Source organism: Shewanella rhizosphaerae (assembly GCF_019457655.1).
GTDB lineage: Bacteria > Pseudomonadota > Gammaproteobacteria > Enterobacterales > Shewanellaceae > Shewanella > Shewanella loihica.
Genome location: NZ_CP080420.1, coordinates 917,978 through 975,648 on the forward strand (window position 1 = coordinate 917,978; position 57,671 = coordinate 975,648).

The window sequence follows — 57,671 nt, forward strand, 5'->3', positions numbered from 1 at the left end:
TGGCGCGCTCGAGGAGCGCATCACAGGGCGATACTGCGGCGTGCGTGTGCTGCCCAAGCAGGGCGGCGAGGCGTTCGACCTGCCCAGGGATACCATGATGCTGTCGCGCGATACCCATCCCAACCTGCTCACCGTCTATGGCGGTAAGCTGACCACCTTCAGGCACACGGCCAAGGAGGCGCTGGCCTGGGTCAAGAATCGCCGCGGCCCCAAGCCGATACGTGCCGATGTCGATAAGTTGCGCCTCACTCCCGTGACAGATGAGGCGCCATCAAGCGAATCGCCCACGGCGAAAGGTGATTTTTCTCCTCAAAAAGGCTAAAGTAGGGCGCCTTTTTTAAGCCAAGCTGCGAGCAACCCATCCGTGAAGTGTGCCTATTTCGATGCTAATCAGTGTCTTTCCTGTCGTCATCTCAAGACGCCCCTGAGTGATCAGGTGGCGGCGAAAACGGCGACCCTAGCGGCATTGCTGAAAGATCTGCCGGTGGAGCAGTGGCTTCCTCCTGTGGTGGGGCCAGAGAGCGGTTTTCGTAACAAGGCCAAGATGGTGGTGTTGGGCGCCGCCCATCAACCTATATTGGGGCTGGTGAGCCCGAGCGGCGAGGCGGTGAGCCTGTGTGATTGCAGCCTCTATCCTCAGGATATGCAGCAGTTGCTGCACCGATTAGAGGCGTTCGTGTGCCAGGCTGGCATCCCGCCCTATAGGGTCGATAAGGCCAAGGGCGAGCTTAAATTTATCCTGCTGACCCGCAGTCAAGTACGCGGCGAGTATATGCTGCGTTTCGTGATGCGCTCGGAGCAGGCAATCCCCCGCATCGAACGTGAACTGCCAAGGCTGTTAGCCGAGCACCCTGAGATCAAGGTGGTGTCGGTGAATTTGCAGCCCGTGCATATGGCTATTTTGGAAGGTGAGGAGGAGATCTTCCTCACCGAGGCGACTCGGCTGGAGGAGGAGTTTAATGGCGTGCCCCTCTACATTCGTCCTAAGAGCTTCTTCCAGACCCATCCCGAAGTGGCGGCCAAGCTCTACCTGAGCGCGCGAGATTGGACCCGTGAGCTGGCGCCTAAATCGATTTGGGATCTTTTCTGCGGCGTCGGCGGTTTTGGCTTGCACTGCGCCTCGAAAGAGGTGGCCCTCACCGGCATAGAGATCGAGGCCGAGGCGATCGCCTGTGCCAAGATGTCGGCCGAGACGCTGGGGCTTGATAAGGTACGCTTCACCGCGCTGGACTCGACCAGCTTCGCCAGCGACAGCCGCGGCGAAGAGAAGCCGGAGCTTATCATAGTCAACCCGCCCAGACGCGGTATCGGCGAGGCTTTGTGCCACTCCCTGAGCGAGTTTGCCCCTAAGGCGATCCTCTACTCCAGCTGTAATCCCAAGACGTTGGCCAAAGATCTACATTGCATCTCAGGCTACCGGGTGACCAAGGTGCAGCTGTTTGACATGTTCCCTCACACAGATCATTTCGAGGTGCTGGTGATGCTGCAGCGCATCGGCGAGTAACCGCTGAGTCTCAATTATCGAGTCTCTATACGTCTGTCATCAGACGGTCACCTGTCTGTCATAATCTAATTAGCCAGTATTTCAAAAGGCTGCGCGCAACTTAGCGGCGCGGCCAAATCTCGGCTCGGGCTTGACGGAGGATGACAACTTGGGTGAGGTATTTAAGCAGTTTCTGCTCCTGGGGCTGATGAGTTTCGGCGGGCCGGCGGCGCATATCGGGTATTTCAAGCGGCGCTTCGTCGATGATCTCGGCTGGCTGGACGCCGAGCGTTTTGGCGCCATAGTCGCCATGAGCCAGGTGATCCCCGGGCCGGGCTCGAGCCAGGTGGGTTTCGCTATCGGCCATCACAGGGCAGGACTTCCCGGTGCGATCGCTGCCTTCCTGGGCTTTACCTTGCCCTCATTTCTACTCCTCTATTTTATGGCGGTGGCTAGCCTGAGCTGGCTGGATACCAGCTGGTTTCAGGGGCTGATCCATGGCCTAAAGCTGATGGCGGTCGTGGTGGTAGCCGATGCCGTCCTGAGCATGTTTAAGCAGTTCTGTCGTCGCGGCGCCACCCGGCTACTTATGCTGCTCTGCGCCTCGCTCACCCTGTTTGTCGGCACCCTGGCCAGCCAGTCAGGCCTGTTGATCTTGGCCGCAGTTATCGGCGCCGTCTGGCTGGCACCATCGGCGCTTCAGGGCATAGAGCAGGATGCAGGGCAGCAAGGTGCGAAGGGAGGAGAGGGCGTCTCTGTGGATACCTTACGGCCGCAGATGCTACCGCTTATGCTGTTTATCCTGCTGTTTGGTCTGTCGCTCTTCTGGCTAGGGACTGGTCATAGCCTGTCTCAGTTGTTTGCCCAGTTTTATCAGGCGGGTGCCCTAGTATTCGGTGGCGGTCATGTGGTGCTGCCGCTGCTTGAGGCCAGTGTCGGTCAGCAGCTGACCAGCGAGCGGTTCCTGACGGGTTATGCCTTGGCTCAGGCGGTGCCTGGCCCTATGTTTGCCCTGGCGGCCTTTCTCGGCGCCGAATCCTGGCTGGAGTCGCCCCTGCAGGGGGCCCTGGTGGCAACGCTCGCCATCTTCCTCCCGGGATTCTTGCTGCAACTCTCTTTGCTGCGCAGCTGGCATGGCCTGATGGGACGGGCGAGATTTCGCGGCGCCATCATGGGACTCAACGCCGCCGTGGTGGGCCTGCTGCTGGCGGCGCTTATCTCGCCTGTGATAGCCAGTGCCATCCTCGTCTGGCCCGATGCTCTCTTTGTACTGATAGGACTGGCCTGGCAGCTGCGTTATCGACCCAGCATTCTCATGCTATTGCTGAGTTTCGCGCTGGTGGGGATGCTGCTCGGCGTGCTGGCTGGGCTTTTTTAGGATGAGACAAGTTTAACGCAGCGGCGAGCCGAGTCTATTTTGCTGGCTGATTGCGCCAGACCAGGGTGAGGCTAGCGCCGCCGAGTTCATCTGACTTTGCCACTTCTAGCCGGCCCTGATGCCAGATGGCGATCTTGCGTGCTATGTAGAGCCCAAGGCCGTAGCCCGAGCCGTCGGATTGTTCCTTGTCCCTTGCAAAAGCGGCCAGCAGCTGTTTGCCCTTGCCTTCGAAGCCTGGGCCATCATCCTCTACGGTTATCTGACACAGATCGCCTTCGCAGCGAAAACGCACCTGGATAGTTTGTTTGGCGAAGCGCAAGGCGTTCATGATCAGGTTTTGGGTGGCTATGCTCATGGAGCTGGTATCGAACACCGCAAGCCTGTCGTCGGCAATAAAAGTGATGCCTATCTTGTCCTGGTAGAGGGCAAACTTCTCCTCTAACTGGTCGAGGAAGGCCTGGGTGCTGACGGCTTCTTTCTTTATCTGCGCCTCTCTGTGTTCCAGCTTGGCGAAGGAGAGGTAGTTGTTGGCCAGCTGCTCTATCTCGTCGATATCGGCGTTGAGTCGCTGCCAGTATTTCTCATCCAGCTCCGCCTTACTCAGTTGTAGCGCGAAGCGCATGCGCGCCAGAGGCGTCCTGACCTCGTGGGAGATGGTGCGCGACAGCTCCTTGTGCATATGCAGGAAGTCGACGATCTGCACAGTCACCTCATGGAACACCTTGGCCAGGGGATAGATGGCCGAGCGCTTGTTGATCGTCTGCTCCATCTTTCTCGGGTTGGCACCGAACTCCACCGCGGATGCCTGCAGCTGGGAGAGATCCCGAAACAGGGGCCAGATCAGCAGCAGCGCCAGACAGCCCAGGCTGGCGTAAAGGGCGAAGATGATAAGTTCTGTGGGCACCGCCTGAGTGGGCTTGCGCAGCACAGGGCCGAAGGCGATCACCTTGGCCGGCTCTTTGTCGTTTGGATCGCTAATCTCGGGGGCCTGGCGATAGTAGTAGGTCTTGCCGCCGCTCAGGGTGAGGGCGATGGTTTCGCCGCCATCCAGCTTATCGGCCAGGTCCTGGGGTAGCGCCAGTTCATCGCGGGAGAGTTGGCGGATCAGCACGCTGCTGTCCTCCTCGCTCAGGCCGCGAAACACGCTGTCGACATCTATCTGGTATGACTCCACCTGGTGCTGCATGGCGCCGTGGATCTCGCTGAAAGACCAGATGATCAGGGCGCTGCTTAAGATCAGCAGGGCATAGAGACGGTAGAATTGAAACTTCATCCCTTGTCCGACAGCTGGGGCTGATAGTTAAACAGATAGCCCTGGCCATGCACCGTCTTGATGGTGAGGCCGTCTATCTGATAGCTGTCTATCTTCTTTCTCAGGCGGCTGATCTTAAGATCGATTGCCCTGTCCAGGCCATCGTAGGGTCGGCCCACATACTGCTCGAACAGGTATTCGCGGCTGAGCACCTTGCCCGGATGCTGGGCGAAGATCCATAGCAGGTCAAACTCCTGGGTGGTCACCTTCTGTTGCCGGTCGCCTATGGTCAGCTGTTGATGGGTATGATCTATGGTGAAGTCGTGCAGGGTGACACTCTGTGGCGGCGCCTCATTGGGGAGCTTTCTCAGGTTGGCCTTGATGCGAGCCACTAAGAGTTCGGGGTTGACCGGCTTGACGATATAGTCGCTGGCGCCCAGCTCTAAACCCTTTATCTGTTCCTGCTGGCCGTCGAGGGCGGTCATGAAGATGATCACACACTGGTAGCGCGCCTGTAGCTCGGCAAACAGGCTAAAACCGTCGCTGTCGGGCAGCATGATGTCGCAGATGATGAGATCGAACCTTAGATCGGCGGGCAAATTAGCCACCGCCTGGGCCGATTCGCTGTGGGTCAGGTCGAAGCCTTGCTGTGTCAGGTAGAGCAGGGTGAGCTCCGCCAAATCCAGATCGTCTTCAATCAGGAGAATCTTAGGTTTGCTCATAACAGGTTCCAGTTGAGTCCTCGTCGTTTGCGGGTGTTTACGGGCTGATAGGTGGCTATCTGTATGGTCACCTCATCGAGCACCTTGTTGTTGAGATCTTTGATCAGCACCTGGGTATCCTTGGTGAGCGTCAGCTCCAGCAAGTGATCCACACTTAGGCGATCGAAACACTGCTCCGGGTCTTCCTTGAGGGCTATCCAGATACAGGTCTGCTCCAGTGCCTCGAGTTTATAGCTGATCTTGAGCGTCATGTGACAGGGCGTGCCGGCCTCGAGAACCGCGCAGGTCTTGGGCTTAATATTGACCTGAGTGCTATTGGCCTGGCAGTAGAAGCTGGTGGCCAGGGCCAGCAGTAACATGCACTGTATCAGCTTTATGGCATTAGAAGGCATAGCTGACTCCGATGAACCCAGACAGGTATCCATCCTTCTCTATCATGCGGTTCTTAGTGATCTCGTCTCCTAACCAAGTGTAGGTGATAATGGCTACAAAATTAATGTCTTGCCACAGGGGCACATTGACCACGCCGCTGGTGTGGTAGTTGATGGCCGCCGACTGAGGTTGCTGCACCCGGCTGCGGCCCAACTCCTCCTCGGTGAAATGGTAGTAATAGCTGATCAGCTGGCTGCTCTTGCGGATCGCGCCCACCTCGAACCCCAGGGCGCCCCAGGAAAATGCCATGCTCTTCTTGGCCTTGAAATGGATCTCGTTGCCCTGATGGACGCCGCTTATGTCGTGAAAATAGCCCAGGGTGAAATCGCTGTAGGGGGTGAGCCAGGTGGTGCTGAGTCCGCCGAGATAGGAGATGTTACGTTCGATCGGCACCTCGGGGATCGCCGGGCCGAATATCGGCTGCTTGTTGGGTTTAAAGCCGAGGATGTCGCTCAGGAAGACCTTGTTCCAGCCGTCGAGTTCGAAGAAGAAGCCATCTTCGTTGAGGCGGGTCTGCAGGTCGACCAGTAGGCTATCAGACTCATACAGGCTGTAGCCCAGGGTGAAGTTTTCCACATAGAAGCGGTCGTCATAGTAGGACCAGCTAGGCAGGGCGTAGGTGGTGATATCGTCCGACTTGGCCCTGGGGTTCTCGATTCCGCCATAGCCTAAGGCGAGGGTGAAGTGAAATTCGCCCGTGGTAATATCATCTATCTGCTCTTCGGCCCTAGCCTCGCACAGGAAAAAAACCGTGAGGAAAATAAGACCGGACAAGAGGTACTTCATGGCCTTCATCCACATCCCGAAACTGAAATTAGCATCTAAAACCATCTCAGGTTAAAAGTCTGTAAAAATATATATAAGTGTACAAAATGCTACATGCCTTGGAGAGATTTTTCGAGTAGAGGCTTTGGGTTAGCTCACATCGAATCTCTAACAGCTGCCGCTTGCCAAATTTAAGCTTGGCAAATTTAAGCTTGGTAATTTTAAGCTTTGAAAATATGCGCTTTCGCTTTGCTGGCATCCTTGCTCGACATCAGTGCTCGACATCAGTGCTCGAAATCAGTGCTCTATATCAGAGTCATCCGGTCGATTTTTTTCACTCATGGTGAGTCCGCTGGGCGACTCGCGTCTATTGAATGAATAATCATGCTTCAACCACTTAATGCCGCCAGAGCATAACATCATTTTGCTATGTCGCAAGCATGGGGCTAAGCAGGTGATGTTCCTCGCCTGCCAATCGTTTATGGTCTGCCCCGCCTTACTTCGTAGCGGTTTTGTTATCACGTGCTGTTTCGGGTGATTTTCGCGAACGATGTTTTATTTTGTTGTTTTTAAGTGGCTTTATTTGCTTTTGAAGCTTGTTTGATAACTCTGGTCTGACCTGGAATAAGCCAAAAATACCGAGTGTTAACCAAATGTTTGTTTTTTAACAAAACTACAAAATGCTACACCAAAGCTATCCACCTTAGTTAAGCCATCATGATTATATGTTAGTCCGCTGGTGAATAAGTATGCAAACAACAAGCTTCATCAGGGCATAACTACAAAAAAGGTGGAAGTTCCATGAAGGTGAAAACATTAGTAACAGCCGTGGCAGCCGCACTCTACAGTGCCGGTATGGCCCATGCGGCGATACAGCAGGCTAAGGTCGAAAGACTCGAGCCGCTGAAGATCACCGCCGAACAGGCGAAAAAACTCAATGCCGCTAGCACGCAAGAGGTTAACCTGTTGCAAAATGATGGCCTGAACGTACAGATCAGCCATCAGAACCAGAAGTTCGTTGCCGAAGAGGGACTGACTGGTGAGCACGTCTACATCGTCAGACTCTATCAGAAGCCTTTGGCTCAGGCGGGCGCTAGCCTGCTGGCTCAAGGCGGCGCCGAGCGTAGTGCTGCCAAGGCTAAGCCCGGTGAGGCTAAGTTGTTTGTGGCCGGTCAGCCGGTTAACCGCGAGATCAAACAGTACCGCGATCAGCTGCTAAGCAAGCAGCAGGCGGTCATCTCTGAACTGTCGGCTACCTTGGGCGATCGTCCTGTGCGTCAGCAGTTTACCAATGCGGTCAACGGTTTCTCTATGACCATGAGTCAGGAGGAGGCGCAGCGTGTTTCTCAGATGGCAAGTGTCGCCTCTGTTCGTCGCTCCAAGACCTATGACCTGCTGTCCGATGTCGGCCCTGAGCTAATCGGTGCGGACAAGATCTGGACTGGTACAGTGACAGATTCGGTTCCCTACAAGGGGGAGAATGTGATCGTCGGTATTATCGATACCGGGGTGAACACAGACCACAGATCTTTTGCCGATGTGGGCGACGATGGCTATGACCATCAAAACCCTTGGGGGGCGGGCCAGTACGTGGGTGACTGTCTCAAAGAGGGCTTCGAGGGCATGTGTAACGACAAGCTTATCGGTGTGCGCTCATACCCAGTGATCACAGATAATTTCACCAGCGGTGTCTATGGCGATACCCGCCCGGCCGTGGGTGAAGACTACCAGGGCCACGGCTCTCACGTGGCCTCGACCGCCGCGGGTAACGTGCTGCTGGATGTGGATTTCGTCAATCCGGCGCCAGGCGCGGTTAACGATGGTAGCGTAGTCAAAGAGGCACTCTTCCCGCGCATGAGTGGTGTGGCGCCTCACGCCAACATCATCTCTTACCAGGTGTGTCACCCATCGAACGAACTCAACCCAGGCTGTCCGGGTGAAGCCCTGATCGCCGGTATAGAAGATGCCATCAGCGACGGCGTCGATGTAATTAACTTCTCTATCGGTGGCCAGGATTCTCACCCATGGAGCGACGACGTCGAGCTGGCCTTCCTGTCGGCTCGCGAAGCCGGTATCTCGGTTGCGGCTGCGGCCGGTAACTCGGGTCAGCCTGCTGGCTACAAGGAATACTTTGGCGCTATTGACCATGCTTCGCCTTGGTTGATGAACGTGGCGGCGAGTACTCACTCTCGTGAGATCTTGGTTGAGACCAAGCTGGTCGATCCTATGGGTGGTGATGAAGCACCACGCTGGAGCGAGATCGTCGGCGGCGCGGTAAACACCAGCTCGGTAACGGGTATGGTGGTTAAGGCCAGTGACTATGGCGACGAGTACTGTGGTGAGCCGTTCCCGGCCGGCACCTTCGATCTGACCGACGCCGATGGCAATCCGACCGATGTGATCGTGGTGTGTAAGCGTAACGATCTGAACGATCCTAACGGTATCGCCCGTAGCGCCAAGGCCAACAACATCCTGGCCGGCGGCGCCGATGGCATGATCATGTACAACTACGCCAATGCCGACAGCATTGTGGCGACGGCAGCCTATTCTGTGCCAAGCATCCATATCACCAAGCAGGAGTGGGATGGTCGCTGGGACAACGGCATGTCAGGTTACGGCCTGAGCGACTGGCTAGCCAAGGGCGCCAACCATGTGCTGACCATCTCTGAAACCACGATCGATCGCGACCTGGATCCAGAGCGCGCTGACTGGTTGGCGGCCTTCTCGTCACGCGGTCCTAGCCCGTCGACTCCAGAAGCCCTGATCCCTGCGGTTGCGGCCCCTGGCGTTAACATCTACGCCGCCTTTGCCGATGAGCATCCATTCGTCTCTGGTGGTTCGTCAGGTGATTTCGCCTTCCTCAGCGGTACCTCTATGGCCTCGCCACACGTTGCCGGTGCCATGGCGCTGCTCAAGCAGGCCAAGCCGAGCTGGAGCGCTACCGAGATCCAATCTGCGCTGGCGATGACGGCGGAGAACAAGGTGCAATATCACAGACTCAACGATGAGAACGGTGATGTGGCGCTGGCGTCTACCTACCGTGCCGGTACCGGTCGTATCAATGTGGCTAACGCCGCCAAGGCCGGTTTCATCATGGATGAAACGGTTGAGAACTTTAAGGCTGCCGATCCGCAAAATGGCGGCGCGGTGCACAAGTTGAATATTCCTCAGCTGGTGAACTTCGAGTGTAAGCCACAGTGTCAGTGGATCCGTACCATCAAGGCGACAACCGCCGGTAGCTGGAGCGTGACCCATGACGACGTGATGAACTGGGCCTTCGATTCTCGTTCACAGATGGCGCAGAACGGTGTGTCTATCAAGGTGACCCCGAGCGAGTTCACTCTGGAAGCGGGCGAAACCATGGATATCGTGGTCGAGGCTTCGATCATGGATACCCAGGACTGGTTCAGCAACGCGGAAGTTGAGCTGCACTCTAACCTGATCTTCACCGAAACCAGCGGCGCGGCGTCTGAGGCGCACTGGCCAGTGGTGTTCAAGTATGACAAGAACGGCATGCCAGGACGTCTGGCGGCAACGGCTCACCGCAATGATGGCAATGCGATCATCAAGGGAATCAGCCTGCCGGAAGGCGACAACATCCAAGGTCGTATCTTCGCGCCTGTTAAGGCTGACGTGAAAACCATCACGCTGCCGAAGGATAACGATGGTAGCTTCCCTTGGAGCAGCAATGCCGATCAGAGCGTGCCGATGGAAGAGCGCTTAGATGAGGCGACTCACGTGGAGATGATTCAGGTGCCGGCTAATGCCCGTCGTCTGATGGTCGAATCGTTCGGCACCACAGAGAGTGGTCTGGAAGGCAGCCTGGATAAGGGCAACCTGCTGGTTTACGTGGGTAAGGACTACAACGGCAATGGCAAGGCGGATCCGTTCGAAGAGCTATTGTGTGTCTCTAACCACATCCAGTACGACAACTTCTGTAACATCAACCAGCCGGAAGAGGGCCAATACTGGGCAATCTTCTACAACCCAAGAAAGGGCTCGGCGCAGAACAACTACCACGACTTCATGGAAGAGACCTTCCAGTTCGCGACAACGGTTGTGACCGACAATGTCGCCTCAGACATGAGCGTGGACGTGCCTGCCAGCAATGGTCAGGAGCCGGTCGATATCCAGGTGAACTGGAATCTGCCTGAGATGGTTGAGGGCGATGTTTACTACTCACTGATCGATTTTGGTACCTCAGAGGTCAACGCCGGCAACATAGGCAAGGTCGCCTTCAAGCTTGAGCGTGGTATCGATGACGTGCATCTGGATGTACCGCAAACCGGTGCCCATCTGGGTGAGCAGGTGCCTTTCACCTTCGAGGTGCAGCCTAATGACAGCGGCGCGGATCGTGCCTTCACCATTAGTGCCGACATCCCGGCAGGCCTGAGCCTGAATGTGGAAGATGTACTGACCTCGTCTAAGGCGATAGTCACAGATATCAGCCTGGAAGAAGGTAAGCTGACCATCAGCGGTGTTCAACCTAATACCGCCGATCAAGCGCCTAGCTACAATGTCACCACTAACCTGGAAGACGCCATGTGCCGCACGCCAGACTTTGGTAACAAGAATCCGGGTGGTTATGTGGATCTCGAAGAGTTCCGTATCTATCCGATCTTCAGCGGCTTCGCGCCGGTGGAATACGATGCCAACGGTCGTGCCGTCAATGGTAAGGACAACAACATCCTGAGCCGCAACGGTATCGTGCTGCCAATCGATGTGATCTTCGGTGGTCGTTATGACAGCTTCCATCTGTATAACAACAACGAAGAGCTCAATGTTGCTAAGCAGAACGCCCTGGATATCCATGCACACGGTATCGTGTCGCTATGGGAAGGTCAGCCTTTCTTCTTCCCATACCATGACATCTTCCCGTATCAGAGCTTCCCATACGAGTCGATCGGCATGATGTGGCGTGGTTTCGAGGCGCTGGATCCAAGTGCGCCTAAGGCTATCCTATCGGCACCACTGGTCAACAACTTCAGCGAGCGTTCGGGCATCTCTATTGCCAGCACGCAAACTGGTTGGGGCATCCTGGAATACGATAACGCGCGTTCATACCTGCCTGCGGGCCGCGATGCAAACCGCGTCTATCAGTGGCAAGAGCTGGATGACAGATTCGACTTCGAGCTGATCTTCAACGTCAACACCCGTCATGGCGACGGTGAGTACGAGATGATGATGGCCTATGACAACCTGGACTTCGGTAGCCAAGACGGCCGTGGTTCTATCGGTATCCAAGGCTTCAAGGGCGGCGTCTATGCCTATGGTCCGCTGAGTGCCTACCTGGGTGAGCAGTTTACCTATGGCGAGCTGGACAAGAAGCTATCTGACGGTCTGGTGATCTGTTACGACTACGTGGGCCCTGAGTCTTCGCAGTTCGAGGTAACCGCCTGGACTCGCGTGAAAGACAATGCCGCTGGTCAAGACCTAACGGTTAACGCCGTGAGTCAGGTCGAAGGCATGGCCGACATCAGCATGAGCCACACCGTCAGCGTTGCCTCTAACATCACCCTGGGCGCTATCGCCGACCAGAGTGTGGCAGAGAACACTAGCCTGGAAGGCATCGCCGTGATGTACGCCGATGAGCAAAACAGCGTTAACCAGATCACCGTTACCGGTGAGCACATTAGCGCTGTGGTCGATGGCCATACCTCAGGTAGCGAAATCACCATCACGCCAGAAGCCAACTTCTACGGCGAAGTGGAAGTCACGGTTACCGTGAGCGACGTGGAAAACCCAAGCGATGCAGCATCGACCAGCTTCATGCTGACCGTTGAGTCTGATGGCGTCGAGCCACAGCCAGAGCCAGAAACCAAGCCTGAAGTCGAAGAGAAAGACGACGGTGGTGCGCTCGGTTTCGCGGCACTGATGTTGCTGATGTTTGCCGGCCTACGCCGCAAGCTAGCACGCTAAGGCGAAATAGAGATTGGGCGGATTAACTTAATAAGCCGCCTAAAATCTCAGGCTTAAATCCAGTGCTTAGCGATCAGGGTGATACCTAAGCACTATCTGTTAGCACAAACCAATTACTGAAGTGATTGCCAGTATTCCAGGGATGGAATGCTGGCTTTTTTTATGTTAGGCGGAAATTTCGGGCGAGTTGGCTAAGATTATTGATCTACTACAATTTATCTAGCATTAAGCACTGACACTGGTTCTTTTTAGCTATATTTTACTTACAAATGTAATAAACCCTGTTGGAGTGGAACATGTGGCAATTAAGAATGAAAAATAAGCTGTTGGTATTTGCTCTCCTGCCCCTGATTTTGAGTTTTCTCTTCTTAGTTTCAATCACCTATAACCTGGAATCTAACTCCCTCGAAGAGAATATGTCGACCTTCAAGGCGAGCCTCTATAGCGAACGTAAGGCGCAGCTCAAGGATCAGGTCGATATCGCCCTGGATATCGTCGAGCATCAGCTCTCCCTGGGGACGGCGGGCGATGTGAACAAGGCGCTGCGTAACGTGCGCTTCGGCACCGCCGGTTACTTCTTCATCTACGACTTTGATGGCTTCAACCGCTTTCATGCGGTCAAGCCCGCGCTGGAGGGCACGGCGCAGATCGGTATGACAGACCCTAACGGCAAGAAGATAGTGGTCGGCCTGATTGATGCCGCCAGAAGCGGCGATGGCTTCTTCAATTATGACTACTCCAAACCCGGGGTCACGGGCTTGGTGCCTAAGATTGGCTACGCCGCAACCGTGCCGGGTAAAGATTGGATCTTGGGCACAGGTGCCTACACCGACGATATCGACGCCCAGGTGGAGAGCTATCGTGAGGTGATGACCAAGCACATGAACGACAAGGCGATGATGATTCTGCTCTTCGCCCTGGTCCTGGTGGCGATTACCGCCGTGGTGATGCTGGTGGCCGCCCAACGCATGGTCAACCCTATTCACAACATGGTGCAGAACCTCGAAGATATCGCCAAGGGTGAGGGGGATCTGACCAAGCGCCTGGACGTGCAGGGCAGCGATGAGATCGCCATGTTGGGCCGCGCCTTCAACCAGTTTGTCGATAAGCTGCAGGGGATCATCAAGGATGTGGCCAGGGCCACGGTCGAGGTGAAGAGCGGCGCGGATAATATCTCCTCCCAGACCGCCGCCATGGCGCAGCAGTTGATCAGTCACAACAACGAGACGGATCAGGTGGTTACGGCGATCACCGAGATGTCGGCGACCGCCTCAGAGGTGGCCATGAGTACCACTCAGGTGGCCGAGGCAACCCAGGCGGCTACCCAGGATGTGGGCAACGCCCAAGAGTGCGTCGACAGCTCGCTGCATGAGGTCTCGACCCTGATGGCGGAGATCGATATGGCGGCCGGACATATCAACTCCCTCAACGAGCAGTCACAGAAGATCAACAGTGTGCTGAGTGTGATAGGTGGCATCGCCGAGCAGACCAACCTGCTCGCCCTCAACGCCGCCATCGAGGCGGCCCGCGCCGGTGAGCAGGGTCGCGGCTTCGCCGTGGTGGCCGATGAGGTGCGCAGCCTGGCCAGCCGGACACAGGCCAGTACCTTAGAGATCAACGAGATGTTGTCTGAGCTGCATAACCTGGTGTCGCTGGCGGTGAGCAGCATGGAGTCGAGCCAGCAGAGCTGTCATCGCTCGGTGACCTCGTCGCGGGCGATCTCCGACAGTCTGGGGGCGGTGACCTCAGCGGTGACATCGATCAACGACATGAGTACCCAGATCGCCACGGCGGCCACCGAGCAGAGTTCGGTGACCGAGGAGATCAACCGCAACGTGTTTGCGATTCAGGAGATCGTCAACGAGCTGCTACAGGCCAGTAATAGCGCCTCGGATACCAGTCAGGGACTGGCCAACGAGGGCCGTAACCTGGATACCCTGGTAGGTCAGTTTAAGGTGTAGTCAGTTTAAGGTGTAACGGGCAGTCTAAGGTGTAGCAGCCTGCTCGAAGCATCATGTCGCTAAGCCACAAAGAAAAAGGCCACAACAGGAGTTGTGGCCTTTTTTACTACGTCAGCTTGCCCTAAGACCAGCAGATCGCCTCGTTGGCCTTCTCGACCCTGACGGCGCAGATCTTAAATTCGGGGATCTTAGCCACAGGGTCCAGCACATTGTTGGTCAGCTTGTTAGCCGCCGCCTCGGCAAAGTGGAAGGGCAGGAAGAGCACTCCCGGCTGGGCGCGGCGCGTGACAAAGGCTGCAATGTTGATGCTGCCGCGTCTCGTGGACAGGGTCAGCACGTCGCCGTTGTTCACCCCCAAGCGGTCGGCATCGATGGCCGACATCATCACCCTGGGTGAACCCAGGGTATTGAGGCCGTCCGTCTTGCGGGTCAGGGTGCCGGTGTGGAACTGCTCCAGCAGGCGCCCGGTGGAAAGGGTGAAGGGATAATCCTCACAGGGCAGCTCGGCCGGCAGGCGGTAGCCGACGGGCGTCATCTTACCAAGCCCGCGGGTAAAGCGCTCTTTATGCATCAGGCGGGTGCCCTCATGGCCAGGCTCGGGGCAGGGCCATTGCTTACCCAGCAGGCCTTGTGGCGTGCTGGGGTCAGTGTCCTGCCATTGGATGCCGCGGTACTGGGGCGTGACGCGGGTCAGCTCCTGCCAGATGGACGCTTCATCCTCATAGCGCCAATCGGCGCCGAGGGCCTTGGCGATATCTGTGATGATCTGCCAGTCGCGGCGGGCCAGGCCTGGGCTCTCGATGGCCGCCTGCAGACGCTGTACCCGACGCTCGGTATTGGTGAAGTGGCCTGGCTTCTCTGCGAAGCTGGCGGCTGGCAACACCACGTCGGCCAGCTGGGCCGTCTCCGTCATGAAGATATCCTGGACGATCAGCAGCTCGGCCGACTCCAGCCCTTGCATCACATGGGCCTGATCGGGATCGCTCAGCACAGGGTTTTCCCCCATCACATAGAGGGCCTTGAGCCTGCCGTGGGCCAGGGCGTGCATCATCTCGGTTGCCGCCAGACCTATCTGATCCGGTAGCCATTCCTGTTGCCAGGCCTGTCTGAAGGCGGCTTGCACCTCGGGGTCGGTCACCTTCTGGTAGCCGGTGAAGTAGTTGGGCAGGGCGCCCATGTCACAGGCGCCCTGGACATTGCTCTGGCCCCGCAGTGGATTGATCCCCGCGCCCTCGATGCCTATGTTGCCGCACAGCAGTTGTAGGTTGGCAATGGCGGTGACATTGTCGTGTCCCGAGGTGTGCTGGGTGATCCCCATGGCATAGTAGATGGCGGTCTTCTCTGCCGTGCCTATCAGGCGGGCCAGCTGGGCTATCTCCTCTGCGTCGACGCCTGTGATCTTGGCGGCGTTACTCAGGCTGTAGTCGTCCTTCATCACCTCGGCGCGCAGTGCGTCGAATCCTTCGACACGGCGACTGATGTAGTCGCTGTCGTGCCAGCCCTGCTTGATGATCTCCTGCATGATGGCGTTGAGCAGCATGACGTCGCTGCCGGGGCGATGACGCAGGTAGAGCTCGGCGCTGTCGGCGATGCTCACCCGTTTGGGGTCGGCCACCACCAGGCGAGAGCCGTGTTGGCTCACCGCCTGTTTGATCTTGGAGGCGATGATGGGGTGGGCGGCCTCGGTATCCGAGCCCAGGATGAAGATGAGATCCGAGGATTTTATTGACGGAATATCATTGGTCATGGCGCCGCTGCCCAGGCTTTCTTGCAGGGCGGTGACCGTCGAGGCATGACATAGGCGGGCGCAATGATCTATGTTGTTGGTGCCGATAACGCTTCTAAACAGCTTTTGGAACAGATAGTTATCTTCGTTGGTCGCCTTGGCCGAGGCCAGGCCAGCGATAGCGTCGCCACCATGTTCGGCCTTGATGCGACCCAGCTGGGTGCCTATGTAGTCGATCGCTTCATTCCAGCTGACCGGGGCCAGCTCGCCATCTTTGCGCAGCAGCGGCTGGGTCAGGCGTTGCTGGCTGTTGATGAAGTCGAAACCGAAGCGGCCCTTGACGCAGAGCATCCCTTCGTTGACCTGGGAGCGGTTGTCGCCCGAGACGCGTTTGAGCTCGCCAGTTACGGGATCGCTATGGATGATGACACGGCAACCCACGCCGCAGTAAGTGCAGACGGTGGAGGTCTGTTTCAGCTCATGTTTAACCCCCTGACGCTTGTCTCTGGCATCGGTCAGTGCCCCTGTGGGGCAGACCTGGACACAGTTACCGCACTGGACGCATTGGCTGTCGGCCATGGTGGCGTTGAATCCGGCGCGAGGCGCCTGACGGCTGTATGTTGCGGCCATCTCCTGGGGCAGGGCTAGATAGCTGTCGGGCTCGAAGCTGATCGCCTGATGGCCAGACTGCTGGCGGCACATGGCGACGCAGGCACCGCAGCTGATGCAGCGGTTGGGGTCGAAGTTGATAAAAGGCGTACTGGCATCCTGGGTAAAGGCGCGGTGGCCCTGTTTATCGAGCGCGGCGCCATCGACACGGTACTCGGTGGCGTAGTCGCGCAGGGCACACTCAGTGTTGGCCTGACAGCCACACTCCAGGCAGCGGGCGGCCTCGAGCATCGCCTCCTCGTCGTTGAAGCCGAGTTCAATCTCGTCGAAATTATCCAGGCGCTTGTTGATGGCCAGTTCCGGCATCTTGGCCTTGGCCTGTAGCTGACGGGCCGGGAAGTGACGGCTGTCTGGCTTCTGCTCATCCTGCTTCTGGGAGTTGAAGGGCGCAGGTGTCAGCTCACAGCTCAGCTCGCCGCTCAGTAGTTTCTCGATGGCATTGGCGGCCTTGCGACCATCGGCCACCGCGGCGACGGCCGTGGCAGGGCCGGTGCGCGAATCCCCGAGTACGAACAGTTTCTCCACCCCTGAGGACATAGTATGTTCACAGCCGGAGAAGGTGTTCCAGCGGGTGAGGGCCACCTCGCCGGTGGAGAGCTGGCTCTCTGGATGCTCGAGGAAGGTCATGTCCGGGGTCTGGGAGACCGCGGGTATCACTGTATCGAACGCCTCGGTGAAGGTCTCGCCCGTGGCCTGAGGTGAGCGTCTGCCGGAGGCATCGGGTTCGCCCAGGCGCATCTTCTCGAAGGTGACGGCATTGATACGGCCATTGGCGTCGCCATGGTTTTCGATGGGGTTAGTGAGGAAATAGAAGCGCACGCCCTCATGTTCGGCCTCCTCTATCTCATAGACCTCAGCCGGCATCTCGTCGCGGGTGCGGCGATAGATCAGAGTCACCTCGGCGCCCTTGCGCAGCGCGGTGCGGGCGCAGTCGATGGCGGTGTTGCCGCCGCCGATCACCGCCACCTTCTGGCCCGTGTGGTAGTTGTTGTCTGTGCTGTGATCCTTAAGGTAATCCACCCCCAAGTAGCAGCCTTCGAGGTCTACACCCGGGTAGTTCATGGGCACCGCCTTCTGGGCGCCGATGGCGAGGCAAACGGCGTCGAATTGGTTGACCAGCTCCTTAAGGTGGATGTCGCGGCCGAGACGAGTATCTGTCTGTATCACAAGGCCATTTTGACACAGTAGGTCTATCTCTCTGTCCAGGATCTGCTTGGGCAGACGGTACTCGGGGATACCGTATCTTAGCCAGCCGCCCGCCTTAGGCATGGACTCGAAAATGGTCACCTCATGGCCTGAATTGGAGAGGTAGTAACCCGCGCTGATCCCCGCCGGGCCACTGCCTATGATGGCGACGCGTTTGCCGGTAGCGGGCGCCTTGGGCGGCACATAGGTGTCTTCACTGTCCAGATCCAGGTCGGCGGCGTGACGCTTGAGCTGACGAATGGCCAAGGGCTCATCCAGCTCGCCGCGGCGACAGGCCGATTCGCAAAAGGCCGGGCAGACACGGCCGATAGAGAGCGGCAGCGGCAGGGTTTGTTTGATCACCTTGACCGCTTCTCTATGGTTGCCCTGGGCGATATGCAGCAGATAGGACTGCACGTCTACGCCGGCCGGACAGGCCTGTTGGCAGGGGGCTTCGCAGTCGGCGAAGTGGTCGCTCAAAAGGTGTTTCAGCGCTGCCTGACGGCGTTTGCTGAGGGCGGCCGAATGGGTGATCACCACGAGCGGCGCCTCGACCTGTGTCTTACAGGCCTTGACTGTGTGGAAGTCGCCCTTTTCGTCTCGCACCTCGACATAGCAGAGGTTGCAGTCTTGTTTGCCCGCGAGTTTGTCGTCCAGTTGCTTGCCCAGATGACATAAATTAGGGATCGCTATGCCTGCGGCCTTGGCACAGGTGAGCAGATCTTCGCCCCGGTTGGCTTTGACGACCTGGCCGTCGAAGGTGAGTTCTATCATGGTAGGGACCTTTTATTAGAATCTAAGCTTGAGCTTGGCTACCTTGGTCTCGTCGATGATTTTTTTATGGACTGCCTATGGGTAAAAAGGCTTATCGTAAATTAGCGAAACAAGGTTTGCTTGAGTATACCCAGAGGCTTTTTCACCACAGGTCTTAGTAGTGATTTTTTGTGCTGCATTTGCAGCGCTGCTCACAAATTGCGCTGGGTTTGTTGGCTTGCGCCGTGGCGGAATTAGTGCGATTTGAGGTGGATCACACTCCACCCTTAGCGGGTCATCTTCTTGACGAACACCACCACGAACAGGGCGATGGTAAAGCTGCCGGTGAAGGCCTCGACGGCCGCGATGGCGCGGGAATAGCCTATGGGGGTGAAGTCGCCATAGCCTAGCGTGGTGAAGGTGACGACCGAGTAGTAGATGCAGTTGAAGAAGAGCGCCAGGTTGGTGGTGAGATCGTTTTGCCAGTTGAACACATGGATATTGCCGTCATAGTTGAGGCCGGTAAACAGGTAGAGCAGGGCGCAGACGAAGATGAGCCCCATGGAGAAGCCGATCACCCGGGTGGGGGCCTCGCCATAGCCGCAGAAGATGTCGATCATTTTTGAGAGGATGCGCGAGTAGCTGTATTTGGGCATCTGATGGCGGCGCATGGTGAGCTCTTTACGCAGGTAGTCGCCGCCCATGGCAAACAGGCCTTCGCGCTCGGCGGCCTTGCGCAGATCCCGGTAGATCTCCTCGGCCTGTTCGAAATAGTCGAGGGCGATCTCGGTTTCGCCCACTCTCTCCGCCTCGTTGGCCAGACGTTCCTGCCTGAGCAGCTTGCCGGTATTGATGTTCTCTATCTTGGCACCGTTCCACTTGATCCCCAAGAGGTTGGTGCCCACCAGATTGGCGCAGTGAACATTGGCCTCGCGCAGATCTGCCTTCATCAGGCTGGCGTGTTGCAGGTTGAGGTTAAACATGTGCGCGCCCTGTAAATTGGCGCGATACAGCTCGGCGTGGCTCATGTCGAAGCCCGTCTTCTGATGGTGTCTCACCAGGTCGATGCCGGGCAGGTTGGCGCGCTTGAGGGAGATGCCCCGCAGCATGCCGCCGTTGCGGGCGAAGGCCTCCAAGCGGGCGACATCTTCCGGCTTATCTTTAATGATTTTAGGATCATGCCAATAACAGAGCCCGGAGGCTTCGGCCGGCTCGGTGCAGGAGAAACCTTCGTCTTCGTGATAGCAGCATTGGTTCGTCTGTTTCATATTGAACAGTATAGCCAGCCTGCCGAAAAGGGGCGGGGATTCTCCCCGCTGCCGGAGCCGAGCAAGAATGGCGTTTTTTGCGATGAAATTCGCTCAATTAGCACTGCTTCGCCCCTATGCGAAAAGGGACGATTGCGTTAAAATACCGCGTTTGCATTCCTGCCAATCGAATTTTAAGTAGAAAGAGTCATGTTTGAAGTAAATCCGGTTAAATTTAAAATCAAGGAGCTGGCCGAGCGCACCCAACTTCTTCGGGGGTATCTTTGACTACGATGCCAAGAGTGAGCGTCTAGAAGAAGTCAGTCGAGAGCTAGAGAGCGCCGACGTTTGGAACAATCCCGATAATGCCCAGGCCCTGGGTAAAGAGCGCGCCTCCCTTGAGGCCGTGGTCAAGACCATAGACGATATGGACAGCGGCCTAGAGGATGTGGAAGGCCTGCTGGAGCTGGCCGTCGAAGAGGAAGATGAAGACACCTTCAACGACGCCAACAGCGAGCTGGCTGGTTTAGAGAAGCGCCTGGAAGAGCTGGAGTTCCGCCGCATGTTCTCGGGTCCGAACGACGCCTCTGATTGCTACCTTGATATTCAATCGGGTTCTGGTGGTACCGAGGCTCAGGATTGGGCCAACATGGTGCTACGTATGTATCTGCGCTGGGGCGAAGCCAAGGGCTATAAGCCTGAGCTTATCGAAGTCACCGACGGCGACGTCGCCGGCATCAAGGGCGCCACCATCAAGTTTACCGGCGAGTACGCCTTCGGGTCGCTACGTACCGAAACCGGGGTACACCGTCTGGTGCGTAAGTCGCCGTTCGACTCCTCGGGTAAGCGTCACACCTCGTTCTGCTCTGTGTTTGTCTATCCGGAGATCGACGACTCTATCGAGATCGATATCAATCCGGCGGATCTGCGCATCGACGTTTACCGCGCCTCGGGCGCTGGTGGTCAGCACGTTAACCGTACCGAGTCTGCGGTACGTATTACCCACTTGCCGACCAATACCGTAGTGCAGTGCCAGAACGATCGTTCACAGCACAAGAACAAAGACACGGCGATGAAACAGCTGAAAGCTAAGCTGTTCGAACTGGAAATGCATAAGCAAAACGCCGAGAAGCAAGCCGCCGAAGACGCCAAGTCTGATATCGGCTGGGGCAGCCAGATCCGCTCATACGTGCTGGACGATGCCCGTATCAAAGATCTGCGTACCGGCGTGGAAAACCGTAATACCCAGAGCGTCCTCGACGGCGATCTGGACAAGTTTATTGAAGCTAGCCTGAAATCTGGCCTTTAACGAGAGAAGAAGATGACTGAACAAACTCAAGACGAAAACAAGTTAATTGCAGAGCGCCGTGCCAAGTTAGATCACGTTCGCGCTTCTTGCCCTGCTAACGGTCACCCGAACAACTTCGATCGAAAACATAAGGCTGCCGACATCCAGGCCGAGTATGGTCAATACAGCAAGGAAGAGCTGGAAGAGATGAATGTCCAGCGTTCTATCGCCGGTCGTATCATGGCCAAGCGTGGTCCCTTCCTGGTGATCCAAGACGTGAGCGGTCGCATCCAGGCCTATGCCGGTAAAGACGTTCAGAAAGATCTTAAGGCCAAGTATCAAGGTCTGGATATCGGTGACATTATCGGTGTGACCGGCCAGCTGCACCTGTCTGGCAAGGGTGACCTCTATGTCAACATGGAAGAGTACCAGCTGCTGACCAAGGCGCTGCGTCCGCTGCCTGAGAAATTCCACGGCCTGACCGACCAGGAGACCCGCTACCGTCAGCGTTATGTAGACCTGATCGTGAACGAAGAGTCACGTGCGGCCTTCATCATGCGCTCTAAAGTGGTTACCGCTATCCGTAACTTCATGGTAAGCAAAGAGTTCATGGAAGTGGAAACCCCTATGATGCACAGCATCCCGGGTGGTGCTTCGGCGCGTCCTTTCATTACTCACCACAATGCGCTGGATATCGAGATGTACCTGCGTATCGCGCCTGAGCTATACCTCAAGCGTCTGGTGGTTGGTGGTTTCGAGCGTGTGTTCGAGATCAACCGTAACTTCCGTAACGAAGGCCTGTCGCCACGCCATAACCCAGAATTCACCATGATGGAATTCTATATGGCCTATTCCGACTACAAAGATCTGATGGACCTGACCGAAGAGATGCTCTCGTCAATCGCCAAAGATCTGCTGGGTGATACCAAGCTGCCATACGGCGAGCACACTATCGACTTCGGCGGTCCTTACGAGCGTCTGAGCATGCTGGATGCGATCAAGAAGTACAACCCAGACAACGAGACGATTCAGTCTATGACCTATGAAGAGGTTAAAGACGTCGAGTTTATGCGTAACCTGGCCAAGAGCCTGGGCATGACTATCGAGAAGTTCTGGACCTGTGGTCAGCTGCTGGAAGAGATCTTCGGTGAAACCGCCGAGCCTAAGCTGATGCAGCCTACCTTCATCACTGGCTACCCGGCAGATATCTCGCCGCTGGCCCGCCGTAACGATGAGAACCACTTCATCACCGACCGTTTCGAGTTCTTCATCGGTGGTCGCGAAGTGGCCAACGGCTTCAGCGAGCTGAACGATGCCGAAGATCAAGACAAGCGTTTCAAGGCGCAGGTCGATGCTAAAGATGCGGGCGACGATGAAGCCATGTTCTATGACGCCGACTACATCACGGCGCTGGAGCACGGTCTGCCACCGACTGCCGGTCAGGGTATCGGTATCGACCGTCTGGTGATGTTGTTTACTAACACTCACACCATTCGTGACGTTATCCTCTTCCCGGCGATGCGTCCTCAGGGATAAGCCGGCAACGCTTAAGAAAAAAACCAGCCTCAGGGCTGGTTTTTTTATCTGCGGCATTTGCAGCTAAAGTGACCGCCTGAGATGAAGTTTTAGATTAAACCACTGATAAGTTACTCTATTTCTAGTATAAGATGGGTTGGTCAGCTGCCCGTGCCATTTTTTGTCGGGGCTAACACACTTTTGTTAAATTAAGGTTAATTTATCGCATTTGCAGGTGTCCATTACGACTATTTGGCGATAAGCTAGCGAAAAGGATTCAGGGATAGTGACACTCGGTCGTCGCTCTCGGAGTAGGATAGTGATAGATATCAAGATTCCAGATGAAGCGTTACAAGATTGGCAGGAAGCGTTAGAGACCCTGGCCCAGGCGTTTGACGGCAGTCTTTTCCTGCTGGCCCTCACAGCCAGCGATGGTCTGACGCCACAGCTTAGCCTGTGCGATGACAATCAGGTCCATCGCCAGAGTGTCGCCCAGCTTTGCGCCCAGGGACTCAGCCTGTTTCGCGACTATATCGAACATCCCCATCATCCCCGTGAACCTGTCGATGTCGGCGGCATCATACTGCATCCGCTCTTCTGGCCGTCCCAGGCCCTTTATGGCGCCCTGTGTCTGGTGCCAAACGAACAAGCCAACCACAATAAGCGGCTAAATACTCAGGTCAAGCTGACCTGTCAGGCGATGCAATATGCCCTGATTAACCTCTATCAGACCCATCGCCAGCAGGTAATAGAGATAGCGCCGCAAGCGGCGCCGAATGTGGATCTGCAACTCTTTATCGACAGCCTGCAGGAGCATGTGTGGATGAAGGATGTGGCGGGACGCTACGTGCTGATCAACCACAGCGTCGAGATCGCCTGGGGGCGCAGCAAAGAGCAGCTGCTCAATCGCACCGACGATGAGATCTTCTCCCCCGAGCTGGCCGAAGAGTTTGTTCAGGGGGATTATGAGTCAATCGTGCGCGGCGTGCAGGTGACGGCCGCCGAGTGCGAGGCTAAAGATATAGACCAGTCCAACTCCTGGCTGGAGACCACTAAGGTCCCGGTCGTCTCGCCCGATGGCACTCTGGAGGGGGTGATCGGCATTTCCCGTAACATCACCTCCCATAAGGCGGCCCAGGAACAGCTGGAGCTGGCGGCCAACATCTTCGAGAATTCGGTGGAAGGTGTGGTGATCACAGACGCCAGCGGCAATATCGTCGAGGTTCATGGCGCCTTTACCGAGATCACCGGCTATAGCCGCGACGAGGTGCTGGGGGAAAACCCGCGCATCTTAAATTCCGGCCGTCACGACAAGGCCTTCTTCGAGCGCCTGTGGCGCTCGTTGCTGACCAATGGTAAGTGGCACGGCGAGATCTGGAACCGACGCAAGAGCGGCGCCATCTATCCAGAGCAGCTCACCATCAGCTCCATGTATGGCGACGATCATCAGGTGCGCTATTTCGTCGCTGTGTTTGCCGATATCTCGGCCCAGAAGCAGAGCGAGAAGGAGCTGGCGCGGCTGGTGTACCACGACCCGCTGACCAAGTTGCCTAACCGCATGATGCTGTCGGCCAACCTGGAGCAGGAGCTGAGGCACGCCGCCCGTGAAGAGACCGAGCTGGCGCTTATCTTCATCGACGTGGATCTGTTTAAACATATCAATGACAGCTACGGCCATGTGACCGGCGATGCCATCTTGGTGGAGGTCGCCAGACGTCTGGGACAGAAGCTCGGCGAAGAGGCGACTCTGGCCAGGCTAGGTAGCGATGAGTTTATCGCCGTCCTGCCCCATGTGGAGAGTGACGACAGCGTCTCCCTCATGGTGAGCCGGCTGCGCGAAGCCTTCGATGCGCCCTTCTTGCTGGATGATGAAGGCAGCGTGCGCCTTACCGCCAGCATGGGGGTGGCCATCTATCCGGGTGATGGCGAGAGCGGCGACACCCTGCTGCGTAACGCCGACACCGCCATGCACAGGGCCAAGGCCAATGGCCGCAACAACTACGCCTTCTATACCCAATCTCTGACCCTGGCTTCGGTGGAACATCTCAAGCTACAGAGTGCGCTGCACGATGCTATCAACAAGGATGCCTTCTATCTGGTGTATCAGCCCAAGTTGGCGCTGGGTTCGGGTCAGTGTGTCGGCTTCGAGGCGCTGCTGCGCTGGGAAGATCCACAGCTTGGCACTATCTCGCCGGCCATCTTCATCCCAGTGGCAGAGAATATCGGCCTAATCAATGAGATAGGTCTCTGGGTACTGAAACAGGCGGCTACCCAGGGGGCTCAATGGTTAGCGGAGGGCAAGACTTTCGGTCGCATCTCGGTGAACGTTGCCGGGCCTCAGCTGCAGCAGAAAGCGTTTTGCGCTCAGGTGAAACGCGTGCTCGACGAGGCGGGACTGCCGCCCGAATACCTTGAGCTTGAGGTCACCGAGAGCTGCATGATGTCCGATCCCCTGGCGGTGATCGAGGTGCTTAAACAATTGGGCGAGCTCGGGGTCGAGTTGTCGGTGGATGATTTCGGGACTGGCTATTCGTCGCTGAACTACCTGAAGCGTCTGCCCATACATAAGCTGAAGATAGATCAGTCCTTCATTCGTGATATTCCCAGAGACGGTAACAACACGGCAATCGCCAAGGCGGTGATCGCCCTTGGCCATGCGCTGAATCTCTGCATCATAGCAGAAGGGGTGGAGACGCCGGAGCAGGCGGCCTTCCTCGAGGCAGCGGGGTGCGATCAGGCCCAGGGCTATCTCTATAGCAAGCCCAGAGTGGTCGAGGAGCTAGCCGAGTTCTTAGGTTAGCGCTAGGGCTAGTACTTAGATTCGCTCTTGGGCTAACGTCTGGCCTAGCCTAGAGTCGCGAGCGGTTTAACTTCGCCTGGCTGCAACGCACCCAGGTGGATATCGCCTATGCGTACCCGCACCAGTCTCAGGGTGGCAAAGCCCACGGCGGCGGTCATCTTACGCAGCTGACGATTCTTGCCCTCGGTAATGGTGATCGCCAGCCAGCTGGTCGGCCCGTGGCGGGCGTCTCTTATCTTGCGTCCCCGCGGCGGTAGGTCTGGCGCCTGGTCGAGGCGGCGCGCGCGGCAGGGCAGGGTGCGATACTTCTCGCCCTTGATACCTATCTCAAGCCCCTCGCAGAGGCTCAATATCGCCTTATCTGTGATCTCGCCATCGAGCTGCAGGTAATACTCTTTCTCGATCGACTTGCTGCGCACCGCGTGGCTGGTCTTGCCATCTGTGGTCAATAGCAGTAACCCCTCAGAGTCATGATCCAGCCGGCCGATCGCCATGATACCCGCGGGAAAGTCTGCCAGCTCACCAAGTAAAGGCTTACGTTTACGCCGCTCGCCGACAAACTGGCTCAGATAGCCGTAAGGTTTAAAGATCATGAAGTGTTGGGCAGGCGTGCTTGTTTGCCCAGTCGATTGCATCTGTTCTTGGGCTTCGCCTTGAGTCGCTTCAAGTGAATCTGAGGTCACTTTTAAAGGGCTATCTTCTGCGGTCGTGACTTCTGCTGGTATCGGGGCTGACTTAGAGGCTGCTATACGGGTTGGATTAGGGGCTGGCTTAGGAGCTGACATGGGCTTCTCTGTGGTAATGGGCCGGGACAGTTTACCACGAATGGCGCGGCGTTTTTATGGTCAGATTAATAATGACAACGCTGTCATTTGTGGTTATAGTAATGTTAATTTCTCTCATCGGCGCGTAGAACTGAGTATATGGTATTGCAGCCAGCCGCCGTGAGAGGGCGTTAACTACCAGGGCCAAGACGAATCAAATCATGCAAATTGTTATTCTAAAAGACAGCGCCGAGGTGGCGGAATATGGTGCCAATCTCATCATCAATCAGCTTAAGCGCAAGCAGGACTCGGTGCTGGGGCTGGCGACTGGCTCGACCCCTGTGTCACTCTATCAGCGCCTGGTGGCCGCCAATCAGGCAGGCGCCGTCACCTTCAAAGGGGTGACCAGCTTTAACCTGGACGAATATCTGGGGCTGGAGGGGAGTCATCCCCAGAGCTATCGCTACTTCATGGACAGCCAACTGTTCGATGCTATCGACATCAATAAGACCAATACCCATGTGCCGCCGGGTGACGCCGAAGATCCCATCGCCGCCTGCGAGGCCTATGAGGCGCGGATTCTGGCCGCCGGCGGTATCGATATTCAGCTGCTCGGCATAGGCCGCAACGGGCATATCGGCTTCAACGAGCCCTCATCTGGCCTGATGTCACGTACCCGGGTCAAGACGCTGACCCAGGCGACCATAGAAGACAATGCCCGTTTCTTCGCCGAGGGGGAATATCAGCCCCACCTGTCGATCACCATGGGGATAGGCACCATTTTAGATGCCAAGAAGGTGCTGCTGCTGGCCACAGGTGAGAGTAAGGCAGATGCCATTCGCGCCGCGGTTGAGGGCGCCCTGAGCGCCGCCTGTCCGGCATCGGCGTTGCAGCTGCATCGCGACGCCGTACTGGTGATCGATGAGGCGGCCGCATCTAAGCTGGCCGACAAGGAGTTTTATCGTCATATCGAGGTGGAGAACCAGCTGTTGCAGGCCAGGCTGGCGGCCCTCAAGGCCGGCGAGTAACCATAGCTATTGGTAAACCCAAGGGGCGTCTCTCACTGGAGGCGCCCTTTCTGTTTTGGGGCGTTGCCAAGGCAAGGCCGTGTTATTAATCGGCTCTTTGCTGGTACTAGGAGCTGGTACTAAGAGCTGGTACTAGGATCTGGTATTAGGAGCAGGAGTTAGCTGTCGGCGCCGCTTTCCAACACCCTGATTCTTGACTATGTTATGACAGATACAACTAGGCCAGACCATTTTGTGCCAGCCACAAGGGGCATCGCCCGCCTGCTAAGGAACTCGTCATGCTAAAGAAACTCCTGATACTCGTACTCCTGCTGCTCTCATCCCCCTTTATTGCCGCCCTGTTTATCGAAGAAGATTACCGTGTGGATACCCAAATCGTTATCGACAGGCCGGCGGACCAGGTATTCGACTTCTTGAGAAAGCTCAAAAACCAGGATCAATTCAGCGTCTGGGCCAAGATGGACACGGCCATGGAAAAGAGTTATCGCGGCGAGGATGGCACAGTAGGCTTTGTCTCAAGCTGGCGCAGCGATAACCCAGATGTCGGCGCGGGAGAGCAGGAGATCATGGCTATCTTCCCCGGCAAGCGTATCGAGTATGAACTGAGATTTAAGACGCCCTTCGAGGCGGTCTCGCCCGCCTATATCACTACCGACGCCCTGGGGCCGAACCGGACCGAGGTGCACTGGGGCTTTAGCGGCCACATGGCCTATCCCATGAATATATTGCTGCCGCTGATGCAGGTGGATGCCATGGTGGAGCGGGATCTCAGCCAGGGGCTGAGTAACCTAAAGACCCTACTCGAGAGCAACTGAGCCTGAGGGAGATGGTCATGGAAAAGCACAACATCTTTGCGTCCCTGCCGGAGGATCTCACCCTGGAGGTGTTCGAGCCCATGGTGGATACCGGCGGCGTGTTGATCGAGCGTATCGTCTCTAAGGCCCATCGTACGCCAGAGGGACAATGGTACGATCAGGACAGAAACGAGTGGGTCATGGTGCTTAAGGGGGAGGCGACCTTAGTGTTCGAGGGCGCCGAGGTGGTGCACCTTAAGGCGGGCGATCACCTGAATATTCCTGCTCATTGCCGCCACAGGGTCAGCTGGACCAGTGAGCATGAGGAGACCCTCTGGCTGGCGGTGCATTACTGAATATAAGGCGGCCGGCATTAGCAAAAGCCGATGCTCGAGTGGATTGTGAGCCTGATGAATGGCTGGCTTGGTGAAAAAATGCGCGATACCGAGGTGTTTTGTGAGCCAGGTCTGTTATAATCGCGCCCCTAATTTTTATCTATCTGTGATCTGATTCGAGACTCCTCATGGACAAGCCTGAGATTTTTATCCCCGATAGCGCCCCGATAGCGCCGGTAACTACCCGCTCAAACCGCCTCGAGCTCTTGGCCCCCGCCAAGAATGCCGACTATGGTATCGAGGCCATCAAGCATGGTGCCGACGCCGTCTATATCGGTGGCCCAGCCTTCGGTGCCAGGGCAACCGCCGGCAACAGCGTCGAGGATATCGCGCGTCTGTGTGAGTTTGCCCATCGCTATCACGCCCAGGTATTTGTCGCCATCAACACCATCTTGATGGACGACGAGTTGGACGCGGCGCAGAAGCTGATCTGGCAGGTGTATGAGGCCGGTGCCGACGCCCTGATCGTGCAGGACATGGGGGTGCTTCAGCTGAATATTCCGCCTATCGCCCTGCACGCCAGTACCCAGATGGATAACCGTAACCCAGAGAAGGTCGCCTTCTTGGAGCAGGTAGGCTTCTCACAGGTGGTGCTCGCCCGTGAACTGGGCCTGAGTCAGATCCGTGATGTGGCGGCTAAGACTAATATGCAGCTGGAGTTCTTCATCCACGGCGCCCTGTGCGTTGCCTACAGCGGCCTGTGTAACCTGAGTCACGCCTTCAGTAACCGCAGCGCCAACCGCGGCGAGTGTTCGCAGATGTGCCGTCTGCCGGGGGATCTCAAGACCCGCCAGGGTGAGGTGTTGGCGCAGAACGAACACCTGCTATCGCTCAAAGACAACAACCAGACAGATAACTTAGAGGCGTTGATCGATGCCGGTATTCGCTCCTTTAAGATCGAGGGCCGCCTTAAAGATCTTAGCTATGTGAAGAACGTGACCGCTCACTATCGCCAGGAGCTGGATAAGATCATCGCGCGCCGCCCCGAGTTTGTGGCCTCCAGTCACGGCCGCTGCGAGCACAGCTTCACGCCTAACACAGAGAAGACCTTTAACCGTGGCCGCACCGACTACTTCGTCAACGAACGCAGCCAAGGGGTCAGCGATTTCCGCTCGCCGAAATATATCGGCGAAGAGGTGGGCAAGGTGGCGGCCCTGGGGAAAGACTTTATTCAGGTGGAATCGAGCCACAGCTTCAACAACGGTGACGGCCTGTGTTACTTCCCGCCGAACTATGAGAAGGCTAAGCAGTCTGACGATAAGCTGCAGGGGCTCAGGGTTAACCGCGCTGACGGCAACAAGCTGTATGTGATCGCCGTACCGGGCGATCTTAAGGTGGGCGCCACCCTGTATCGTAACCATGATCAGGCGTTCGAGACAGTGCTGGCCAAGGAGTCCTCCAAGCGTATCATCAAGGTGGATATGACCCTGAGCGACACAGAAAAAGGGGTCGCGCTGACCATGACCGACCAATATGGCCTGAGCGCCACCCGCGAGCTGGAACTCGACAAGACCCCGGCCACAAACACAGAGAAGGCGCTGAAGAATCTGCGCAAGCAGCTGGGTAAGCTGGGCAGCACGGACTTCGAAGCCCGCGAGATCAATATCGAGACCGCCAGTCCCTGGTTTATGCCGGCCTCCCTGCTTAATGGCCTGCGCCGTGACACGGTTGCCGCCCTGGAGCTGGCGCGCGTCGAGGGCTACGAGCGTCCACAGGCATGGAAATACAACCAAGATGCCGTCTATCCCTTTAAGCACCTGAGCTTCATGGGCAACGTGGCCAACGAGAAGGCCAAAGACTTCTACACACGCCATGGGGTGATCGAGATAGAAGACACCTATGAGAAGAACGGCGTAACAGAAGATGCGCCGCTGATGGTGACCAAGCATTGCCTGCGCTTTAACTTCAACCTCTGCCCGAAAGAGGTGCCCGGCATCAAGGCGGAGCCGCTGCAGATTGAGATAGGCAAGGATGTGCTTAAGCTGGTATTCGACTGTCCTAAATGCGAAATGATGGTTGTCGGCGCTAACCGTCAGGTATAGGCTAGGGAACAAATTAAGTTCACTTTCAAGGAGATCAAATATGGGACTGTTAGATGCGCTGATGGGCAATGCTGCCGAAGTGAACCTGGATGAGTTAGCCCAGGAGCTGGGGCCTATCATGGGCGATAACGAGCAGTTAGCGCTGGCTTACCGTGTCATCCGCGACATGTTCGTGTTCACCAACAAGCGACTCATCCTCATCGACAAGCAGGGCGTTACCGGCAAGAAGGTGAGTTATCACTCTGTGCCCTATAAGGCGATTACCCATTTTGAGGTGGAAACCGCCGGGACCTTCGACATGGACGCCGAGTTAAAGTTATGGATCTCGGGGCAGAAAGATCCCCTGGTGAAGGAGCTGAAGAAGGGCACCGACGTCGTGGGCATTCAGAAGACGATTGCTAACTTTTCTCTATAACACTAGTTCGCTTTAACGCGACGCGCCCTCGTTATTTTTTAAGCCCAGGCCTAGCCCTGGGCTTTTTGTTGCCAGTTCCAGCTTGGGGTCGAGAGCAGATCTTGCCCCACAATCTTGGTCTGCCCCAGCTGCTTGTCGAGTTCGATTAGTTGACACTGCTCAAATTCGTTGAGGGCATTGATCAGCCTATTGGCGTGGGAGACCACCCAGAGCTGACACACCTTAGAGGCCTTGGCGATAAGCCGGGCCAGTGCAGGTAACAGATCTGGATGCAGGCTGGTCTCCGGCTCGTTGAGCACCATCAGCTCAGGCGGCCTTGGGGTGAGCAGGGCGGCGATCAACAGCAGATACCTTAGGGTGCCGTCAGACAGCTCCTGGGCGTTGAGGGGTCTTAGCAGCCCCTGCTGGTGAAAGTTGACGCTTAACAGGCCACCGGCCTGGTAGCCTATGGTGACATGGGCGCCGGGAAAGGCATCACTCACCGCCTCATCGAAACTTTCCCTATCGCCTATCTCGAAGATGGTCTGGATCGCCGAGGCCAGATCCCGGCCGTCATGGTGCAGCACTGGGGTGCGGGTACCCAGCTGTGGCTGACGCGCGGGCGCCTCGCCGTCACTGCGAAAATGATCGTAGAAGCGCCAGGCGCGAATGCTGTCTCTGAGCCTGAGCACCTCGGGCGTGCGGCTGGGATCCGACAGCTCGGTGAAGATGCTGTCGCCGTGCTGCATATGCTGATTCAGGCTCTGCCAGCCATCTTGCCCCCCTTGCTGGGCGCGCCCCTTCACCATGGGGCCACGTCGCTCCACCAGTACGGCGGCGGGTCGATACTTGTTGCCGACCCAGATCGCCTCGCGTTTTATCTGAGGATCTAGCCCGAAGAGGGTGGTGCTGTCTGGCTTGGGTAGCCCAAGCTCTATGAGGTAGCTGAACTCATCGCCGGCAAAGCCCAGTTTCAGTCGCTTGGTCTGCTGCCGAACCGTAGGGGTTATCTCGGTATCGCCGCTCAACATCCCCTTGGTGAGATTTTCCGGTCCCGCCCAGAAGCAGGAGTCCAGTCCGCCCTCTTGGGCCAGGGCATTGACCACGCCACCTTGGGCCGTCTGTGCCAGCAGCCTAAGCGCCTTGTAGAGGTTGGACTTGCCACTGCCGTTGGCGCCCGTGACCAGATTGAGCCGACCCAGGGGCAGGCGTATGTCTCGCAGCGAACGGTAGTTGTTGATGGCTAAGGTGGTCAGCATGGCGCTCTTTTTTTGTGGCTTTAGTATTGGTTTTAGTCGTGGTTTTTGTTTTTAGTTTTGGTTGAGCATGAGTCTAATTTTGGCTTGGGGCAATAGTGGCATCTTTAGGCTCTCGATGCCATCAACACTCAAACGTGGGGCGAGCTTACCCCTGTTGCATCTCATCCCTGTTGCAGCTTAGCCAGATGCGCCTTGCGCTCCGGGGTATAGTGCCACCAGGGCCGGGAATCTTCACCTTCCATGAAACGCACCGCGGCGATAAACATATCGATGACACAGGGATCGTGACGACACTGGGTGATGGCTTCGAGCTGGGCGTGCATCTGATACGGATCCAGCCCGATAAGCTCCTTGGGATGATGCAGGCCGAGCTTGTAAAAATCCTCCGCCGTGGCCTTACCCACGTTGGGGATCATGGTGAACTCAGTGATGGTATCGCGGGCTGACATCTGTTTTCTCTTCTTATCTGTGTGGTTTTAAGTGTACGGCGTTTAACGCGGCTTGTCAGCGGCTCCCTAGGCCAGCAAGGCATAACCGACCGCGGCTAGCATGGCGATGGCGAAGAAGATGCGCAGCGCCCTCGCGGCCTTTGGCCTGGAAAATAGCGGGCGTAGCAGGCCGCCGAAGATCAGCCAGAGGCTGTCTACCAGAGTCGCGACCAGCAAGGCGCAGATCCCCGTGGCCAGATAGCCCAGTGCCGTGTTCTCCAGTGGCAGTAAAAATTGGGAGAAGATGGCCAGGAAGGCAGCATAGGCCTTGGGATTGAGCAGGTTGAGGATAAAGCCATCCTTGAAGCTCGGTGCCTGCTGCGCGTCATCTAACTGGGTGCAGGGGGCACTGGCAATCTTATAGGCGATGAAGGCGATATAGGCGGCGCCGAGCAGTTGACAGGTGAGCCTGAGGTCGGGAAAGCGGCTAAACAGGGCGGCGAGTCCGGCGCTGGCGCCTATGATGGCGACCGAGAGCCCAAGGAGTATGCCCGCCAGGAAGGGGGCGCCGCGTCTTATGCCAAAGGTGGCGCCCGTGGCGGCCAGTGCCAGCGGCGCCGGGCCGGGTGAGCCCAGGAGTAATCCGGTGGCGGCGATTAACGAAACGAGTGATTCCAACATGCCAGGCTCCTTGTGGCGCGCTTTTAATGGGCAACCCATTTGCCCGGATAGAGCATCTTAGCCTGATTGGTTTATCTGTAAAGCCATGGGGGCGATTTGGCGCGACGCCTCGCTGCAAGGCTAACGCTACACCTAGCACTGCCCTCTCTGTAACTCGGCGGTAAACCTCGCGGTAAATCTAGCGATAAACCTAGGGGCGACACCTCGCGAGATCTGCACAGGTTTCATTACACTTTCGACTTCCTGCCTATCGGGTCGGTGCTGGCTGCTTGAGGATATCTTGCTGCCAGCGCTCGGCGAGAAAATCGATGAAGTGGCGAATCAGATGTTGCTGATAGCTGCGCGAGAGGTAGACGGCCCACAGCGTCTTACCCGGCAGGTGATATTCAGGCAGCAGCTCGACCAGCGCCCCAGATGCCAAGTGCACATTGGCGAGATCGCAGGGCAGGTGAATGAGCCCCTTGCCCCGCAGCGCCGCCTTGATGAGGACGCCCATGTCGTTGGCCTGCAGGTTACCGCCGACCTTTTTTTCGATATTTTGATTGTCTTTGACAAACAACCAGCGGGTTTGGCTGGCGTGCAGCAGGCAGTTGTGCGCCGTGATATCGTCGAGGCTGGTGATGGGCTCATGGCTAGCGAGATAGTCAGGCGAGGCGCACAGCACTGAGTCTATATGCATCAGGCGACGGGCGATCAGGCTCTCATCGGGCTGCTGGGTGTAACGCAGGGCGATATCAACTCGCTCATCGACCAGCTGCACCATCTCATCCGACAGCAGCAGCTGCACCTTGACCTCGGGATGCTCGCGGGTGAAGTTATCGATCGCATCGAACAGCAGCGCCTGACCCAGGCCGATGGGGGAGGCGATACGTATGCTGCCGACCAGCTCTTGCCTATGACGCTGGGCGCGGTTTTGTAGCGCCGCGACCTCATCGAGGATCTTCTGGCAATAGATGAAGGCCTCTTCGCCCTGCACGCTCAGGCTGACGCTGCGGGTGGTGCGATGCAGCAGGCGCAGTCCCAGCCAACGTTCCACCTCCTGAATATGGCGGGAGACCTGTAGTCGACTGAGGCCTAGTTGTTCGGCGGCCTGGGTAAAGCTGCCGCAACTGGCCACCTCGACGAAGCTACGGATCGCGCTGATCTTATCCATTCTAGTAACCTTATTTTGCAATCCAGATTAGTAACGCATAGTGAAACAATGATGCTCTATCTAAGCTGTTTATCACGATAAGCGGGCCAAGTAAACTGATGCCAATTTAGTCAGATAGTGAGGAACAGAAGATGAATATAGCGATTATTGGCGCCACGGGTTGGATAGGCAGTACCTTGATGCAGGAGGCCTTAAGCCGCCAATTGCCGGTCACCGCCCTGGTAAGAGACCCGGCTAAATTAACCGGTGAGTTAGCCGGTCAGGTTACGGCGCGGGTCGTCGATCTCGAGCAGGGTATCGACCCTCAGGTATTCGAGGGGATTGACCTGGTGATCGCCTCCGTGGGTGGACGAGCCTCTGGCCAGCATCAATTGGTGCCCCAGAGCGCCAAGGCGCTGCTCGAGCTGCTGCCCAAGACTCAGGTTAAGCGCCTCTTGTGGGTCGGCGGCGCCGGCAGTCTCGAGCTGGCCCCGGGCCAGCCCCTGGTGCAATCGCCAGGATTCCCGCCAGAATACAGGGATGAGGCCTTGGCCCAGGGCGAGGCGCTTAAGGTATTCAGGGCGAGCGATTCGCCGCTTAACTGGACCTTTGTCAGCCCGGCGGCGGAGATCTACCCCGGCGCCAGCGAAGGGCCCTATCGTATCGGCGGCGATAGGTTCTTTACCGACGAGGAGGGACGCAGCCGCATCTCGGTCGCGGACTACGCTAAGGCGATGCTAGATCTAATTGATTCAGACAACTATGCCCGCCAGCGGATCAGCGTGGCTTACTAGAGTCGCGAAGAAGGCCATTAGGGCCTGAAAAACAAAAAGCCACTCTATGAGTGGCTTTTTTAATGGCTTTTGGCTCAGCCTATGGCTTTTGATTTGGCCTATGGCTTAACCGTCTTCACGCCTTCAGGGGTGCCGACCAGCAGGACGTCGGCGCCGCGGTTGGCGAACAGGCCGTTGGTGACCACACCAACGATCTGGTTGATCTGCTCTTCAAGCGCCTTTGGATTGAAGATCTTCATGTTGTAGACATCCAGGATCACGTTGCCGTTATCTGTGACTACGCCTTCACGGTAGACAGGGTCACCGCCTAATTTGACCAGCTCGCGGGCCACGTAAGAACGTGCCATAGGAATCACTTCTACCGGCAGCGGAAACTCGCCCAATACCTCGACCTCCTTGGTGTTATCCACGATGCAGACGAACTTGTCGGCCACGGCGGCAACAATCTTCTCGCGGGTCAGCGCGGCGCCGCCACCCTTGATCATGTCCATGTGGCCGTTGATCTCGTCGGCGCCATCGACATAGACAGAGAGCTGATCGACAGAGTTCAGGTCGAATACCGGGATCCCCAGCGCCTTCATCTTCTCGGTCGAGGCCTCAGAGCTAGACACTGCGCCTTCGATATCGGCCTTCATAGTGGCCAGTGCATCGATAAAGTGGTTAACGGTCGAGCCGGTACCCACGCCGACAATACTGTCTTTCTCTACATACTCGAGCGCGGCCCATCCGGCGGCTTTTTTCATTTCATCTTGAGTCATAAGGAGTTCCTATAAGGATAAACGAAGCATTTTGTCGTCATTATACCTCTAGTTCTCCTCTGGAGTATGTCAAATGACGCAGTTTGTTGCTTTAGCGCAGAATTTATTCCCCAGATCCCATGGGAAATTTGTGTGAAATCTCCCAACTTGAGCCTGCGGCTGGGGTTTTGTCTGGCGCCCTCTGGAAAAATGTATTGAGGCAGAGTACTTTAGCTCTCAACAAGCGTACTTTAGCTTGCAGTTAGCGCTAAAGATTAGCGCTTCATTCGCGAGAGCGCCCTCACGCCCAAGGCGGTGGGTAAAGGATATAGAAGAGAGTAAGGAGAGAGCATGGCGGGCGCGAGTCTGTTAACCCTGTTGGATGATATCGCGGCAATATTGGATGATGTCGCCCTGATGAGTAAGGTGGCGGCGCGCAAGACGGCCGGTGTGTTGGGGGACGATCTGGCGTTAAACGCCCAGCAGGTGTCTGGGGTGAATGCGGACCGTGAGCTGCCCGTGGTGTGGGCGGTGGCTAAGGGATCGCTGCGCAACAAGTGTATCTTGGTTCCGGCGGCGCTGCTGATCAGTGCCTTTATCCCCTGGGCGGTGACGCCGCTGTTGATGTTTGGTGGCCTGTTTCTCTGCTATGAAGGGTTTGAGAAGGTATATCACTCCCTGACCCACAAGCATGAACCTGCCATGAGTCAGAGCGAGATGGCCAAGGCGGCAGAGGATCTCAAGGCCTTCGAGAAGCAGAAGGTGGCCGGCGCTATCCGTACCGACTTCGTGCTCTCGGCGGAGATCATCGCCATCACCCTGGGGGTGGTGGCCGAGAGCAGTTTCATGACCCAGGTGGTGACTCTGGCGATCATCGCCGTGCTGATGACAGTCGGTGTCTACGGTCTGGTGGCGGGCATCGTCAAGCTAGATGATGCCGGGCTCTATCTGAGTCAGCGTCAGGGGGATGGCCTGCTGCGCCGTCTGGGGCGTAAGTTAGGTGGTGGCCTGGTAAATGCGGCGCCTTACCTGATGCGTGGCCTTACCGTGGTGGGCACCATCGCCATGTTTATGGTGGGCGGCGGTATCCTCACCCATGGGATACATCAGATTGCCGAGGTGTTCGAGCAGGCGGCCCATTGGGTGGCTGGGCTTACTATAATCGGGCCTGTCTTGGCCTGGATGACTCCGAGTCTGCTCAACGCCCTGTTTGGTGTCTTGGTGGGCGCGGTGGCCCTTGTTGTGATGTCGCTGATTGGGCGGCTACGCAACTGATATTTGAAGGTCAGATGTAGCATAATGTATCAGTAACAACTTGTATCTTATATTGTTTTCTAATTTAGTGCCTCGTAACATCCCTAAGGTGACACGCGTTGGGGACTGTGATGAAAAAGCAAATAATAGAGAAGTTGGCGCTGGGAATATTGCTGCTTTTGGGCTTAACCGCCTGCGGCGGTGAAGAGGGCAGCAATGGGGCGATAGTCAATCCGCCGGTGACCGGCCCCGTGCCCGAGATGAGCATAGATGCCTGCTTCATCATGACCACGAGTCTGGGGGAGGTTGGGCTAGGCATCGATAGCCGCCATACGCCGCAATCGGCGGCCAACTTCATCGGCTATGTCGACGATGGCTTTTACGACGGCACCCTGATCCACAGGGTGATCCACAACTTCATCATCCAGGGGGGCGGATTCACCTCTGGCATGGTGCCTAAGCCCGGCAAGGCGCCCATTAAAAATGAGGCCAGCGTGGGCTTTAGCAACCTCAGGGGCACCCTGGCCATGGCGCGCGCCCGTCAGAGCGATTCGGCCACCTCGCAGTTTTTCATCAACGCCTTAGACAATCCGCAGCTGGATTATAGCGCCAGCAGCGAAGGCTACGCCGTGTTTGGCAGGGTGCTGTCTGGCATGGAGGTGGTGGATAAGATTGGCATAGTCGCCACCACCCGGGTGGGGGAGTACGCCGATGTGCCGCTGGAGGAGATAGTGATCCAAGGTATCAACTCCAGCGAGTGCCCTATGTTGGAAGAATGATCGTCTAAGCGCCGCTTGCCTGATGATGTTTGACCAGATCTATCATCGCCTGAGCGGCGAAGGAGAGGCTGAGATCTTTACGCCAAAACAGGCTCATCTGCCAGCTGAGATCCGTCTGGATCAGGGGGCGGGTGATAACGCCGTTGGGGCGGTAGCGCTCGGCAATAAATTTAGGCAGTAGCATCAGGCCGATCCCGGCGGCCACTAGGGCGACGCCAAACTCCGGCTGGTTCACCTGGGTGGGGTTCTTGATGCTCACACCGGCCTGCTGGCAGGCATTGATCACCATCTCATGCAGGGAAAACTCAGACTCAAACAGGATCTGCGCCTGGCCATCGAGCTCGCCAAGGGGGATCTCCGAGCGCCTGGCTAGCGGATGCTCGCTGGGAAGTACCACCACCATAGGCTCGGTATGGATGGCGATCCCCTCATAGCGGTCCTTGAGATCGATAATGCCGGTGGCGAGTTCTATCTCCCCCTGTTGCAGGGCCTGGGTCTGCTCGACACCGCCGCGAACCAGCAGCTGGGTCTCTATCTCTGGGTAGGCCTGGCGATATTTGGCGATGATGGGGGCGAACAGTTCGGCGCTGCCCAGCGGCGCCAGCCCCAGTTTTAGTATGCCGCGATTGAGGCCCTTCAGCTGAGCCAGCTCCTCCATCATTGCCTGCTTATCTTCCAAAAGCCTGAGGGCGTGGCGGTAGACCACCTCACCATGGGGGGTGAGCTGCACCTTAGTGCCGCGTTTGCCGCGGGTGAGCAGAGGCAATGCCAGCTCGCTCTCCAGCTGGGCGATAGACTTGGACAGAGCGGGCTGGCTGATATGGATCCGCTCGGCGGCGCGGTTAAAGCCTCCCGAGGCGACGATCTCGACGAAGTAGTGTAGTGCCTTAAGATCCATTAAATAGCTTTTGGTGATTCATTTTATAAATAATATTCATTTTTTTTATTTAAATGGCAAGCGTAAGATCGCCATATCATCTCGTTAGACAGAGTTTTTCATGGCAACTTACCTTCCCCCACTTAGAAACTTGCTGCAGCTATTGTTGCAGGTGGGGTTATTGTCTCTACTGGCCCTGGCCGCCCAATGGTTGGTGACTCGGCTGGCATTGCCGCTACCCAGCGGTGTGATTGGCCTGGCGGCGCTTCTGGCCCTGCTGGCGCTAAACTGGTTGCCGGAGCGTTTCGTGGCCCGCGGCGCCGCTTGGCTGCTCGGTGAGCTGCTGCTCTTCTTCATTCCGCCCGTGGTGGCCTCGATGCATTATGCGCCGCTGCTTGAGCAGTATGGTGTCAGCCTGCTCTGCACCTTAGTGCTGGGGAGTGCCAGCGTCTTGCTGATCACCGGCTTCGTGATAGACAGGGTCTTCAAGTATGAGCGCCGCCTCAGACAGGCCGGCGCGGCCAAAGCGGTGGGCGTCTGATATGTTGGCTTCCATGCACCTGTCTCTGCTTGGCCTTGGCTGTTTGCTGGCGACCCTGGTCAGCTATGGCCTGAGTAAGAGTCTCTATCGCCGCTTCGGTCACTGGTGGCTGTCGCCCATGGTGCTGACGCCGGGCTTCTTGCTGGCCTTGGTGGTGGGCTTTGCCATTCCGCTCCCCACCTATTTCGAGTACAACCACTACCTCAGTTTGCTGCTGGCACCGGCGACCATCGCCTTCGCCCTGCCTATCTACCGCGAGCGCCATCTTATCCGCCGTTATCCGCTGACCCTGAGTTTGGGCGTGCTCACCGGCCTGTTGGCGGGTTTGGTCTCCTCCTGGCTGCTGACTAGGGTTATCTATCTGCCGCCCGAGCTGTCCCACAGCTTGCTGGTGCGTTCGGTCTCGACCCCCTTTGCCCTGGAGGCGACCCGCGAGTTTGGCGGCGTGCCGGATCTCACCGCCGTGCTGGTGTTGATGACAGGTGTGCTGGGCATGTTGCTGTGTGGTCCTGTGTTCAGGCTGGCGAAGATCTCTAGCCCTCTGGCTAAGGGCGCCGCCTTAGGCGCCAGTGCCCACGGGGTGGGGGCGGCCAAGGCCGCCGAATATGGCCGGGAGGAGGGCGTGGTGGCCAGCCTCACCATGATCTTTACCGGTATCGCCATGGTGATCGGTGCGCCGCTGTTCGCCTACCTGCTGGTGTAGCCGGGCGCTACCGGCTAGAGCGGTTGTCTGTTTTGATGCCTCATTGTTTTAGCAGTGAGGCGCACAGCTTAACGAAGTCTGACGAGGTCAGGATACCGATCACCTTGTGATTGTCGTCGACCACAGGCAGGCAGCCCAGCTTATTGTCGATGAAGTAGTCCACCACGACCGCAAGAGGCTCGTCCAGCGTGACCCTCTGAAATTCCCTATCCATGATCTCGGCCACCGAGGTGCGCCGCTCCTGACGATCCAGCCCTTCGTTGCCGTAATGGGTCAACATGCCCATGACGGTGCTGATCATCTTCTTGTGGGTCAATATGCCAACTAGGGTGCCGTCGGCTTCGCTGATGACGGGCAGGTGGCGCACGCCGCGGCTACTCATCAAGAGGTGGGCATCCTTGGTGGTGGCCTGATCGCTGATGCACACAGTGTCTGTGGTCATGATATCGCTGACTCTCATGGTCGACTCCTTCAACTATGGGGATGCCTTCATCATAACAGCTATTTACGCCGTGGTTGAAAAATGCACACAGGCAAGTGGTGGGTACGACCTCTGCTTGGCGAAAAATGCTGTGACATGGCGATAAGCAAGCCTCTGTCGAGATGTTCTGCTGCCGCCGCTGTGGCCCTTAGTCGAAACTAGCGGTTGCCGTGATCATAATAATTTTGCAATATTGTTAATTGATAATTAGAGTCATTAGACCTCTTACCAGGAATAACAATAACAAGGTCAGTTATCTTTCGCAGTACGCGTTTTCAGCTTCACATGGTGTGAACCGAGGGCACAAGGGATAACCGGCTCAAATAAAGGAATAACAATGAAAACCAATTATTCTCGCAGGGATTTTCTGGCCATGTCGGCCAAGGGTGTGGGTGCCGCCGTTGTCTCCTATGGCCTGATGGGCTGTTCAAGCAGTGATGACGATAAGCAAGAAACCGCCCCCAAGGTTCAATTTCTACACGGTATCGCCAGTGGTGACCCTACCCACAGCGCAGTGATCCTCTGGACCCGAGTAACCCCCGACACAGACGGTGACGTCAAGGTCGGCTGGGAGATCGCTTCCGACGCCAATTTTACCCAGATGATCTCAAACGGCGAGACCACCACTAACGCCGATCGCGATTACACAGTGAAGGTCGATGCTATCGGCCTGGATTCGGGTACGGCCTACTATTATCGCTTCATGTCCGGTGAGCAGGTCTCAAGTGTCGGCATGACCAAGACGCTACCTGAAGGCGCCGTCGAGCAGGTCAAGCTGGCGGTGATGTCTTGTGCTAACTTCCCTGCCGGTTTCTTCAACGTCTATGAGCTGGCGGGTCAGCAGGAAGGGCTGGACGCCGTGGTGCACCTTGGTGACTACATCTATGAGTATGGTCGCGGCGGTTATGCCAGCGAACATGCTGCCGAGCTTGGCCGTGAAGTACTGCCTGCCGGTGAACTCTTTACCCTGTCAGACTATCGCACCCGTTACGGTCAATATCGCAGCGACGAGTCTCTACAGACACTGCATGCCAAGGTGCCTTTCATTACCGTATGGGATGACCATGAGGTGGCGAACGACACCTGGTCTGGCGGCGCCGAAAACCACAACGAGGGTGAGGGTGACTTCGAGGCCCGCAAGATGGGCGCCCTGCAAGCCTATTTCGAATGGCTGCCTATCCGTCCATGGCGCGAGGGCAACCACGAGGAGATCTATCGCTCATTCAGCTTCGGCGATCTGGTCGACCTGCACATGCTAGACACTCGTGTACTGGCTCGTGATAAGCAGCTGGACTACGCCGACTATGTCGATGCCACCACAGGTGCCATGGACAGTGCCCGCTTCATGGCGGATGTCACCAGCACAGAGCGTACTCTGCTGGGGGCCGAGCAGCTACAGTGGTTGCAGGCCAGTCTGCTGAGCGCCACGGGTAAGTGGCAGGTGCTGGGACAACAGATTTTGATGGGTACCATGATGCTGCCTGCGGCGATCGCCATGCAGAAGCTCTCCGTTTATGAATATGCCGAGCTAGGCGCGTTGGCGCAGCTGGCGGCCCGTGCGGCGGCCAATGATCCGACCCTGACTCCACAGGAATACAGCTTCCTCATAGGCAACCAGTACAAGTTGACGCCTGAGGTGATGGCGCTGTTGCAACTGCCTTCTATCCCCTACAACCTGGATGCCTGGGATGGCTACGCCTACGAGCGTGAGGTGATCCTGGCTACGGCCAAGCAGAAGGGCGCTAACCTGGTGGTGATCGCCGGTGATACCCATAACGCCTGGGCAAACGAGCTTAAGGACAGCCATGGGGACCTAGTGGGCGTAGAGTATGCGACTAGCTCGGTATCTTCTCCTGGACTCGAGTATTACCTTGGCATTCCTGCCGACCAGCAGAGCGTGACCGAGGCCGGCGTCGTCGACCTGGTCGATGGCCTCAAGTACACCAACTTGAGAGATCGCGGCTTCATGGTGCTGACCTTCACCTCAGAGGCGGTGCGCAGCGACTGGCACTTTGTCGATACCATTCTCGACAGCGAGTTCAGCGAGGCGACTGACAAGCACTACGCGGCGATGACCATGGCGGGTGAGCCTAAGATCACCGCGGCATAAGCCTGTTTTAAGCCGATAAAGCCGCCCTAGAGGCGGCTTTTTTACCTTTAAAAATGCATCCCCCGTCCAAGTTTCGTTATTTAGTTCTGCATGGGGGAAATTTTTAGTATAAAATTCAGCTCCAAATCCCGCAGCGTCGATTGTCGTCGTGTTGAAGTTCAATACGCGCCCCTTGTGCTACGCTGGATTTGGGGCGAAGCCTAATCGATGGATTACCTTCCTCCCTCTCAAAGACCAATTAGAACAAGATGGGGACGGCCTGATGTCTGAGAAACACTTTATTACCGCACAGGAATTGCTGGAAGATTCTTTTCGCCTAGCGGCGCAAGTTTATGAGAGCGGTTTTAGACCACAGTTTATTGTCGGCATATGGCGTGGCGGTGCCCCGATAGGGATTGCGGTCCAGGAATATTTCGATTTCAAGAAGGTCGAGACGGACCATATCGCCGTGCGTACCTCCTCTTACTATGGCATTGGCACAGATAAGCAGAGCAAGCAGATCAAGGTGCATGGCCTGCACTATATCGTCGAGAACGCCAACGCCGATGACGGCCTGCTGATTGTCGACGATGTGTTCGACTCTGGCCGCAGCATCCACGCCCTGAAAGAGAAGCTGGCCGAGCTGATGCGCCTCAACATGCCAACCGACGTGCGTATTGCCTGCCCTTACTACAAGCCGAAGAATACCGCGGTATCTTTGAAGCCGGACTACTTCATCCACGAGTCTGAAGACTGGTTGGTGTTCCCACACGAAGTTTCTGGCCTGTCGCCAGAGGAGATCGCCAACGGTAAGGGCGATCTGAAGAACATCAAAGAGCTTTTCGTATAACGCGTTGAGCCATGATTAGCAGCATAAAAAATGCCACCCTAGGGTGGCATTTTTATTGGTGCTAATTCTTGCCATAATCTGTTTATAGCTTGTCTATCTCGTCACCCAGCTGATAGGCCTTGTCCGTGACTATCTTCTCTAGGATGGCGATGCGGGATTTGAGTTTATCTATCTCGGCCTTAAGCGCATCAATTTCGCTGTTGTCTACGCTGGCCTGTCGTCGGTTGTGCTCCTTAAAGGCGGCGAAGGCGAAGGCGCCTATGATGGCGATGGCGGCGAGTTGAAAAATGCCCATGGGCTTGCTCCTGTTTATGCTAGGGCCTGTAGACCTAGACGTCCCAATGTCTGTTATCTCACTATAACTCAAAAATGTTTTGCTACCAGGCCCTTATCCTGTTTTATCTATGCTGCTTACGAGGGGCTGACTAGATCTACCAATGTTAGGGATTTGGCTGCATCGCCTCTTGCACCCGGATACATTCTTGCTCGGCGGCTATGGTCCGATTGATGCCTCTCAGGGTCGTTGGGCTATAGCCCTCTGGTTTATCGAGCAGTGCCTGCAGCCTGAGTAGGCTAGCGTAACTGCAGCTTCTGGGCAGCAGGTTAGCCGTGTAGCTCTGCATGAATGCCTGGCTGTTGCGTTTGTCCACCTCGGCAAGTTCTGCCAGACGCTGCTCGGCGCTGGCCTGGCTCAGGGCCTTCTGCTCGCTGGGGTAGAGGTGGCGCATCACCTGAGTTAATTTTTCCAGCAGCTGAGGATCGCTCTCCTTGCTGTGGGCCTGGATACGCTCGAACCACTGGCGTTTCTCCTTGGCGCGGGGACGGGCCACCAGGGCGCCGAGCGCCGCCGTTTGCCCCTCGGGCGAACTATCCTTCTGCTTTTCCTTGAGCAGCAGGCGTTCACTGCCCAGGTAGTCATAGCGATTGAGGTGGGTGATTATCTGCCAGCGGCGCTCGGGCGTGAGCGTGATGCCGGGTAGCGATTCTCTCTCCTCGAGCAGCGCCGCCAGATGACGCTTTGCCTGATGACTGACGGCAAAGTGCAGGTAGTTGTCGAACCACAGAGATTGCAGCGCGGGATCAGCCTTGTTGCTGATGGTCAGGCGCAGGCTCATCTGAGCGATGGCGTTGAGGGCCTGACGGCTATAGCGCTGCTGATTGGGACTCATCTGCTCCAGCAGGGCTTTGGCCTGTTTAAGCTGGTCTTGAGCACCGACCAGCACCTGGGGATCGGTTTCAGCTGGTAGGTTCACCAGGGCGCTGCCGATAAAGCGGGGCAGGGGCAGTTCGCCGGCCAGTACAGACTCCCACAGGGATTGCCACAGCATGCGCCTGAGATCGGCTTCTTCCAGGCTGCCAAGGTGCAAGAGGGCCGTCTCGAGAGAGGCTTTGTCCAGCTTGACCCTGACGTAGGCCTTGTTCTGATAGTTGCTAAACACCAAGTCGGGACAGCGCACTCCCTTGAGGCGCTTGACCTCGGTGCTCGCGCCCTGGTAATCGACTTCGCTCACCAGATTCTTGTGCAGGCCATGTCGCCCCAGGGTAAACAGACCTAGCTTGATCCTCTGTGTGCTACCCAGATCGCCATTATGCTGTTTGAGGTCAAAGCGCGATATGCGATCGCCTGCGCAGCTGAATGCCACCTCAAGGCGGGTGACGCCGGCGCGCTTAAAGGCCGCCTGGCTCCACTGGCTCAGGGGCTGTTTGGTAACCTGCTCTAGGCTCGAAATAAAGTCGTTAAGGTCGGCATTTTGCAGGGAAAAGCGCTCGAGATAGGTGCCTATGCCCTGGTAGAAGTTGGTATCGCCCAGCATAAATTTCAGCTGATTTAGCTGGGCGATCGCCTTGTTTTGACTCGGCAAGGGATCTTGCGAAAATAGCTCCAGGCTGTTGGCGATCTGCTGCTCTACCTGCTCGGGGCTGCGGATAAAACTCTGTTGCTCTTCGGCCTGAGTCTGGCCAAACAGCCGGGCCTCGGCGTCGTCGGCAACCAAATAGGCCAGGCTCTGATTGAGCCAGAGCTGATCCCACCACTTGAGAGTGACCAGATTGCCCAGCCACTGCTCGGCCAATGCCCGCAGGATCTCACGGCGAGGTGTGCCCTGGGGCAGGCTTCGCTCATCGAAGCTGGTCTGTGCCTGACTGGCGCGAAACTCACTCGGCAAGTGAGGCACGATTGCCTGGGTGTAGTGACCGAAGGGGTACTTGCTGCCCAGGCGCTGCTGATAATAGTTAAGGGCCTGCTGGGTCTGTGATAGCCAGGTCTCGGCATCGATTGACTCTGCCTGGGACTGACGGGCGACCAGCTGCAGCGCTATGCCTTCGGCCTCACTCTGCCAGGTGTGATAAGGCCCCGCGAGCAGGGAGAAGTTATGGGGGCTGACCGGCTCGCTCTGCATAAACTGCCAAAGACTGCTTTGGCTTATTGGCTGATGGCTCTCGCCCACAGTCTGACGGCTCTCGTCTAATGCCTGACGGCTCTCATCTACTGGCTGACGGCTCTGCACCTTGGCCGCGCTGGCAACCTGCCAGTCGCTGGGTGCCAACACGCTCAGCCGATAGCTGGCCCTGAGATCTGGCTGATCAAACTGCGGCGCCAGGGTCTGGGCGCTGGAGGGCAGGAAATGGCTGTAGAGATAGCGAAGACCATCCTTAGGGTCGATAAACTCGATAAGCCCTTGGTCTTCATGGCTGTAGGGACTGCTAAAGTCCACCTTTATCAGGTTGGCGCCGCCCTGTAGCAGGCTGGCCGGGATCACCAGCCTGTGGCCATCATAGTTGGGGTAAAGTTTCTGGCCGTTGATGACAAGTTGACTGATGAGCGCCTGCTCCAGATCTAGGCTCAAGGCCTGCTGGGTGTCGGCTAACTGAAACTGGATCTGCGCCTCGCCCTTGAAGCGCCTCGCCTGGGTAAGGTCGAGGTGCAGCTGGTAGCTAACCTGACTGACTCTGCTGGCACGCTGCTTGGCGATACTGGCGCTGATGCCCAGGGACTTTTCGCTGCGCTGTTTGCTGCCAGGGGAGGTGCTTTGACATGCGCCGATAAGGAGGCAGAGTAGGAGGCTAGCGCACAGGGAAAACAGTCTCAAAATGGGTCCTTCTTATTCTATATGCTCGAGGGCTTGTCGGTTTGGCTGGCAGTCAAGGGGCGGGTAAATAGCCGCATCACGAATGAGTGCCAAAGGCCGCCACATTCTACCCGACTCTACCGCTCGGCAGTAGAATTTATCGACAAAAATTCTGTATCTTCACCTGCTTTTGGCGATTGCTCGCCGATGACAAGAGATAAAAAAACCAGCGCTGGGCTGGTTTTTTAAAGGAGATACAGGCTTACATGCCGAGGAAAGACTTCGACTTGGTCTTGCGGATCTCTTTCTCGTCAGACCATTCGATCAGGCCGGTTTCCAGATCCATCAGGCGCATGGTCATCTTGTAGTAGACATCCTTGGTGCTGCCATCTTGCTTAACTATGCTCGACAGGTTGCCGTACAGCATATATTGGGCACCGATTTGACGGCCGAAGTTGATGGCGGTCGATGGGTCGACCATGCCGGCATTGTTCTGATAATCCAGTTGCTTGCGTACCGTGTCGACCTTGGTCATGTCGATGAAGCGAAACTTACCCGAGCGCAGCAGCTTGTTGCTGATAGAGTCGGTAACCGATTCGGTGTCGATATGCTCTGAGGTCTTGTTCTTAATCTTGTCGACGAAGATCACGGGACGATCTTTGGCTGTCATGGCGACCACTGGCGGGAAGCTCAGCATGCTGTCGACCATCTTGGCGGTGATCGCCTGAAGATCCGTAGAACCGAAGTTTTCATTAACGGTTTCGACTTCAGTTGCATCACCGTACTGCACCTTAGATTGACAGCCCGCCAGGCCAATCGCCACGGCAATGATAAAAATGAGGTTGAATTTTTTCATAAAAATACCGATTCCTTAGTCTTGATTAGATGATTATTGAATAAAAACGGGTGAAATTACCAGTCTCAATTATCCAAATTAATGTGGTTTTATCGCTTTGTACGTCAATCGCTTGCGTCTGGGACTGCCCCAGGCGGATTTGATACTGGCCCGCATCCAGATAGCGGCGCCCTAGCTGTGCCTGTCTGGGCAAGGTCAACCAGCTACGCCTGTCGGCCTGCTCTGTGACCACGTTAAAGATCTGCATGGCGATGGCACCGGCATCGAACTCATCATTGCGCCGCTTCGATTCGCTGCGCACGCTGCGGGCCATCTCTGCCTTGGCGTAGATCCTCGCGGCCTGGCGAAACAGGGCGCTGGGGAGCTCCTCCTTGAGGGCGGTGATCGCCAGGGCATCGATATTGGCGAGCGGCGCCGTTTGCAGCACTGTGCCCAGGCCGACGAGCTCGCCTTGAGGCACGCTTACCCTGCCCGGGGCATAGGTGGCCAGGGAGGCGGTTTGCCAGTTGCCGTGGATACGAAATGGCACGGTAAAGCTCTGCTTCTCGGGGACAAATCCCCGCTCGAGCAGGACCACCACCTGGCCCTGTCCCGCCTTTGCCAGCTTGGCATCGCCCCAACGACGCTTAAATTCTTCATATTGTGGCATGGCCAGTTTCTTGGCCAGACGCACCAGATCTTGTTGCAGATAGGGGTTATCAGGAGTTATCTGCGCCGCCTTGCGATAATCGATGAAGGCGTCGTTCTCTTCCCCCAGCAGCTCATGCAGCAGGCCTGTGGTGTAGTAACTATAGGCGTTGAGGAAGGAACTTGTGGTGGTGCCTGCCGCCTGCCCGAGTCGATTGACCTCGGCGTCTATGGTGCCGTTGGCCATCGCCTGTACCGAGGCCTGGGATTTTTGGTATCTGGCCTGCTCGCTCTGTTGTAGCTCGTTGCTGCGCCTGACCTCCACCAGTGCCCCCTGACTGTCTCGGCTAAAGAGATAGTTTAAGGCCTGATATTGGTGCAGCATGATGCGCTCATAACCTGGGCCGCGATAGGGGATAACATTGTCGTTGATAAACAGGCTGCTGGCGGTGGCGCCGAGGTCGGATGCGCTGATCACCGCCTGCTCATCAAACTTCTGGTAGGCATCGACCGCCTGCTGGTAATAGGCTTTGCTGGCCTCGAAGTTGCCAGTGATCTGGGCGATACGCCCCGCTTCCTGGGCGTACAGCAGCCCATCTTGTCCCGTGATGGCATCGTCGAACTGTCGATAGAGGGCGGCATCGCCTTGCCTGCCGAGGTCGGCCTTCACCGGTGCCAACTGAGAGGGGTAGCTGATGAACACGCTGTTAAAGGCGCAGCCCGATAGGGTGAGCGACAAGAGCGCGCCGGCAAATGCCGCGCGGTATCGCCTTGAGACTCGGTTATGGGGGCTGCTTTGGTGTGACATAGCGGGTCAGATCCTTTGTAAAGCAAGTTCCGTCAAATGGCTCCGCGCCCAGCGCGGCATCGATTTAATAGTGAGGTGGTGGCGTCTCTTCCGCCTGACTGGCGATGTTGCTGGGTTCGACCTGGGAGAGCTTGCTGGTGAGCAGGCGTAACTTCTCCTGTTGGTCCGCCAGTAGGTCATTGAGCCTGATCACCTGCTGGTTCAGTGACTCTATGGTGTCATCCTGAAACGCCAGTTTCATCTCAAGATCTTCGATTCGTTGTTCTAGTTGCACCAATTTAAATCCTCTATCAATCGGGCTTGGGCCAGGTCTCCAGCAAGCCATTGCTGCTAAAGCTGATGATCTGCCCATTAATGGTTTCAGCCACAGAGTATACAACGGCGCCCTTGATTTGGGCACGCTCGGTGCGGGTAACTTGCCAGTTGGCGCGCATTTTTCCATCGGCTACCCGCCAAACGCTCACTTCTCTGGCGGGAGTGCCCGTTAGCAGTGTCTGATTATCTTTGGTAAAGCGCGCGGTGGAAAAGTTCATTGTGCGGCGTTTTATTTTAAGCGACGACACAGGTTTACCTGTCTGGGTCTGCCAGATGTCGGCCTTGTTGGTGCTGTCGGCGGCAAACGCCAGGCTGGCATCCTGACTTAGGCTCACCTCTAATACCCGGCTGGGGAGTTGCCACTGGTGCAAAGGCTGGCCGGTGTTGGCCTGCCAGAGGAAGACTTTACTGTCGTTGCCGCCGGACAGCGCCCAGCGGCCGTCGGCGGACAAGGCCACGCTGTTGACCTTCTCGCTGTGGCCGAGGAACTTGATCAGGGTATCTGTCTGGCGATTGAGCGACATGACGCTGCCGTCGGTGAGGCCGATGAGCAGGGTACCGTTATCGGCCAGCGCCAGACACTGACCGTTGGCGGGCAGTGACCACCATCCCAAGGGCTGGCCATCATCCGTGTTCCACAGGGCCACCGAGTCGCGGCTGATGGAGGCGGCATATTTCAGGTTATCAGACAGGGCCGTGGCTATGGCTGTGCCGCCCGCTTTACCGTGGATCCACTGATATTTAAGCGTTTTCTTGGTGAGATCCCATAGCTGTAGGTTGTTGCTGGTGGTGCTGACCAACAGATATCGGGCCTGGGGGGAGAGGCTAGCGTCATAGCTGGGTTCGGCGACCAGGCTGCTGACCTCGGGCTTAGGCTGGCAAGCGCTCAGCAGGAGCGTACAAGCAATCAGTGTACAAAAATGTAGCAATCTGGTTCTGCTCATGAACTTGTTCCTGGTTGCGTTGTCTCTAGCTCAAAGGTTTTCGCCTGGCGTAAGGGCGCCAGCCGACATTGATGAAACTTAATCAATGTAATTGGTATATGTTAATTAACTAGTATAAAGTGGTTCGTCTTAGAAGAGTAAGGTTATTGTAACCACAAGAAAATGCTGAGGAAGCTTTAATGAAGTCCATTTATAAAATGTCACTGGTCGCGTTGGCGGTGGTTGGTCTAACTGCTTGTAACCAAGAACAAAAAGTAACAAAACCGGCAGAAGTTAAACTCGAGACCCAGGCGCAGAAGCAAGCCTATAGCGTAGGTGCGTCTATCGGTAAATATATGTCTGGTCATATCAAAGAGCAGGAAGAGCTAGGTCTACCAGTGGATCGTAGCCTGATCATTCAAGGCTTTAGCAATGGTCTGAACGATGAGCTTAAGCTGACTGAAGAAGAGATGCAGACAGTACTGCAAGGTCTAGACGAGCAGCTAAACGAAAAGCGTCAGGCACAAGCCACTGCACTGGCCGAGAAAGCCAAGGCTGAGAGCGCGGCTTTCTTAGAAGCCAACAAGGCGAAAGAAGGCGTAACGACCACAGATTCAGGTCTGCAGTATGAAGTGATCACCGAAGGTACTGGCGACAAGCCAAGCGCCGAAGATACGGTTGAAGTGCACTATGTGGGCACACTGATCGACGGCACCGAGTTCGATAGCTCTATCGCCCGTGGTCAGAGCGCTAAGTTCCCGCTAAACCGCGTTATCCCAGGTTGGACCGAGGGTGTTCAGCTGATGTCTGTGGGTTCTAAGTACCGTTTCGTGATCCCAGCCGAGCTGGCCTATGGTAGCCGCGACACAGGTAGCATCCCAGCTAACTCTACGCTGATCTTCGAAGTTGAGCTGCTTTCTATTGAGAAAGCTGCACCAGCAGAAGAAGCCGCAGCGGCTAAGTAAGCCTAATTACTAAAGGCTTAAAAAGGGCGCTTAGGCGCCCTTTTTTGTGGCCGAAAGAAAAGACTGTGAGAACCGCATATGTGAACAGCTAGGGGGAATTTTCGCCGCTTAGTCCCAGCTGGATCGGATAACTCTGGCATTGTCTCGGCCTTAGGTTAGAATTTGCAAGGTAACCTTGGGGAAGACAGCTTATGGAATATGAATTTCGCCGCAACACATTGACCGGGACCCTGGTGGCTCAGTTCACCATGGATCATGAGATTATGGGGCTTTGGTTCGTCGATGAGCTGGGCGAAGATAAGGCCCTCATAGCGCAGATCGCCTCGACCATAGCGGCGCTGCAGCAGGGTAGGCTGACTGAGCAACGTTTTGTCGGCCAGGGGATCTCTCTCGAGCTGGATGAAGAGCAGGCCAGAGTATTTGCCAACGCCCTTGAGATGGATGACGACACCTTGCTGGATGAGTCCATGTCCCTGTATGACGGTGAGTCCCAGGCCTTCTGTGGCCTTGAGGATTTTGAGGCGGCGCTCAAGAGCTGGCAGGCCTTCATCGAAGAGAGCCGATAAGCAGAGAAAGTACGGGAAATCTTGCAAAGAAAAAGGCAGCTCAGGCTGCCTTTTTACGTTTTAGCTGTTTTGACCGGCGTAGCACCTAGGCTCATTGGTTAAGGTAGCGTACCGCCATCTCGGTGCGTGACTTGGCGTTGGCCTTGCGCAGCAGATTCTTCACATGCACCTTGACCGTGCCTTCGCTGATATGCAGCTGCTCTGAGATCACCCGGTTGCTCTTACCTTCGGCCAGTTGCTCGAGGATCTGTAGCTCTCTCGGGGTTAGGTTGTCTATCCAGGCCTGCTCGTCGGCGCCATCTTTCAGCTCATAGATGAAGTCTTCCACCGACTCAGAGATCACTCTGTGACCCTGCATGGCATTCTTCAGCTTCTCCAGCAGCAGATCCGGCTCTGTGTCTTTCAGCAGGTAACCGTCGGCGCCGGCCCTGACCAGGCGGATAACATCTTGCTTGGCATCGGATACCGTGAGGATCACGATGCGGCTGGTGACCCCTTCCTGACGTAAGGCATTGAGGGTATCTAGCCCTGTCATCCCCTTCATGTTGAGGTCCAGTAGCACGATATCCGGTTCGTTTTCGGCAATTGCCGACAGGGCATCTAGGCCGCTGCCTGCTTCACCAAATAGGGTGAAGTCTGAGTCAGAGGTGATAAGTTGACAGATCCCGCGACGTAGCAGGGGATGATCGTCTACGACCAAAACTGAATATGGTTTGCCCATTTTATTGCCTCCACTGAGGTCTGTTTTATTTAAAAATTAGTATCTTATATCACCAGCATCCCTACTGGCGCGGCTCTTGTTCGGGCGGGAAAAGCAAGGTGACCGTGGTTCCGCCCTGTTCATTGCTGCTGAAGTCTACCACACCCGAGAGGCGACTTGCGCGTTCATGCATGATTCCTATGCCAAAATGTTGATCCCTCTCCTTGAGCTTCTCCAGGCCAACGCCGTCGTCGCTGATGCTGATTTTGACGTTATTGCCGCTGCGGGTGCAACAGATATGAATATGATCCGCCTGGGCATGCTTGATGGCGTTGAGGGTCGCCTCACGGGTAAGCTGCAGTACATGAATGTGTTGGTGAGCGCCGAGCAGCTGAATAGGCAGCTTATCTTCCAGGGTGATCTTGGCCGTGGTTTGTCCCCTGAGCTGGTCGAGCATCATCTCAATCGCATGATTGAGGTTGGGATCTTTAATGGTCAGGCGGAAGGTCGATAGCAGCTCACGCAGCTGCACATAGGCGGTGTTGACCCCCTCGTTGATCTCCTTGAGCTGCTCCTCTACCTGAGGGCTGCGACACTGGCTGTCCAGCCCCTTGGAGAGCAGATTAACCTGGATCTTGAGAAATGAGAGTAGCTGACCCAGAGAGTCGTGCAGCTCGCGGGCGATCACGCCGCGCTCCTCCATCAGTGCCAACTGCTGGCGCTGCTCGCCGGCGTTATAGATGACGATGGAGCGGGCCAGCATGATGGCGAAGTTCTCAAACAGGGGATGATTGATCTCACCCAGGGCAGTGACCTCAAGATAGCCCAGCTCGTTGTCGGCAAATTTTAGCGGGAAACGGGTCTGGCTGCGCGAGGCGATGGGCCAGCCGCCGTCGGCATCTATGTAGAGCTTCTCCTTGTCATCCTGGGCGATCACCAGGCGCAGGAAGCTGTTGGGTTCATGGGCCCTGAGCTGATTCAGTGCCTGTTTCAGGGTGCTGATCTCCAGCTTGCCCGAATGCAGCATCACCAGGTTGTCGTAAAGCAGCTTGAGCTCGTTGTTGGCGCGGGTGAGGGCGAAGGTCTTCTCTTTGACCTGATTTTCCAGGTTGTTATAGAGGGTCGACAGCTCTCTGGCACTGGTGGCCAGCGCGTTGCTGAGCGAGCTAAGCTCGACATATTCGCTGTCTGGCATGGTGACATCAAACTCTCCCTTAGAGATGGTGTTGGCGGACTCCATCAACTGATTGAGGGGAGTGACCACCTTACGCTTGGTAAAGCGTACGGCGAAGAAGGCGATCAGCAACATGAGACCCAGGCCGGTGATCTGGCTGGCGGCCAGTAGCTTGAGCTTGAAGGCGGCGAACTCCTCGGTTTCCAGCACGAAGAGATCTATGGTGTCGACGAAATCTTTGAGGGCGGAGACATAGAGGCGCGAGTTCTCCTCTTCGATATATTGCTTCATCACCTGCCACTTCTGGATAACCAACAGGTACTGGGAGGCGAGATCGTCCGGGGTCATCCAGTCTAGAGAGCGTTTCAGCGCATCCGAGTGGAGGGTGGCCTCAAACTCTCTAATTTTGTCGTCGGCTCCCTCGCTGCCGGAGTTGGCGTAGAACATCAGACGGTAACTCTGCATACGCAGCGAGCCGGAGGCGTTGATGGCTCTGGCGTCTCCCAGGCTATAAGCCAAATTAGCTATGGCGAAGGTGGCGAGTCCACTGGAAAGTAAAATTAAGGCCAGCATTAACCTTAATATGGTGGAGGTGAGGCTGCCTTTCTTCATGTATTAGAACTCATTAAATTATAGGGAAAAATCGGAAATTTGGACTATGATACTTGTTTAGCAATTGCTGATAAAATTAACAAGGTGATAAAAATGTGACCAACAACACATTCACATTATGATCTGCCTCAAGTTTTAACCCGGATACCCCATAAGGGGTATATTTTTAACGGGGTTAAGGGACTAACTTTGGCCTTGGAGATGTTGTGGTTTTTAAGACTACTATAAAAAGTAACACGGAGATGAGATGGTGAGAACATTAACTACAAAAACCTTTGCACTGAGTGCTTTGGTCGCCGCTGGCCTGATGGCTACCGGCGTGATGGCAAGTGACAAGACTGAGCCACGTAACGAAGTCTACAAAGATAAGTTTTCTAAGCAGTACAACAGCTGGCATGACACAGCCGAAAGCAAAGAAGTTGTCGATATGCTTGAAGAAGTGCCTAGCCTAGTTGTGTTGTGGGCAGGTTACGGCTTCGCAAAAGATTACAATGCACCTCGTGGTCATATGTATGCGGTAACCGACGTACGTAACACACTGCGTACCGGTGCACCTAAGTCTGCCGAAGATGGCCCAATGCCAATGGCATGTTGGTCATGTAAGAGCCCAGACGTGCCTCGCGTGATCGAAGAGCAGGGCGAAGATGGCTACTTCACTGGTAAGTGGTACAAAGGTGGCGCAGAAATCGTGAACACTATCGGTTGTTCTGACTGTCACGAGAAAGGCTCTTCTAAACTGCGTATGTCTCGTCCATTCGCCGAGCGCGCCATGGCAACACTAGGCACGCCATTTGACAAGGCTTCTAAGAAAGACAAGCAGTCTATGGTGTGTGGTCAGTGTCACGTAGAGTACTACTTCGAGAAGACCAAAGATCGCAAAGGCTTTGTTAAGTTCCCTTGGGACATGGGCACAACTGTTGAGCAGATGGAAGTCTACTACGACAACATGGAGTTCAAAGACTGGACTCACGCCGTATCTAAGACTCCTATGCTGAAAGCACAGCACCCAGGCTATGAAACTTGGCAGCTAGGCGTACACGGTAAGAACAATGTGACCTGTACCGACTGTCATATGCCTAAGGTGAAGAATGCTGAAGGTCGTAAGTTTACCGACCATAAAGTAGGTAACCCATTCGATCGCTTCGAAGAGACTTGTGCGACTTGTCATACTCAAAGCAAAGAGTTCATGGTTAACCTGACGAAAGAGCGCAAAGTTAAGGTTGCTGACCTTAAGGCACGTGCTGAGTCTCAGCTAGTTAAGGCGCACTTCGAAGCTAAAGCGGCTTGGGATGCGGGTGCAACTGAAGCTGAAATGAAGCCAATCTTAATGGATATTCGTCACGCACAATGGCGCTGGGACTATGCAACTGCCTCTCACGGTGTTGCGGCTCACGCAGCTGACGAAGCGCTACGCATCCTAGGTACTGCGGTAGATAAGGCTGGTGATGCACGCATCAAACTAGCTCAACTGCTAGCAACCAAAGGTGTTAAGCAACCTATCGCCTTCCCAGATGTTTCTACCAAGGCCAAGGCGCAAGCTGCACTGGGTATGGACATGAACAAGTTGAATGCCGACAAGGCAGAGTTCAAGAAGACTGTACTGCCTAAGTGGGATGCCGAAGCTAAGAAGCGCGAAGCAACTTACTAATTTCTCCCCCCCCTGCATAGTAAAAGCCCCGGTTATCCGGGGCTTTTTTATATCTTCACGACTTTATACTTTCACGATCTTATATTTTCACCGCTTTATTTCGTCACTATTTTATCATCTTCAGCAGGGCTCTGAATCTGTCGCCACTGGCCTCTGCCTGTAGCTCGAACAGCAAAGACTCGCTATTGGTCAGCAAGGCGCCGTGCTGGGTCATCATCTCACAGCCTAACTGCTTATTGGCCTCGGTTCGCGAGGAGACGGCGTCGGTCACCAAGTGCACCTCATATTCGTTGTCCAGCAGATCCCGGCAGGTCTGATAGACGCAGATGTGGGTCTCTATGCCCGCGAGCAACACCTTGTGCCTGCCATATTGCTGCAGTGCCTGTCTGAAGGGCTCGGCGTGCCAGCCGCTAAAGTGAGCCTTAGGGATAGGCTGATAATGAGGCGTCAGCAGCTCGGCCAATGCCGGGCTGGTGGCGCCCAGTTTATCGGGCAGCTGCTCCAGCCAGACGACAGGGATATCAAACAGCTCGGCCGCCTTTATCAGTGTGGTGAGCCGGGTTTCCAGTTCCTCAGCCTGGTGCATCAGGGTGGCCAGCTTTCCCTGAACATCGACGATGATGAGTACACATTCCTGTGGTTGCAGCATAGGGCGCTCCTCTATGGGTGATGACTCCATCATACCCGGATAATTTCGCCACCCAATCCGTCATAAGTCGAATAGGCGACTGCGCTATTTTTGTGCGCTCTGTGCATAGTCGCACCTAATTGGTGCATTTATATGCAGCATCAAGGGCGCCGCTATTACTAAGTTTATGAATGTTAAGGTTTTGTAATATTGGCCTGATGATTGAATTGCCTTTGGCATCAGCAAGAATACTAAGATGAGTCGGAGGCGGTAATGAAATTAATCAGCGCAATAATCAAGCCATTCAAACTCGATGATGTGCGAGAAGCCATTGCAGGGTTGGGGATTGAGGGGATGACGGTGACCGAGGTGAAGGGGTTCGGACGTCAGAAAGGCCATACAGAGCTCTATCGTGGCGCCGAATACCAGGTGGATTTTCTGCCTAAGGTCAAACTGGATATCGCTACTAAGGCTGAAAACGTCGATCACCTTATCGAGTCCATCGTCGCGGCGGCGCATACGGGCAAGATAGGCGACGGCAAGATTTTCGTGACGGATCTCGATCAGGTGATCCGTATCCGTACCGGCGAACTCGATAACGAAGCACTTTAAGGGGGAATTCCAATGGAAGAGTTAGTAACACTAGGTGCGACAGTATCTGAGTTGAAGTTTGCTCTCGACACCTTTTATTTCTTGATCTCAGGCGCGCTGGTGATGTGGATGGCGGCCGGGTTTGCCATGTTGGAAGCGGGTCTGGTGCGCTCCAAGAACACCACAGAGATCTTAACCAAGAACGTCTGTCTCTACTCCATCGCCTGTATCATGTATTTGGTGGTGGGTTACAACATCATGTATGTGGATAATGCCGAGGGTGGCTGGTTGCCATCGTTTGCTAGCCTCATTGGTGCTCAGGCCAGCGATGCTGACCACGCGCTGGAATCGGATTTCTTCTTCCAGGTGGTGTTTGTGGCAACCGCTATGTCTATCGTCTCTGGCGCCGTAGCCGAGCGTATGAAGCTGTGGGCCTTCCTGATCTTCTCTGTGGTAATGACTGGGGTTATCTATCCTGTCGAAGGCTACTGGACCTGGGGCGGCGGTTTCCTCTCCGAGGCTGGGTTTGTCGACTTCGCCGGTAGTGGCATAGTACATATGGCGGGCGCGGCTGCGGCTATCTCGGGTGTCTTGTTACTCGGTGCTCGTAAGGGCAAGTATGGCCCTAACGGTCAGGTGAATCCTATCCCTGGTTCTAACCTGCCGATGGCAACCCTAGGTATGTTCATCTTGTGGATGGGGTGGTTCGGCTTTAACGGTGGCTCTCAGCTGCTGGTGTCTGACGCCGAGAACGCGTCGGCGGTGGCGAAGATCTTCGTTAACACTAACTCTGCAGCCGCCTTCGGCGCCGTCTCAGCCCTGGTGGTCTGTAAGATGGTATGGGGTAAGGCGGACTTGACCATGATCTTAAACGGCGCCTTGGCGGGCCTGGTGGCTATCACCGCAGATCCTTTGTCGCCATCACTGCCTCTGGCCGGAGTTATCGGCATGGTTGCCGGCGGTCTGGTGGTCTTCTCCATCGTGATGTTCGACAGAGTCAAGATTGACGATCCTGTCGGTGCTATTTCTGTGCACGGTGTTGCCGGCCTGTTCGGTGTGATGCTGGTGCCGCT

General features: G+C 56.1%; 48 protein-coding genes (2 of these 48 running past the window's edge). 25 read left to right on the forward strand and 23 right to left on the reverse strand.

All coding sequences use genetic code 11. The features are described from left to right. The 3 genes from K0I63_RS04145 to chrA form a co-directional block, all read left to right on the forward strand. Nucleotides 1-322: the 3' end of a glycerol-3-phosphate dehydrogenase/oxidase gene (locus tag K0I63_RS04145; RefSeq protein ID WP_220082639.1), read on the forward strand. It extends 920 nt beyond the left edge of the window; the window shows 322 of its 1,242 coding nt (coding positions 921-1,242); its start codon lies beyond the left edge, outside the window; the stop codon is at nucleotides 320-322. Between the two features lie 42 nt (nucleotides 323-364). Then, nucleotides 365-1,504 carry a 23S rRNA (uracil(747)-C(5))-methyltransferase RlmC gene (gene rlmC, locus K0I63_RS04150; RefSeq protein WP_220082640.1) on the forward strand — a complete coding sequence of 380 codons (1,140 nt, stop codon included), beginning with the start codon at nucleotides 365-367 and terminating at the stop codon, nucleotides 1,502-1,504. 148 nt (nucleotides 1,505-1,652) lie between these two features. After that, entirely contained in the window at nucleotides 1,653-2,861 is a 1,209-nt protein-coding gene (chrA, locus tag K0I63_RS04155; RefSeq protein WP_220082641.1) for a chromate efflux transporter, read from the forward strand. Between the two features lie 34 nt (nucleotides 2,862-2,895). On the opposite strand, the gene K0I63_RS04160 is transcribed toward chrA, so the two are convergent. From K0I63_RS04160 to K0I63_RS04175, 4 genes are read right to left on the reverse strand one after another with little or no spacing between them, the layout of a single operon-like run. Continuing rightward, entirely contained in the window at nucleotides 2,896-4,134 is a 1,239-nt protein-coding gene (locus tag K0I63_RS04160; RefSeq protein WP_220082642.1) for an ATP-binding protein, read from the reverse strand. After that, on the reverse strand, nucleotides 4,131-4,835 hold the full coding sequence (locus K0I63_RS04165) for a response regulator transcription factor (RefSeq protein WP_220073197.1): 705 nt from the start codon (nucleotides 4,833-4,835) through the stop codon (nucleotides 4,131-4,133). Before K0I63_RS04165 ends, K0I63_RS04160 begins: the two co-directional genes overlap by 4 nt. Further along, nucleotides 4,832-5,227: a DUF3019 domain-containing protein gene (locus K0I63_RS04170; RefSeq protein WP_220082643.1), complete on the reverse strand. Its 396-nt coding sequence runs from the start codon at nucleotides 5,225-5,227 to the stop codon at nucleotides 4,832-4,834. Before K0I63_RS04170 ends, K0I63_RS04165 begins: the two co-directional genes overlap by 4 nt. Beyond that, complete coding sequence (locus K0I63_RS04175) at nucleotides 5,217-6,053, reverse strand: MipA/OmpV family protein (RefSeq protein WP_258406935.1); 837 nt, start codon at nucleotides 6,051-6,053, stop codon at nucleotides 5,217-5,219. The genes K0I63_RS04170 and K0I63_RS04175 overlap by 11 nt, the downstream gene beginning before the upstream one ends. Before the next feature lie 780 nt (nucleotides 6,054-6,833). Between K0I63_RS04175 and K0I63_RS20070 the strand changes: the two genes are divergently transcribed. Together K0I63_RS20070 and K0I63_RS04185 are read left to right on the forward strand one after the other, a co-directional pair. Continuing rightward, nucleotides 6,834-11,951 carry a S8 family serine peptidase gene (locus K0I63_RS20070; RefSeq protein ID WP_220082645.1) on the forward strand — a complete coding sequence of 1,706 codons (5,118 nt, stop codon included), beginning with the start codon at nucleotides 6,834-6,836 and terminating at the stop codon, nucleotides 11,949-11,951. A gap of 296 nt (nucleotides 11,952-12,247) precedes the next feature. Beyond that, entirely contained in the window at nucleotides 12,248-13,912 is a 1,665-nt protein-coding gene (locus tag K0I63_RS04185) for a methyl-accepting chemotaxis protein (RefSeq protein WP_011864614.1), read from the forward strand. A gap of 121 nt (nucleotides 13,913-14,033) precedes the next feature. On the opposite strand, the gene fdhF is transcribed toward K0I63_RS04185, so the two are convergent. Together fdhF and K0I63_RS04195 are read right to left on the reverse strand one after the other, a co-directional pair. Next, nucleotides 14,034-18,266 (reverse strand): formate dehydrogenase subunit alpha, encoded by a 4,233-nt coding sequence (fdhF, locus tag K0I63_RS04190; RefSeq protein ID WP_220082646.1) that lies wholly within the window; start codon nucleotides 18,264-18,266, stop codon nucleotides 14,034-14,036. 266 nt (nucleotides 18,267-18,532) lie between these two features. Continuing rightward, entirely contained in the window at nucleotides 18,533-19,513 is a 981-nt protein-coding gene (locus tag K0I63_RS04195; RefSeq protein ID WP_220080005.1) for a pentapeptide repeat-containing protein, read from the reverse strand. Between the two features lie 189 nt (nucleotides 19,514-19,702). Here K0I63_RS04195 and prfB point away from each other — a divergent pair. From prfB to K0I63_RS04210, 3 genes are all read left to right on the forward strand, one after another. Further along, nucleotides 19,703-20,801 (forward strand): peptide chain release factor 2 gene (gene prfB / locus K0I63_RS04200; protein WP_186300663.1). Its coding sequence is split into 2 segments (ribosomal slippage): nucleotides 19,703-19,777 and nucleotides 19,779-20,801, totalling 1,098 coding nucleotides; the frame shifts between segments, so codons are not numbered across the junction. Nucleotides 20,802-20,813: 12 nt separating this feature from the next. Beyond that, complete coding sequence (gene lysS / locus K0I63_RS04205; protein WP_220082647.1) at nucleotides 20,814-22,316, forward strand: lysine--tRNA ligase; 1,503 nt, start codon at nucleotides 20,814-20,816, stop codon at nucleotides 22,314-22,316. Nucleotides 22,317-22,614: 298 nt separating this feature from the next. Further along, entirely contained in the window at nucleotides 22,615-25,095 is a 2,481-nt protein-coding gene (locus K0I63_RS04210; RefSeq protein WP_258406936.1) for a sensor domain-containing protein, read from the forward strand. Nucleotides 25,096-25,139: 44 nt separating this feature from the next. On the opposite strand, the gene K0I63_RS04215 is transcribed toward K0I63_RS04210, so the two are convergent. Next, nucleotides 25,140-25,730, reverse strand: coding sequence for a pseudouridine synthase (locus K0I63_RS04215; protein ID WP_220083370.1), 591 nt, complete (start codon nucleotides 25,728-25,730; stop codon nucleotides 25,140-25,142). Nucleotides 25,731-26,080: 350 nt separating this feature from the next. On the opposite strand from K0I63_RS04215, the gene nagB reads away from it, so the two are divergent. The 5 genes from nagB (at nucleotide 26,081) to K0I63_RS04240 (ending at nucleotide 30,533) form a co-directional block, all read left to right on the forward strand. After that, nucleotides 26,081-26,887, forward strand: a complete 807-nt coding sequence (gene nagB / locus K0I63_RS04220; RefSeq protein WP_220082649.1) for a glucosamine-6-phosphate deaminase — start codon at nucleotides 26,081-26,083, stop codon at nucleotides 26,885-26,887. A 278-nt stretch (nucleotides 26,888-27,165) separates the two neighbouring features. Further along, entirely contained in the window at nucleotides 27,166-27,702 is a 537-nt protein-coding gene (locus K0I63_RS04225) for an SRPBCC family protein (protein WP_220082650.1), read from the forward strand. 17 nt (nucleotides 27,703-27,719) lie between these two features. Beyond that, complete coding sequence (locus K0I63_RS04230) at nucleotides 27,720-28,037, forward strand: cupin domain-containing protein (protein WP_220082651.1); 318 nt, start codon at nucleotides 27,720-27,722, stop codon at nucleotides 28,035-28,037. Between the two features lie 167 nt (nucleotides 28,038-28,204). Then, nucleotides 28,205-30,118: a peptidase U32 family protein gene (locus tag K0I63_RS04235; RefSeq protein WP_220082652.1), complete on the forward strand. Its 1,914-nt coding sequence runs from the start codon at nucleotides 28,205-28,207 to the stop codon at nucleotides 30,116-30,118. Nucleotides 30,119-30,158: 40 nt separating this feature from the next. Then, a complete protein-coding gene (locus K0I63_RS04240) occupies nucleotides 30,159-30,533 on the forward strand; it encodes a PH domain-containing protein (protein WP_011864625.1) in 375 nt (124 codons plus the stop codon). Nucleotides 30,534-30,583: 50 nt separating this feature from the next. Here the strand turns inward: K0I63_RS04240 and K0I63_RS04245 are convergent, their stop codons facing one another. The 4 genes from K0I63_RS04245 to K0I63_RS04260 all read right to left on the reverse strand — a co-directional run bounded on the left by K0I63_RS04245 (nucleotide 30,584) and on the right by K0I63_RS04260 (nucleotide 34,033). Then, entirely contained in the window at nucleotides 30,584-31,771 is a 1,188-nt protein-coding gene (locus K0I63_RS04245) for an AAA family ATPase (RefSeq protein ID WP_220044380.1), read from the reverse strand. A 161-nt stretch (nucleotides 31,772-31,932) separates the two neighbouring features. Then, complete coding sequence (locus K0I63_RS04250; RefSeq protein ID WP_220082653.1) at nucleotides 31,933-32,220, reverse strand: helix-hairpin-helix domain-containing protein; 288 nt, start codon at nucleotides 32,218-32,220, stop codon at nucleotides 31,933-31,935. A gap of 66 nt (nucleotides 32,221-32,286) precedes the next feature. Further along, entirely contained in the window at nucleotides 32,287-32,880 is a 594-nt protein-coding gene (locus tag K0I63_RS04255) for a LysE family translocator (RefSeq protein WP_220082654.1), read from the reverse strand. Nucleotides 32,881-33,127: 247 nt separating this feature from the next. Beyond that, nucleotides 33,128-34,033, reverse strand: coding sequence for a LysR family transcriptional regulator (locus K0I63_RS04260; protein WP_220082655.1), 906 nt, complete (start codon nucleotides 34,031-34,033; stop codon nucleotides 33,128-33,130). Nucleotides 34,034-34,164: 131 nt separating this feature from the next. Here K0I63_RS04260 and K0I63_RS04265 point away from each other — a divergent pair, with 131 nt between their 5' ends. Next, the gene (locus K0I63_RS04265; RefSeq protein WP_220082656.1) at nucleotides 34,165-34,806 is read left to right on the forward strand and encodes an NAD(P)-dependent oxidoreductase; all 642 of its coding nucleotides are present in this window, start codon (nucleotides 34,165-34,167) and stop codon (nucleotides 34,804-34,806) included. A gap of 98 nt (nucleotides 34,807-34,904) precedes the next feature. Here K0I63_RS04265 and rpiA read toward each other — a convergent pair whose 3' ends face one another. Then, nucleotides 34,905-35,564, reverse strand: a complete 660-nt coding sequence (gene rpiA / locus K0I63_RS04270; protein ID WP_011864631.1) for a ribose-5-phosphate isomerase RpiA — start codon at nucleotides 35,562-35,564, stop codon at nucleotides 34,905-34,907. A 330-nt stretch (nucleotides 35,565-35,894) separates the two neighbouring features. Here rpiA and K0I63_RS04275 point away from each other — a divergent pair, with 330 nt between their 5' ends. Together K0I63_RS04275 and K0I63_RS04280 are read left to right on the forward strand one after the other, a co-directional pair. After that, nucleotides 35,895-36,818 (forward strand): DUF808 domain-containing protein, encoded by a 924-nt coding sequence (locus tag K0I63_RS04275; protein ID WP_220082657.1) that lies wholly within the window; start codon nucleotides 35,895-35,897, stop codon nucleotides 36,816-36,818. 110 nt (nucleotides 36,819-36,928) lie between these two features. Then, entirely contained in the window at nucleotides 36,929-37,576 is a 648-nt protein-coding gene (locus K0I63_RS04280; protein ID WP_220082658.1) for a peptidylprolyl isomerase, read from the forward strand. Nucleotides 37,577-37,580: 4 nt separating this feature from the next. On the opposite strand, the gene K0I63_RS04285 is transcribed toward K0I63_RS04280, so the two are convergent. Then, nucleotides 37,581-38,474 carry a LysR substrate-binding domain-containing protein gene (locus K0I63_RS04285; protein WP_220082659.1) on the reverse strand — a complete coding sequence of 298 codons (894 nt, stop codon included), beginning with the start codon at nucleotides 38,472-38,474 and terminating at the stop codon, nucleotides 37,581-37,583. 100 nt (nucleotides 38,475-38,574) lie between these two features. On the opposite strand from K0I63_RS04285, the gene K0I63_RS04290 reads away from it, so the two are divergent. Both K0I63_RS04290 and K0I63_RS04295 read left to right on the forward strand, forming a co-directional pair. Then, complete coding sequence (locus K0I63_RS04290) at nucleotides 38,575-38,994, forward strand: CidA/LrgA family protein (protein ID WP_220082660.1); 420 nt, start codon at nucleotides 38,575-38,577, stop codon at nucleotides 38,992-38,994. Nucleotides 38,995-39,007: 13 nt separating this feature from the next. Continuing rightward, nucleotides 39,008-39,697 (forward strand): LrgB family protein, encoded by a 690-nt coding sequence (locus tag K0I63_RS04295; protein WP_220083371.1) that lies wholly within the window; start codon nucleotides 39,008-39,010, stop codon nucleotides 39,695-39,697. A gap of 40 nt (nucleotides 39,698-39,737) precedes the next feature. On the opposite strand, the gene K0I63_RS04300 is transcribed toward K0I63_RS04295, so the two are convergent. After that, nucleotides 39,738-40,157 (reverse strand): CBS domain-containing protein, encoded by a 420-nt coding sequence (locus K0I63_RS04300; protein WP_011864637.1) that lies wholly within the window; start codon nucleotides 40,155-40,157, stop codon nucleotides 39,738-39,740. A 358-nt stretch (nucleotides 40,158-40,515) separates the two neighbouring features. Between K0I63_RS04300 and K0I63_RS04305 the strand changes: the two genes are divergently transcribed. Further along, nucleotides 40,516-42,288: an alkaline phosphatase D family protein gene (locus K0I63_RS04305; RefSeq protein ID WP_220082661.1), complete on the forward strand. Its 1,773-nt coding sequence runs from the start codon at nucleotides 40,516-40,518 to the stop codon at nucleotides 42,286-42,288. A 262-nt stretch (nucleotides 42,289-42,550) separates the two neighbouring features. Continuing rightward, complete coding sequence (locus K0I63_RS04310; RefSeq protein ID WP_011864639.1) at nucleotides 42,551-43,117, forward strand: phosphoribosyltransferase; 567 nt, start codon at nucleotides 42,551-42,553, stop codon at nucleotides 43,115-43,117. Between the two features lie 82 nt (nucleotides 43,118-43,199). Here K0I63_RS04310 and K0I63_RS04315 read toward each other — a convergent pair whose 3' ends face one another. The 6 genes from K0I63_RS04315 to K0I63_RS04340 form a co-directional block, all read right to left on the reverse strand. After that, on the reverse strand, nucleotides 43,200-43,412 hold the full coding sequence (locus K0I63_RS04315; protein ID WP_220082662.1) for a hypothetical protein: 213 nt from the start codon (nucleotides 43,410-43,412) through the stop codon (nucleotides 43,200-43,202). Nucleotides 43,413-43,557: 145 nt separating this feature from the next. Beyond that, a complete protein-coding gene (locus tag K0I63_RS04320) occupies nucleotides 43,558-46,206 on the reverse strand; it encodes an ERAP1-like C-terminal domain-containing protein (RefSeq protein WP_220082663.1) in 2,649 nt (882 codons plus the stop codon). Nucleotides 46,207-46,447: 241 nt separating this feature from the next. Next, nucleotides 46,448-47,041: a penicillin-binding protein activator LpoB gene (gene lpoB / locus K0I63_RS04325; protein WP_011864642.1), complete on the reverse strand. Its 594-nt coding sequence runs from the start codon at nucleotides 47,039-47,041 to the stop codon at nucleotides 46,448-46,450. A gap of 25 nt (nucleotides 47,042-47,066) precedes the next feature. Further along, nucleotides 47,067-48,476 (reverse strand): COG3014 family protein, encoded by a 1,410-nt coding sequence (locus K0I63_RS04330; RefSeq protein WP_258406938.1) that lies wholly within the window; start codon nucleotides 48,474-48,476, stop codon nucleotides 47,067-47,069. A 64-nt stretch (nucleotides 48,477-48,540) separates the two neighbouring features. Continuing rightward, nucleotides 48,541-48,753 (reverse strand): SlyX family protein, encoded by a 213-nt coding sequence (locus K0I63_RS04335; protein ID WP_011864644.1) that lies wholly within the window; start codon nucleotides 48,751-48,753, stop codon nucleotides 48,541-48,543. A 13-nt stretch (nucleotides 48,754-48,766) separates the two neighbouring features. Further along, complete coding sequence (locus tag K0I63_RS04340; protein ID WP_220082664.1) at nucleotides 48,767-49,735, reverse strand: WD40 repeat domain-containing protein; 969 nt, start codon at nucleotides 49,733-49,735, stop codon at nucleotides 48,767-48,769. Nucleotides 49,736-49,914: 179 nt separating this feature from the next. Between K0I63_RS04340 and fkpA the strand changes: the two genes are divergently transcribed. Both fkpA and K0I63_RS04350 read left to right on the forward strand, forming a co-directional pair. Continuing rightward, nucleotides 49,915-50,679 carry an FKBP-type peptidyl-prolyl cis-trans isomerase gene (fkpA, locus tag K0I63_RS04345; protein ID WP_220082665.1) on the forward strand — a complete coding sequence of 255 codons (765 nt, stop codon included), beginning with the start codon at nucleotides 49,915-49,917 and terminating at the stop codon, nucleotides 50,677-50,679. A 191-nt stretch (nucleotides 50,680-50,870) separates the two neighbouring features. Continuing rightward, nucleotides 50,871-51,245 carry a YacL family protein gene (locus K0I63_RS04350; RefSeq protein ID WP_220082666.1) on the forward strand — a complete coding sequence of 125 codons (375 nt, stop codon included), beginning with the start codon at nucleotides 50,871-50,873 and terminating at the stop codon, nucleotides 51,243-51,245. Between the two features lie 91 nt (nucleotides 51,246-51,336). Here the strand turns inward: K0I63_RS04350 and K0I63_RS04355 are convergent, their stop codons facing one another. Further along, the gene (locus tag K0I63_RS04355) at nucleotides 51,337-51,966 is read right to left on the reverse strand and encodes a response regulator (RefSeq protein WP_011864648.1); all 630 of its coding nucleotides are present in this window, start codon (nucleotides 51,964-51,966) and stop codon (nucleotides 51,337-51,339) included. 61 nt (nucleotides 51,967-52,027) lie between these two features. Next, nucleotides 52,028-53,731: a nitrate/nitrite two-component system sensor histidine kinase NarQ gene (gene narQ, locus K0I63_RS04360; protein ID WP_220082667.1), complete on the reverse strand. Its 1,704-nt coding sequence runs from the start codon at nucleotides 53,729-53,731 to the stop codon at nucleotides 52,028-52,030. 247 nt (nucleotides 53,732-53,978) lie between these two features. On the opposite strand from narQ, the gene nrfA reads away from it, so the two are divergent. Continuing rightward, entirely contained in the window at nucleotides 53,979-55,379 is a 1,401-nt protein-coding gene (nrfA, locus tag K0I63_RS04365) for an ammonia-forming nitrite reductase cytochrome c552 subunit (protein WP_011864650.1), read from the forward strand. A 106-nt stretch (nucleotides 55,380-55,485) separates the two neighbouring features. On the opposite strand, the gene K0I63_RS04370 is transcribed toward nrfA, so the two are convergent. Further along, nucleotides 55,486-56,028, reverse strand: a complete 543-nt coding sequence (locus K0I63_RS04370; RefSeq protein WP_220082668.1) for a hydrolase — start codon at nucleotides 56,026-56,028, stop codon at nucleotides 55,486-55,488. Nucleotides 56,029-56,280: 252 nt separating this feature from the next. Here K0I63_RS04370 and K0I63_RS04375 point away from each other — a divergent pair, with 252 nt between their 5' ends. Together K0I63_RS04375 and K0I63_RS04380 are read left to right on the forward strand one after the other, a co-directional pair. After that, nucleotides 56,281-56,619, forward strand: coding sequence for a P-II family nitrogen regulator (locus K0I63_RS04375; protein WP_011864652.1), 339 nt, complete (start codon nucleotides 56,281-56,283; stop codon nucleotides 56,617-56,619). Nucleotides 56,620-56,631: 12 nt separating this feature from the next. Continuing rightward, nucleotides 56,632-57,671 carry the 5' portion of an ammonium transporter gene (locus K0I63_RS04380; RefSeq protein WP_011864653.1) on the forward strand. 211 nt of this gene lie beyond the right edge of the window, so only the first 1,040 of its 1,251 coding nucleotides appear in the window; its start codon is at nucleotides 56,632-56,634; its stop codon lies off the right edge, out of view.

Bases quoted from the DNA above. Each gene is read 5' to 3' on its own strand.
- K0I63_RS04355 (WP_011864648.1), bottom strand. From the start codon at position 51,966: ATGGGCAAACCATATTCAGTTTTGGTCGTAGACGATCATCCCCTGCTA.
- K0I63_RS04165 (WP_220073197.1), bottom strand. From the start codon at position 4,835: ATGAGCAAACCTAAGATTCTCCTGATTGAAGACGATCTGGATTTGGCG.
- K0I63_RS04275 (WP_220082657.1), top strand. From the start codon at position 35,895: ATGGCGGGCGCGAGTCTGTTAACCCTGTTGGATGATATCGCGGCAATA.
- lysS (WP_220082647.1), top strand. From the start codon at position 20,814: ATGACTGAACAAACTCAAGACGAAAACAAGTTAATTGCAGAGCGCCGT.
- K0I63_RS04285 (WP_220082659.1), bottom strand. From the start codon at position 38,474: ATGGATCTTAAGGCACTACACTACTTCGTCGAGATCGTCGCCTCGGGA.
- K0I63_RS04235 (WP_220082652.1), top strand. From the start codon at position 28,205: ATGGACAAGCCTGAGATTTTTATCCCCGATAGCGCCCCGATAGCGCCG.
- K0I63_RS04185 (WP_011864614.1), top strand. From the start codon at position 12,248: ATGTGGCAATTAAGAATGAAAAATAAGCTGTTGGTATTTGCTCTCCTG.
- fdhF (WP_220082646.1), bottom strand. From the start codon at position 18,266: ATGATAGAACTCACCTTCGACGGCCAGGTCGTCAAAGCCAACCGGGGC.
- K0I63_RS04215 (WP_220083370.1), bottom strand. From the start codon at position 25,730: ATGCAATCGACTGGGCAAACAAGCACGCCTGCCCAACACTTCATGATC.
- nagB (WP_220082649.1), top strand. From the start codon at position 26,081: ATGCAAATTGTTATTCTAAAAGACAGCGCCGAGGTGGCGGAATATGGT.
- K0I63_RS04170 (WP_220082643.1), bottom strand. From the start codon at position 5,227: ATGCCTTCTAATGCCATAAAGCTGATACAGTGCATGTTACTGCTGGCC.
- K0I63_RS04300 (WP_011864637.1), bottom strand. From the start codon at position 40,157: ATGAGAGTCAGCGATATCATGACCACAGACACTGTGTGCATCAGCGAT.
- K0I63_RS04230 (WP_220082651.1), top strand. From the start codon at position 27,720: ATGGAAAAGCACAACATCTTTGCGTCCCTGCCGGAGGATCTCACCCTG.
- K0I63_RS04310 (WP_011864639.1), top strand. From the start codon at position 42,551: ATGTCTGAGAAACACTTTATTACCGCACAGGAATTGCTGGAAGATTCT.
- K0I63_RS04225 (WP_220082650.1), top strand. From the start codon at position 27,166: ATGCTAAAGAAACTCCTGATACTCGTACTCCTGCTGCTCTCATCCCCC.
- K0I63_RS20070 (WP_220082645.1), top strand. From the start codon at position 6,834: ATGAAGGTGAAAACATTAGTAACAGCCGTGGCAGCCGCACTCTACAGT.
- K0I63_RS04290 (WP_220082660.1), top strand. From the start codon at position 38,575: ATGGCAACTTACCTTCCCCCACTTAGAAACTTGCTGCAGCTATTGTTG.
- K0I63_RS04295 (WP_220083371.1), top strand. From the start codon at position 39,008: ATGCACCTGTCTCTGCTTGGCCTTGGCTGTTTGCTGGCGACCCTGGTC.
- nrfA (WP_011864650.1), top strand. From the start codon at position 53,979: ATGGTGAGAACATTAACTACAAAAACCTTTGCACTGAGTGCTTTGGTC.
- K0I63_RS04315 (WP_220082662.1), bottom strand. From the start codon at position 43,412: ATGGGCATTTTTCAACTCGCCGCCATCGCCATCATAGGCGCCTTCGCC.
- K0I63_RS04340 (WP_220082664.1), bottom strand. From the start codon at position 49,735: ATGAGCAGAACCAGATTGCTACATTTTTGTACACTGATTGCTTGTACG.
- K0I63_RS04245 (WP_220044380.1), bottom strand. From the start codon at position 31,771: ATGCTGACCACCTTAGCCATCAACAACTACCGTTCGCTGCGAGACATA.
- K0I63_RS04370 (WP_220082668.1), bottom strand. From the start codon at position 56,028: ATGCTGCAACCACAGGAATGTGTACTCATCATCGTCGATGTTCAGGGA.
- K0I63_RS04195 (WP_220080005.1), bottom strand. From the start codon at position 19,513: ATGAAACAGACGAACCAATGCTGCTATCACGAAGACGAAGGTTTCTCC.
- K0I63_RS04280 (WP_220082658.1), top strand. From the start codon at position 36,929: ATGAAAAAGCAAATAATAGAGAAGTTGGCGCTGGGAATATTGCTGCTT.
- K0I63_RS04350 (WP_220082666.1), top strand. From the start codon at position 50,871: ATGGAATATGAATTTCGCCGCAACACATTGACCGGGACCCTGGTGGCT.
- K0I63_RS04305 (WP_220082661.1), top strand. From the start codon at position 40,516: ATGAAAACCAATTATTCTCGCAGGGATTTTCTGGCCATGTCGGCCAAG.
- K0I63_RS04255 (WP_220082654.1), bottom strand. From the start codon at position 32,880: ATGTTGGAATCACTCGTTTCGTTAATCGCCGCCACCGGATTACTCCTG.
- K0I63_RS04250 (WP_220082653.1), bottom strand. From the start codon at position 32,220: ATGTCAGCCCGCGATACCATCACTGAGTTCACCATGATCCCCAACGTG.
- K0I63_RS04375 (WP_011864652.1), top strand. From the start codon at position 56,281: ATGAAATTAATCAGCGCAATAATCAAGCCATTCAAACTCGATGATGTG.
- fkpA (WP_220082665.1), top strand. From the start codon at position 49,915: ATGAAGTCCATTTATAAAATGTCACTGGTCGCGTTGGCGGTGGTTGGT.
- K0I63_RS04265 (WP_220082656.1), top strand. From the start codon at position 34,165: ATGAATATAGCGATTATTGGCGCCACGGGTTGGATAGGCAGTACCTTG.
- K0I63_RS04175 (WP_258406935.1), bottom strand. From the start codon at position 6,053: ATGAAGTACCTCTTGTCCGGTCTTATTTTCCTCACGGTTTTTTTCCTG.
- rpiA (WP_011864631.1), bottom strand. From the start codon at position 35,564: ATGACTCAAGATGAAATGAAAAAAGCCGCCGGATGGGCCGCGCTCGAG.
- K0I63_RS04240 (WP_011864625.1), top strand. From the start codon at position 30,159: ATGGGACTGTTAGATGCGCTGATGGGCAATGCTGCCGAAGTGAACCTG.
- K0I63_RS04330 (WP_258406938.1), bottom strand. From the start codon at position 48,476: ATGTCACACCAAAGCAGCCCCCATAACCGAGTCTCAAGGCGATACCGC.
- lpoB (WP_011864642.1), bottom strand. From the start codon at position 47,041: ATGAAAAAATTCAACCTCATTTTTATCATTGCCGTGGCGATTGGCCTG.
- K0I63_RS04260 (WP_220082655.1), bottom strand. From the start codon at position 34,033: ATGGATAAGATCAGCGCGATCCGTAGCTTCGTCGAGGTGGCCAGTTGC.
- narQ (WP_220082667.1), bottom strand. From the start codon at position 53,731: ATGAAGAAAGGCAGCCTCACCTCCACCATATTAAGGTTAATGCTGGCC.
- K0I63_RS04160 (WP_220082642.1), bottom strand. From the start codon at position 4,134: ATGAAGTTTCAATTCTACCGTCTCTATGCCCTGCTGATCTTAAGCAGC.